Consider the following 57,671-nt stretch of genomic DNA (forward strand, 5'->3'; position numbering starts at 1 on the left):
TATATAATAACGCGTGCGCGCGCGATACCGAAGTTTTTTCTGCTTGCAACCTTTTGAAGCAGCGAGAGGGCAGGGTGGGGTGAAAAGCGGGAAAAGTTACCAGTTAACCGTTAACAAGTTAACCTTTTTGTTTTTTTTGTGACGTTTAGGCAGAGGACTGTCCCCTGTCTTAAACTTCCGAAACTCGAGTTAGGTATATTCGGGGTCTTACTCCATGTAAGACCGCAACCCGATGAGTGGCGGATGCTTGGCGGCAATCCGATGAGTGGCGGATGCTTGGCGGCAACCCGATGAGCGGCGGATGCTTGGCAGCAATCCGGTGAGTGGTGGATGCTTGACCGCAACTCTCACCCTCTGCGGATAAAATAATGTGTGTTTCCTTCAGAAACTAACTATAAATTAGCAAAAAAGCGTGATTTTTCAACTTTTTGATGCTATTTCCTTCGCTTATTCATTTTTTTGGTGTAACTTTGCACCCTGAAAATCGAAAATAAGCATTTTATAACAATGATAACAGTCACAAATCTTGCTATCCAATTCGGAAAGAAGGTCCTGTACAAGGACGTGAATCTCAAGTTTACAAACGGAAATATCTACGGAGTGATCGGTGCCAACGGTGCCGGTAAGTCAACGTTGCTCAGAGCCATCAGCGGCGAACTGGAACCCAACAAGGGTACAGTGGAGCTCGGACCCGGCGAACGCCTCTCGGTGCTCGAACAGGACCACTTCAAATATGACGAGTACAGCGTGAGAGACACCGTGCTCATGGGACACCAACCCCTTTGGCAGAACATGAAAGAGCGCGAGGCTCTCTATATGAAACCCGACTTCAACGAGGAAGACGGCATCAAAGTGGCAGAACTCGAAGACAAGTTTGCTCAGATGGACGGATGGAACGCCGAAAGCGACGCCGACCAGATGCTGACTAACCTCGGCATCAAGGACGACATGCACGACAAGATGATGAGCGAACTGTCGAACAACGAAAAGGTGCGCGTAATGTTGGCAAAAGCTCTCTTCGGACATCCCGACAACCTGCTCCTCGACGAGCCTACCAACGACCTCGACCTCGACACCGTGATGTGGCTGGAGGAATATCTCAGCAACGTGGAACAGACCGTGCTCGTGGTGAGCCACGACCGTCACTTCCTCGACGCCGTCTCTACACAGACCGTGGATATCGACTTCGGTAAGGTGACAGTGTTTGCCGGCAACTATTCTTTCTGGTACGAGAGCTCGCAGCTTGCTTTGCGCCAGGCTCAGAACCAACGGCAGAAAGCTGAGGAGAAACGAAAGGAACTCGAGGAATTTATTCGCCGATTCTCTGCCAATGTGGCAAAGAGCAAGCAGACCACCTCAAGAAAGAAAATGCTCGAGAAGCTCAACGTCGAGGAGATACGCCCGTCGTCAAGGAAATACCCTGGCATCATCTTCCAGATGGAACGCGAACCAGGAACACAGATACTCGAAGTACAGGACCTCAAGGCGGTGGAGCCAGACGGAACAGTGCTCTTCGACCACGTGAACTTCACAATAGAAAAAGGACAGAAGACCGTGTTCCTCAGCCATAACCCCAAGGCCATGACCGCTCTCTTCGAGATCATCAACGGCAATAGGCAGCCTGACGCAGGCGAATATAAGTGGGGTGTGACCATCACCACGGCTTATCTGCCACTCGACAACACGAAATTCTTCGACTCTGACCTCAACCTCGTGGATTGGCTCAGCCAATATGGCAAAGGCAACGAGGTGCTGATGAAGAGCTTCCTCGGACGCATGCTCTTCAAAGACGAAGACGTGATGAAGAAGGTGAATGTGCTCTCGGGAGGTGAGAAGATGCGCTGTATGATAGCTCGCATGCAGTTGAAAAACGCCAACTGCCTCATTCTCGACACCCCTACCAACCACCTCGACCTTGAGAGCATTCAGGCTTTCAACAACAATCTCGTGCAGTTTAAGGGAAACATCATCTTCGCCAGCCACGACCACGAGTTTATTCAGACCGTAGCCGACCGAATCATCGAGCTCACTCCTAATGGCACCATCGACAAGCTGATGGAATACGACCAGTATATCTACGACGAGCAGATAAAGGAGCAGAAAGCCAAGATGTACAGTTAAGCAAATGGACACTGTCTGATAATATTCCGTGGAGAAGTGAAAGTGTTTGGCACGATATTTGCAAGGAGGAAAACAGAGAACAACAAAAACAAAGAAAAAATGGAAGAAAACAAGAATATCAACGAAGAGGAGCTGAAGCAACAGGACGTCAACGCCACTGAGGCTGAAAGCGAAAACATCGACGGAGCTGACAAAACGTCAGACTCTGAGGCTGTTGCCGGCGATAAGGCTAACGCAGAAAACGAAAATGCCGACGAGAATGTGGCTGCCGAAGAAGAGGAGAAAGACCCTCTGGAGGAGGCTAACCGACAGATAGAGGAACTGAAAGACAAATATCTCCGCTCGGTGGCTGAGTTTGACAACTACCGCAAACGCACTCTGAAGGAGAAGGCTGAACTCATACTCAACGGCGGCGAGAAGGCTATCACAGCCATACTGCCAGTGATAGACGATATGGAACGCGCCATTGCCAACGGAGCAAAGACCGACGACCCGGCTGTGCTCAAAGAGGGCATGGAGCTGATCCACAGTAAGTTTATAAAGGTATTAGAGGGCCTCGGAGTGAAGGCAATAGAAACCGAAAACGCGGATTTCAATACCGACATTCACGAGGCAATAGCCATGGTGCCTGGCATGGGCGACGACAAGAAGGGCAAGGTGCTCGACTGTGTGCTCACCGGATATAAGCTCAACGACAAGGTGATCAGACACGCCAAAGTGGCTGTGGGGCAGTGAAAGACAGAAAGATAGAAAAATTGAAATATTGAACGATTGAAGGATTGAACAATTGAAAGATGGCAAAGAGAGATTATTATGAAGTGCTTGGAGTGGAGAAGGGCGCTTCAGAAGACGAAATAAAGAAGGCTTACAGAAAGATAGCCATCAAATACCATCCTGACCGAAACCCCGGCAACAAAGAGGCGGAAGAGAAGTTTAAGGAGGCGGCTGAGGCTTATGACGTGCTGCACGACCCGCAGAAAAGACAGCAGTACGACCAGTTTGGATTCTCCGGACCTGGCGGTGCGGGAGGCGGCTTCGGCGGCTTCGGCGGAGCGTCGATGAATATGGACGACATATTCTCGATGTTTGGCGACATCTTCGGCGGACATGCTTCGGGCTTCGGCGGATTCAGCGGCTTTGGAGGCTTTGGCGGCGGCGGACAGCGTCGTCCGCAACAGCATCGTGGCAACGACCTTCGCCTCAAGGTGAGACTGTCTCTCGAAGAGGTGGCTCAGGGAGTGACAAAGAAGTTTAAGGTACGCAAGGATGTGGTGTGCTCACACTGCCATGGAACGGGTTCGGAAGGAGGCGGCGAGACCGAGACTTGTCCTACATGTCATGGTTCGGGTGTCATCAGCCATACCACACAGAGCATCTTCGGCATGATGCAGACACAAGGCGTCTGTCCTACATGTAACGGAGAAGGCAAGATAATCAAGAACAAGTGTAAGGAATGTGGCGGCACTGGAGTCACCAAAGGCGAAGAGGTGGTGGAAATCAACATCCCTGCCGGAGTGGCAGAAGGCATGATAGTCAACGTGCCTGGCAAGGGTAATGCCGGCCGTCGAAACGGTATCGCCGGCGACATCCAGGTGCTGGTGGAAGAAGAGCCTAACGACACCTTCATTCGCGATGGAAAAGACTTGATATACAACCTCTTGCTCGATTTCCCTACAGCAGCACTTGGAGGCGACGTGGAGATACCTACCATCGACGGAAAGAAACTAAGGGTGAAGATAGACTCTGGCACACAGCCTGGCAAGACCCTAAGACTGAGATCGAAAGGTCTGCCCGAGGTGCAGGGATATGGCAATGGTAAGGGCGACATGGTAGTGAATATCAGCGTCTATGTGCCAAAGACATTGAGCCGCGACGAGAAGAAAGAGCTGGAGAAGATGAAAGACAGCGACAACTTTAAAGGCGACGCCGCCACAAGACGCTCCATCTTCCAGAGGTTCAGGAATTATTTCAATTAATGTGAAGACTCGAGACAAAAGGTGATAGAGTAAAAGACATAACATAATTGCTAATGGAATTGAGAATTGGCGTTTATGCCAGTTCTCAATTAGTTTTATTATGAATTACAAAGAAACTACAGAATTTTTGTTCTCCCAACTCCCCATGTTTGAGAGACAAGGAAAGGATGGATATAAAAGCGGACTGGAAAATACATTAGAACTCGACTCCATCTATGGACATCCACACAAGGCGTTCAAAACCATTCATGTGGCTGGCACAAACGGCAAGGGAACAGTGTCGCACTCGCTCGCTGCACTGCTTCAGAACAACGGATATAAGGTCGGCCTGTACACTTCGCCACACCTCGTCGATTTTCGCGAACGCATTCGCATCAACGGGGAATGCATACCCGAAAGCTATGTGGTGGATTTCGTGGAGAAGGGTAGGGAGAGGTTTGAAGAGATGAGACCGTCGTTCTTCGAACTGACCACTGCCATGGCTTTCTGCTATTTCCGCGACCAGGGTGTTGACTTCGCCGTGATAGAGGTGGGACTCGGCGGCAGACTCGACTGCACCAATATCATCACTCCCGAACTCTGCGTGATAACCAACATCAGCTTCGACCACACCCAGTTTCTCGGCAATACGCTCTCGAGCATAGCAAAGGAAAAGGCGGGTATAATAAAAAGAGGTGTACCAGTGGTGATTGGAGAGACATACACCGAGACACGACGTGTGTTTGAACAGGTGGCCGACGAAATGGATGCTCCCATAGTCTTCGCCGAAAACAAAAGGGAAGTGACCGATGCCGACGACAACATTAACGGCGAGATCGACTACTTCACCACACACTACGGGAAGATAAAGAGCCGCATGGCGGGAAGCTATCAGAAAAAGAACGCCAACACCATCCTCACCGCTTACTCCGTGTTGGTGAACCTCGGCATCGCCTCTGCAGACAGAGACATTGTAGCAGATGCAATGTACAACGTGGCACAGATGACCGGACTTAGAGGACGATGGCAGACCGTAGGCACGAAGCCATTGGTGGTGTGCGACACAGGACATAACGTGGCTGCATGGCTCTATCTCGACCCGCAGATCAGGGCAGTGAAATGCAAAAACAGGCATATCGTCTTCGGAATGGTAGGCGACAAAGACATAGAGACAGTGGCGGAAATGCTGCCTAAAGAGGCCAAATACTATTTTACACAAGCAGATAGCCATAGAGCGATAAAATCGGAAGACGTGAAGGCTATAGGAGAAAGAAACAACTTGAATGGCGATGCATATAGCACTGTGGCTGAGGCATATAAGGCGGCATTGCAAAATGCCGGAGAAGATGATTTTATCTTCGTCGGAGGCAGCAGTTATGTAGTGGCCGATTTCTTGTCAAATTGCTTTTAGGTGTTTTTAACACTAAAAAAAGTGTTTTTTTTGCAGTTATTCTTGCAAGTGTAGAATTTTTTTTGTTACTTTGCAGTCAAGTTAAAACATTAAAGTAATAACTAAAAACATTTGCAATATGACAAGCACTACAGAAAATGCGAATCTGTGTGGTCTGAATCGCAAGGATTTCCAGACCACAATCAACGGTAAGAAAACCGATTTATACATATTGAGAAACCGAAAGGGTTTCGAGGTTGCAATATCTAATTACGGTGGAGCAATCTGTGCCATTATGGTTCCCGATAAAGACGGTAAGGTGGCTAACGTCGTTCAGGGCTTCGACAGCATCCAGGCTCTCATGGAGACCGACGAGATCTATCGCTCAACACTGATTGGACGCTACGGCAACCGCATCTGCAAAGGACAGTTTGTATTGAACGGCAAAGAGTATCATCTTGCCACAAACGATGGCCCTAACCACCTGCACGGAGGTAAGAAAGGATTTAACGTGCGCGTATGGGACGCCAAACAGATGGGGCCTCGTGCTCTTGCACTCAACTATACATCGCCCTACGGTGAGGAGTGCTTCTCGGGTGAGATGAAGGTGACTGTAGAATTCACTTTCACCGACGACAACGAACTCGTGATAGAGTATCTCGCCACCACCAACAAGAAGACCATCTGCTGTCTGACACACCACGCATTCTTCTCTCTCTCAGGCATCGCCAACCCGACTGCCACCATCGAGAACCAGATATGCGAAATCAATTCCGACTTCTACCTGCCTATCGACGCTACCAGCATCCCTACAGGCGAAATACTTAAGGTGGAAGGCACTCCATTCGACTTCCGCAAGCCAAAGGCATTCGGACTGGAGATTGACGCCGACAACGAGCAGATAAAGAACGGTTCGGGCTACGACCACAACTACGTGCTCAACAAGAGAGAGGAAGGCGAACTGAGCTTCGCGGCAAGAGTGACCGAGCCAGAGAGCGGACGTACTCTCGAGGTCTATACCACCGAACCGGGTATGCAGCTTTATACAGCCAACTTCTGCACCGGAAAAGTTGGACAGCATGGCGCAACCTTCCCCAAGCGCTCGGCTGTATGTCTTGAATGTCAGCACTTCCCCGACACTCCAAACCGCCCATACTTCCCTTCTGTAGTACTCCGCCCCGAGCAGCAGTATAAGCAGAAGACCATTTACAAGTTTGGCATAGCAAAATAAACCAAATGAAACGACATAATCCATGCCTTATATATATAAATATGTGGGGCATGGATTTACTGCGTTAATAACAAAAGCAAAGAATTAACAACAATAATAACTTAAAAAACAATGTCAGAAACACAGAAAAGACAAGGAAGTTTCATTGCCATCATCACAATGTTCTTCCTTTATGCAATGATCTCGTTTGTCACTAACCTCGCGGCTCCTATTGGCGTCATCTGGAAGAACCAGCCTGAGATAGGTGGCAGCAACCTCTTGGGTATGATGGGAAACTTCATGAACTTCTTCGCTTATCTGTTCATGGGTATTCCTGCAGGAAAGTTCCTTACTAAGATTGGATATAAGAAAACAGCTCTCCTCGGTATCGGAGTGGGATTCATCGGCGTGCTCATCCAGTATCTGTCTGGAATGGGAACAGGACTGACGGGATTCTACATCTACCTCCTCGGCGCTTTCGTGTCAGGATTCTCGGTTTGTCTGCTCAACACCGTGGTAAACCCAATGCTCAACCTCATAGGTGGCGGCGGCAACCGTGGTAACCAGCTCAACCTCATCGGCGGTTCACTCAACTCGCTGTCAGGCACACTCACCCCGATGTTCGTAGGTGCTCTTATCGGAACAGTGACCGCAAGCACACAGATGGCAGATATCAACCTCGTGCTTTACATCGCAATGGCTGTGTTCGCCGGTGCTTTCATCGCACTCCTCTTCATTCCTATCGAAGACCCAGAGATTGGCAAGGTGACTTCTGCCACCAAGTTTGAACACTCTCCATGGTCATTCCGTCACTGTGTACTCGGCGTGGTTGCAATCTTCGTGTATGTGGGTGTGGAGATCGGTATCCCTGGAACTCTTAACTTCTATATCGCCGACACCAGCGAGAGAGGTGCTGGTATCATGGCCAACGCAGCAGCCATCGGTGGTTTCGTGGCAGGAACATACTGGTTGCTGATGCTCGTCGGACGATTCATCTCAGGCTTTATCGCCGACAAGGTGTCGTCGAAGGTACTGATGCTGTGCACATCGGGTGCAGGCATGGTTCTCGTGGTTCTCGCCATGATATCGCCAAAGACGATGACCGCTTCCATGCCGCTCTTCACTGGCAGCTCGTTTGAGATGACAGTAGTGCCACTGAGCGCCTTGTTCCTCGTGCTCTGCGGACTCTGCACCTCAGTGATGTGGGCATCGATATTCAATCTTGCCACTGAGGGTCTCGGCAAATATACCGCACAGGCTTCGGGTATATTCATGATGATGGTTGTCGGAGGAGGCGTATTGCCACTCATCCAGAACTTTATCGCCGACAATGCTGGATATATGATCAGCTATATCGTTCCTCTCGTCGCATTGGCATACATGTTCTGGTATGCATTGCTCGGATCGAAGAACGTGAATAAAGACATCCCGGTTGACTAACTTTATTATTAACAATATCAAAAAACATTTATGGAAATAGAATTTGTAAGAAGTCGCTTCATTAAGCACTTTGACGGTAAGACAGGTAATCTTTATGCATCGCCTGGACGTATCAACCTCATTGGTGAACATACCGACTATAACGGCGGGTTCGTCTTCCCCGGAGCTGTGGATAAGGGCATGCTCTGTGAGATACGTCCTAATGGCACAAACACTATAATGTGTTACTCTATCGACCTCAAGGATCGTGTTGAGTTTAAGGTTGACGACCCCCAGGGTCCACGAGCAAGCTGGGCACGCTATATCTATGGTGTGGTTCAGGAGATGCGCAAACTCGGTGTGGATGTCAAGGGATTCAACACCGCTTTTGCAGGCGACGTGCCACTCGGTGCAGGAATGTCGTCTTCTGCAGCACTCGAGAGCTGCTATGCCTTCGCGCTCAACGACCTCTTCGGCGACAACAAAGTGTCGAAATGGGATATGGTGTTGGCAGGACAGGCCACTGAGCATAACTACTGCGGTGTAAACTGCGGTATCATGGACCAGTTCGCAAGTGTCTTCGGCAAGGCTGGTTGCCTTATGCGTCTTGACTGCCGCAGCCGTGAGTTCGAGTATTTCCCATTCAATCCTGAGGGCTACAAACTCGTGTTGCTCGACTCTGTAGTGAAGCATGAGCTCGCCGGTTCGCCATATAACGACCGCCGCAACAGCTGCGAGAATGTGGTTAAGCACATCGCCGCTAAGCATCCGGAAGGCAAGTTTGAGACTCTGCGCGACTGCACATGGGAACAGCTCGACGAGGTAAGGGCTGAGGTAGGCGAGGAAGACTACAAGCGCGCTAAGTTTGTACTCGGAGAGAAAGACCGCGTACTTGCCGTTTGCGACGCACTCAACGCTGGCGACTATGAGACAGTGGGACAGAAGATGTACGAGACTCACTACGGACTATCGAAAGAGTATGAGGTGTCGTGCGAAGAACTCGACTTCCTCAACGACATTGCCAAGGAGAACGGCGTGACTGGTAGCCGCATCATGGGCGGTGGCTTCGGCGGTTGCACCATCAACCTTGTCAAGGAAGAGCTCTACGATAAGTTCATCGCTGACGCAAAGGAGAAGTTTGCCGCAAAATACGGACACGCTCCAAAGGTTTACGACGTGGTCATCGGCGACGGTTCAAGAAGAATCGAGTAACTCTCGGTTACACCTTATTATATAATATAAAGCGCAGGAATCAGACAATTCTTGCGCTTTTATTGTTTTATGTCAATTTTATGCCTCATTTTGGCCTATAAATGGACAAAATAGTCAATAAAAGTGTAAATATTACACTAATAATAAAAAAAAACAGCAAAAATGTTTGTCATATCAAAAAAAAGTCGTAACTTAGCGCACAAATTAAGAACAATCTTAAAATTAAACTAAAAACAAGCTCATGAAGAGACAGATTCAGTTATCTATCTTGGGTGTAGGTATGCTCGCGATAGCAGCAAGTTGCACCTCAGGTCAGCAGGCTACCGAGACCGTTTCTGGTCTGAATCCTGCACAGTTCGATTCGGTAATCAACGGAAAGAAGACCGCTCTTTACACGTTGAAGAACAGTAACGGCATGGAAGTGTGTATCACCAACTTCGGTGCACGTGTGGTATCGCTGGTCGTTCCTGACAAGGACGGAAAGCCCACCGATGTAGTGCTCGGTTATGACAATATCGCACAGTATGCCGACATCAAGAATTCTCCAAGCGACTTCGGTTCTTCGGTAGGACGTTATGCCAACCGCATCAACCAAGGCAAGATCACCGTTGAAGGCAAGGAGTATCAACTGCCACAAAACAATTTCGGACACTGTCTCCATGGCGGTTTCACCGGATGGATGTATCAGGTGTATGACGCAGAACAGCTCAACGACTCAACTCTGAAATGCACTATAGTATCGCCCGACGGCGACAACGGCTTCCCTGGCACAGTGACTGCCACCACTACTTACACCGTATTGAGCAACAATACGCTCGACATCCAGTGGGAGGCAACAACAGACAAGGAGACTATCATTAACCAGACCAACCACAGCTATTTCAACCTCAACGGCGACCCGTCGCAGGTGGGTACCGACATGGTGCTCTATGTTAATGCCGACAACTACACTCCAGCCGACAAGACATATATGACAACAGGCGAAATAGCACCCGTGGAAGGCACCCCAATGGACTTCCGCAATCCACATGCCATAGCAGAGACCATCTGCGACACCACGTTCCAGCAGATAAAGAACGCCAGCGGTTATGACCACAACTGGTGTCTTAACACCTATAAGGACGGAAAGGGAGACGACACACAGGTGTGCGCTTCGCTCTATTCTCCAAAGACTGGCATCTTCCTCGAGATGTACACCAACGAACCTGGTGTTCAGGTATATACAGGCAACTTCCAGGGCACAGGAATATCTTGCAAGCACGGCATTAAATATCCTAAGCAGGTGTCGGTATGTCTTGAAAGCCAGAAATATCCTGACTCTCCAAACAAGAAAGACTGGCCACAGCCATACCTGAAGCCAGGCGAGAAGTACTATAGCCACTGTGCATACAAATTCTCTGTAAAGTAAAGAATAAACAAACTTAATCAAATAAAAAACAATGAATTGGACATCAACAGAATTTATTTGGCTTGACTGGGCCGTGCTCGCCATAGGTGTTCTCGGCGTGGTATGGGCTGTGTGGAGGGCTATTGTCAAAGACAAGAAAGCACAACAAGGAGAAGACTCTTCCGCTTACCTCTTCGGTAAGGGTGAGCCGTGGTATGTGATTGGTATGGCCATCTTTGCCGCAAATATCGGTAGCGAGCACCTCGTAGGTCTCGCCGGTACAGGCGCAAAGAGCGGTGTGGGTATGGCTCACTGGGAGATGCAGGGATGGATGATCCTCATCCTCGGTTGGCTCTTCGTACCTTTCTATCAGCTCCTTATCAACAAGATGGGCAAGATCATCACCATGCCTGACTTCCTTAAGTTCCGCTATACACAGCGCACTGGATCATGGCTGTCTATCATCACCCTCGTGGCATATATCCTCACTAAGGTGAGCGTGACAGCACTTACAGGTGGTATCTTCTTCGAGTATCTTTGGGGTCTGAACTTCTGGGCGGGAGCCATCGGCCTTATCATCCTCACCACCATCTTCACCGTGTTCGGTGGTATGAAGGGTGTGATGACTCTCTCCACCATCCAGACTCCTATTCTCGTCATCGGTTCATTCCTCGTTCTCTTCCTCGGTTTGGCCACACTCGGTGGCGGTAGCATTGGTGAGGGATGGACAAGCATGATGAACTATTGCAACCAGCTGAACAACGGCTACGGAACAACACACATGTTCCACTGGGAGGCTGGCGATAGCATGTATCAGGAATATCCTGGTTTCGTAGTGTTCCTCGGAGCAACCATCATCGGTTTCTGGTACTGGTGTACCGACCAGCACATCGTACAGCGTGTACTCGGACAGGTGCCTGGCGAGAGCAATGAGGAGGTGATGAAGCGCGCCCGCCGCGGTACCATCGCTGCCGGTTTCTTCAAGGTCCTCCCTTGCTTCATGTTCCTTATCCCTGGTATGATTGCCGCAGCATTGGCTGAGCAGGGAACAATCGAGATGCAGGAGACCGACGCTGCATTCGCCATCATGGTGAAGAACGTGCTTCCCGCCGGTATCAAGGGTATCGTGACCATCGGATTCATCTGCGCCCTCGTCGCTTCGCTTGCTGCTTTCTTCAACAGCTGCGCCACACTCTTCACCGAGGACTTCTACAAGCCACTCAAGAAGGGTATGAGCGAGGAGCATTATGTATTCGTAGGCCGTATGGCTACCGTGGTAGTCGTTATCCTCGGTTTCGCATGGTTGCCTATCATGATGAAGATGGACACCCTCTACAACTATCTCCAGGGAATCCAGTCGCTCTTGGCTCCGGCAATGGTAGCTGTGTTTGCAATGGGTATCTTCTCCAAGAAGATTACTCCTAAGGCAGGTGAATACACCATGATCGTCGGTTTCCTTATCGGTATGCTCCGCCTTGTTACCAATGTTATCACCGACACAGGCAAGGCTGCTATGGACGGTGCGTTCTGGGATGCCACAGCATGGTTCTGGCAGACCAACTGGCTCGTGTTTGAGTGCTGGCTGCTTGTGTTCCTCATCCTCTTCATGATTGTTGTGAGCTGCTTTACTCCTGCTCCAAGCAAGGCACAGGTGGAGGCCATCACATTCACAGCCGACTTCAAGAAGTCTATCCGCGAGAGCTGGGGCTTGTTCGATATCGTAGGTACACTCGTCGTTATCGGACTCTGTGCAGCCTTCTACGCATACTTCTGGTAATAATCGTAAATAATAAACTATAAAGAACAATAAGGTCGCCAGACTTGCGAGAGCAGGCATAGGCAGACATGCTCTGGCGACCTTTTACCTGTAAAGAAACCCAATTGAATATTTAGATGACACAATTTTATCAGGAATATCCGAAAGTACTCGTTTCCGTTGACTGTATCATATTCGGATTCGACGAGGGAAAGCTCCGCATACTCGTAGGTAAACGACAGATGGATCCAGGACGCGGCGAATGGTCGCTGTACGGTGGATTTGTCAACGCTCAAGAGAGCATCGACGAGGCTGCAAACAGGGTGATATTGGAACTCACCGGACTGCGCAATCTCTATATCCGACAGGTGGGGGCGTTTGGTAGGGTAGATCGAGATCCTGGTGAGAGGGTCATCTCCATCGCATATTACGCACTCATCAACGTCAATGACTACGACAAGACGTTGCAGGAACAGCATGGGGTGGAGTGGGTCAATATCGACGATATGCCCAATCTCTATTCCGACCATAATAACATGGTGATGAGAGCAAGAAAACTGATGAGGCAGAAGATTTCGAGCGAACCAATAGGTTTCAACCTCCTGCCAAACCTGTTCACACTCACACAATTACAGAAACTCTATGAAGCTGTGGTTGGTGAAGAAGTTGATAAACGAAATTTCCGAAAGCGCATCAAGGAAATGGGATTCATAGAGAAGACTGAGCTCATCGACAAGCAGAACTCAAAGCGAGGCGCATCGCTCTACCGCTTCAACCAAAAAGCGTATCGCGACGACTCGAACTTCAAACTTTGAAATTATTATCACACACAATATATATATAGGTTATATCCCACCAGTAAGGCTGGGAAATACTAATGGAAGAATAAACATAAAATTCACTTATAAAATATTGCATTATGTTAGAAGAACTGAAAGAAAAAGTCTTTAAGGCTAACCTCGACTTGGTTAAGCACAATCTCGTGATATTCACGTGGGGCAACGTCTCAGGCATAGACCGTGAGAAAGGTCTCGTAGTAATAAAACCTTCTGGCGTGAGCTATGACGACATGAAGGCCTCGGACATGGTCGTCGTTGACCTCGAGACAGGAAAGGTGGTGGAGGGAGACCTCAACCCCTCGTCAGACACTCCAACCCATCTCGTGCTCTACCGCACTTTCCCTGAGATAGGTGGCGTGGTTCACACTCACTCCACTTATGCCACAGCATGGGCACAGGCTGGCAAGGATATTCCAAACATCGGTACCACACATGCCGACTATTTCCACGACGATATCCCATGCACCGACTCGATGACAGAGGCAGAGGTGAAGGGCGACTATGAGCTCGAGACAGGCAATGTGATCGTGAAGCGCATCAAGGATGGCAACATCAACCCTGTTCACACTCCAGGCGTGCTGGTGAAGAACCATGGTCCATTCTCTTGGGGCAAGGACGCCGACAACGCCGTATATAACGCAGTGGTGATGGAGCAGGTGGCAAAGATGGCATTCGTGTCGTTCTCTGTCAATCCCGACACAACGATGAACCCGCTGCTCGTCGAGAAGCATTTCAGCCGTAAGCATGGCCCTAACGCATACTACGGACAGAAGAAGAAATAACATCGCTTACAATCTAACAATTAATTAAATAATCAAATTAAAAAACTTACATCCTATGGTAAAAGCATTTGAGAACTATGAAGTATGGTTCGTAACAGGCGCACAGCTCCTCTATGGAGGCGACGCAGTAGTAGCAGTGGACAGTCACTCAAAGGAAATGGTTGAAGGACTCAACGAGTCTGGCCGCCTTCCTATCAAAGTAGTATATAAAGGTACAGCAAACTCTTCTGCTGAAGTAGAGGCTATCATGAAGGCCTCGAACAATGACGAGAAGTGTGTCGGCATCATCACTTGGATGCACACATTCTCGCCCGCAAAGATGTGGATCAAGGGTCTTCAGGCACTGAAGAAGCCTTTGCTTCACTTCCACACTCAGTATAACGCCGACCTGCCTTGGGATACTATCGACATGGACTTCATGAACCTCAACCAGTCGGCTCATGGCGACATCGAGTTCGGTCATATCTGCACACGTATGCGCGTTCCACGCAAGGTGGTGGTAGGACACTGGAAGAGCCCAGAGGCACAGGAGAGAATAGCCGTTTGGTCGCGCGTGGCTGCTGCCGTTGCCGACGCTCACAACTGCCGCTGTCTGATGTTCGGTATGAACATGAACAACGTTGCCGTTACCGATGGCGACCGCGTAGAGTTCGAACAGCGTCTCGGCTATCATGTTGACTACTATCCAGTATCAAACCTCATGGAATACTGGAAGCAGGTTTCTGACGAGGAGGCACAGGCTCTCGTTGAGGAATACAAGAAGGAATACACCATCAAGATCGACGAGTCTGGCGAAGAGGTTTACTGGGAGAAGGTGCTTCATGCAGCTAAGGCAGAGATCGCTCTGCGCCGAGTGCTGAAGGAAGAGGGCGCTACTGCCTTCACCACCAACTTCGACGACCTTGGCGAGGCAGACATCAACGACCCGAACTTCATCGGCTTCGACCAGATACCAGGTCTCGCTTCTCAGCGACTGATGGCAGAGGGTATCGGCTTCGGTGCCGAGGGCGACTGGAAGACAGCTTGCCTCTATCGCTCTCTCTGGATGATGAACCAGGGCTTGGAGAAGGGATGCTCGTTCCTCGAGGACTACACCCTCAACTTCGCTCCCGACTGCACATCAAGCCTCCAGAGCCACATGCTCGAGGTTTGTCCGCTCATCGCTGTCAACAAGCCAACACTCGAGGTTCACTTCCTCGGTATCGGTATCCGCAAGGAGCAGACTGCACGTCTTGTCTTCACCTCAAAGACCGGTCGTGGTATCAAGGCCACCGTCGTTGACCTCGGCAACCGCTTCCGTCTCATCACCTCTGAGGTAGAGTGTATCGAGCCAAAGCCAATGCCAAAGCTCCCCGTGGCTTCTGCACTTTGGGTACCACAGCCTTCATTCGAGATCGGTGCAGGCGCATGGATCCTCGCCGGAGGTACACACCACAGCGCATTCTCTTATGATATCACAGCTGAATACTGGGAAGACTTCGCCGAGATGCTCGACATCGAGTGCATCAATATCGATAAGGACACCACTACAAGCGGCTTCAAGACACAGCTCCGCAACAACGAGGTGTACTACATGTTGAACAAGTCGTTTAAGTAATTCAGCTTTGGGAGGAAAGGGAAGGTAAAGAAGTTAAGGAAGTTAAAGAAGTTAAAGACGTATGTCTAAACTTCGGAACTCCTTGGCGGAAGCGCAATGACTATTGTCCTTAACTTCTTTAACTTCCTTAACTTCTTTAACTTCCAAAATTAATAAAGAAAATATGACCGCAAAAGAAACCATACAACAGGGTAAGGCCATTCTCGGTATCGAGTTTGGATCTACACGTATAAAGGCCGTTCTCATCGACCAGGAGAACAAGCCTATAGCACAAGGTAGCCACGAGTGGGAAAACCAGCTCGTTGACGGACTGTGGACCTATAGCGTAGAGGCTATATGGTACGGATTGCAGGATTGCTACGCCGAACTTCGCAAGGACGTTCTTGCAAAGTATGACTGCGAGATTGAGATCCTCGCCGCCATCGGCTTCTCGGCCATGATGCATGGCTATATGGCATTCGACAAGCAGCAGAACATTCTCGTGCCTTTCCGCACATGGCGTAATACCAACACTGCAAAGGCTGCTGCAGAACTGTCTGAGCTGTTCGTATATAACATCCCTCTCCGTTGGAGCATATCACATCTTTATCAGTGCATACTCGACAACGAGGAGCACGTTGCCAACATCGACTTCTTCACCACACTCGCCGGTTATATACACTGGCAGGTGACTGGCGAAAAGGTGCTCGGCATCGGCGATGCATCAGGTATGCTGCCTATCGACCCACAGACACGCGACTACTCTGCTGAGATGGTCGCAAAGTTTGACAAGCTCGTTGAGCCAAAGGGATTCGGATGGAAACTTATCGACATTCTGCCAAAGGTGAAACTGGCTGGAGAGAATGCAGGATTCCTCACCGAAGAAGGTGCAAAGCGTCTCGACATCTCCGGACACCTTAAACCAGGCATCCCCGTATGTCCTCCAGAGGGCGACGCCGGCACTGGCATGGTGGCTACCAACGCCGTAAAGCAGCGCACGGGTAATGTCTCTGCAGGTACATCGTCATTTTCGATGATCGTGCTTGAGAAAGACCTCACCAAGCCTTACGAGATGATCGACATGGTGACAACACCTGACGGCTCTCTCGTGGCAATGGTACACTGCAACAACTGTACCAGCGACCTCAACGCATGGGTAAACCTCTTTAAGGAATATCAGCAACTGCTTGGCGTTCCGGTAGATATGAACGAAGTGTTCGGTAAGCTCTACAACAATGCACTCACTGGTGACGCTGATTGTGGCGGACTCATCGCCTATAACTATATCTCCGGCGAACCGGTGACAGGTCTGGCAGAAGGACGCCCAATGTTCGTACGCTCAGCCAACGATAAGTTCAACCTCGCCAACTTCATGCGCGCCAACCTCTATGCTTCGGTAGGTGTATTGAAGATAGGTAACGACATCCTCTTCAACGAGGAGCATGTCAAGGTTGACCGTATCACAGGTCACGGCGGATTGTTCAAGACCAAGGGAGTAGGTCAGCGTGTGTTAGCAGCAGCCATCAACTCGCCAATATCTGTCATGGAGACAGCAGGCGAGGGTGGTGCATGGGGTATCGCACTGCTCGGCTCGTATCTCGTGAATAATCCGGAGGCAAAGACTCTCGCCGGATGGCTTGAGGACTGCGTCTTCGCTGGCAACACAGGCGAGGAGATATCTCCTACTGCCGAGGATGTGGCTGGATTCAACAAGTGGATCGAGAACTACAAGCGTGGTCTTGCCATCGAACAGGCCGCGGTGGAGAATAAGAATTGAACAATTGAACGATTGAAATATTGACCTAATCGCAGATTAGTTCTTTTGAACATTATGAAAAGAATATTCACAGCTATCACCATAGCCGCCTTCTCAATGGCGGCTATGGCTGACAACGCCAAGGTTACAGTGCATGTAAACCAGGGCACACAGAAAATCCATAAGGAGATTTATGGACAGTTTGCTGAACACCTTGGTTCTTGCATCTACGGCGGACTTTGGGTAGGCGAAAACTCTCAGATACCAAACATCAACGGCTATCGCAAGGATGTGTTCGAGGCTCTGAAAGCCCTCCAGATTCCTGTACTGAGATGGCCAGGAGGATGCTTTGCCGACGAGTATCACTGGATGGACGGCATCGGCCCGAAAGATAAACGCCCCAAGATGCAAAACAACAACTGGGGAGGCACCATCGAAGACAACTCTTTCGGTACTCATGAGTTCCTCAACCTCTGTGAGATGCTCGGCTGCGAACCGTATATCAGCGGTAACGTGGGCAGCGGAACGGTAGAAGAGTTGGCCAAGTGGGTTGAGTATATGACCAGCGACGGCGACACGCCAATGGCGAAGCTGCGCCGTCAGAACGGACGCGACAAGGCATGGAAGGTGAAGTTCCTAGGAGTAGGTAACGAGAGCTGGGGATGCGGTGGCAATATGCGTCCGGAATATTATTCCGACCTCTACCGTCGCTACTCTGTCTATTGCCGTAACTACGACGGAAACAAGCTCTACAAGATTGCCAGCGGCGCCAGCGACTACGACTGGAACTGGACTGAAGTGCTCATGGACCGCATCGGCAACCGTATGGATGGTGTTTCGCTTCACTACTATACTTGCGCCGGATGGACTGGAAGCAAAGGCTCTGCAACAAAATTTTCTGAAGACGACTATTACTGGACCATCGGCAAGTGTCTTGAGATTGAGGATATCGTGAGAAAGCATGCCGACATCATGGACCGCAAGGACCCAAAGAAGCAGATAGGACTGCTCGTCGATGAGTGGGGCACATGGTGGGATGAGGAGCCCGGCACCATCAGTGGACACCTCTATCAGCAGAATGCCATGCGCGACGCTTTAGTTGCTGCCCTCTCGCTCAACGTGTTCCATCGTCACTGCGACCGCGTGCGCATGGCAAACATCGCACAGGTGGTCAACGTGCTCCAGTCGATGATTCTCACCGACCAGAAGGGTACAGGCCATATGGTGCTCACTCCTACCTATCACGTCTTCGAGATGTACAAGGGATTCCAGGAGGCTACATACCTGCCACTCGACGTGGAGAGCACTTCCAAGAGAGTGCGTGGCGACAGCCATGCCAAGGAAGGCAGAAAGGTGGAGATGCTCCATTCGTCGGCTGCAAAGAAGGCTGACGGCAGCATCATCCTCTCGCTGTCAAATGTAAGCCTCACCGAACCGCAGGAGGTGGAGATAAGCCTTGAGGGAGCTCAGGCAAAGACCGTCAGCGGCCGCATCCTCACATGCAAGGATGTAGCTGAATACAACGACTTTGACCATCCAGACCGTGTGAAGCCTGTTGACTTCAAGGATGCCAAACTGAAGAAGGGCATACTTTCAGTCAAGGTGCCAGCACGCTCTATCGTTGTGCTCGACGTTAAATAATTATGTTTATTTGAACCAAATAATAATTCACAACATTAAACTATTTGTAAAAATATGAATGACAAGAATTTAATGAACAAGGCAGCGGATAATATCCGTATCCTTGCTGCCTCAGCTGTAGAAAAAGCTAAGAGTGGTCACCCTGGTGGCGCCATGGGTGGTGCAGACTTTATCAACGTGCTCTATAGCGAGTACTTGAAGTACGACCCACAGAATCCAGGTTGGGTAGGTCGTGACCGTTTCTTCCTTGACCCAGGCCACATGGCTCCAATGCTCTATTCGCAGCTCACACTTATAGGCAAGTTCACTCTCGACGAGCTTGCACAACTCCGTCAGTGGGGTTCGCCTACTACAGGTCACCCTGAGTTTGAGATTGCACGTGGTATAGAGAACACTTCTGGCCCTCTCGGTCAGGGCCATGTCTTTGCCGTTGGTGCCGCCATTGCAGCAAAGTTCCTTGCTGCTCATACAGGCAACCCTACTTTCGATAAGGAAACCATCTACGCATATATCTCTGACGGTGGTATCCAGGAGGAGATCTCTCAGGGTGCAGCTCGCGTGGCTTCTGTGCTCGGACTCGACAACCTCATCATGTTCTACGACTGCAACGACATCCAGCTCTCTACCGAGACTAAGGAAGTGATGAACGAGGACACTGCAGCCAAGTATCGTGCTCTGGGCTGGGAAGTGTTCGAAATCAACGGAAATGATGTTGACCAGATTCGCGAGGCTCTCGACAAGGCAAAGAAGGTAGAAGGCAAGCCAACCCTCATCATAGGTAAGTGTATCATGGGTAAGGGTGCCTTGAAGGCTGACGGCTCTTCTTACGAGGCTAACTGCAAGACCCACGGTGCTCCTCTTGGCGGCGACGCTTATGTCAACACTGTTAAGAATCTCGGTGGCGACCCAGAGAACCCATTCCAGATCTTCCCAGAGGTTCAGGAACTCTACGCAAAGCGTGCTGAAGAGCTCAAGGGCATCTGCGCTGAGCGTTATGCAGAGGAGAAGGCTTGGGCCGACGCTAATCCTGAGAAGGCTGCACAGCAGGCTGAGTGGTTCAGCGGCAAGGCTCCGAAGATCGACTGGAGCAAGTGTGTTCAGAAGGACAACGACGCTACTCGTAGCGCATCAGCTGCTTGTCTGAGCGTTTTGGCACAGCAGGTACCAAACATGATCTGCGCTTCTGCCGACCTCTCTAACTCTGACAAGACCGACGGCTTCCTCAAGCAGACCAAGGCTCTCGTGAAGGGCGACTTCAGCGGTGCATTCTTCCAGGCTGGTGTAGCTGAGCTCACCATGGCTTGCTGCTGCATCGGTATGGCTCTCCACGGTGGTGTCATCCCAGCTTGCGGTACATTCTTCGTGTTCTCCGACTATATGAAACCAGCAGTGCGTATGGCAGCCCTCATGCAGTTGCCAGTGAAGTTCATCTGGACTCACGACGCATTCCGCGTAGGCGAGGACGGTCCTACACACGAGCCTGTAGAGCAGGAGGCACAGATCCGTCTCATGGAGAAGCTGAAGAACCACGCTGGCAAGAACTCTTGCCTCGTGCTCCGTCCAGCCGACGCCAAGGAGACAACAGTGGCTTGGGCTATGGCAATGGAGAATACCGACACTCCTACAGCTCTTATCTTCAGCCGTCAGAACATCAACAACCTGCCTGATGGCAACGACTACGAGCAGGCTCGCAAGGGTGGCTATGTAGTGGCTGGTTCTGACGAGAATCCTGACGTAGTGCTCGTGGCAACAGGTTCTGAGGTATCTACCCTCGTCAGTGGCGCAGAGCTGCTCCGCAAGGATGGCGTGAAGGTACGCATCGTCAGCGTTCCTTCTGAAGGTCTGTTCCGCACTCAGAGTGCCGAGTACCAGCAGAGCGTAGTGCCTGCAGGCGCAAAGGTGTTTGGTATGACCGCCGGTCTGCCAGTCAACCTCCAGGGCTTCCTCATCGGTGCCGCTCCAGAGTCAAAGGTTTGGGGTCTTGAGAGCTTCGGCTTCTCTGCTCCTTACAAGGTGCTCGACGAGAAACTCGGCTACACAGCAGAGAACGTTTACAATCAGGTAAAGGCAATGTTGTAATATGGAAGTAAAGACAGTAGGAGTAGCTTGCGACCACGCAGGTTTTGCTTTAAAGAAATATGTGCTCCAGTACCTTGAAGAGCATGGTTATGCCTACAAGGACTTTGGAACATACAGCGACCTAAGCTGCGATTATCCCGACTTCGGCCATGCCTTGGGCGAAGCTATCGAGAGCGGCGAGGTTTATCCTGGCATTGCCGTTTGCGGTAGTGGCGAGGGTATCAGCATCACGCTCAACAAACATCAGGGTGTACGCGCCGGACTCGCTTGGATTCCAGAGATAGCTCATCTCTGCCGTCAGCACAACGATGCCAACGTACTGGTAATGCCAGGCCGTTTCATCGACAATAAGACAGCTGGAGCAATCATGGACGAGTTCTTCAAGACCACGTTTGAGGGCGGTCGTCATCAGCGTCGTGTTGAGAAGATACCAGTAAGCAACTAACCACTTGCTTTCCCTTACACAACTCCCCCGTTCCTAATAAGGTTCGGGGGATTTTTTTATTTCACAACAATCTCTTTGTTTCGTTATGTTGTGGTGGTCAACCCTCAGAGGTGACAAGGAACGCATCTTCGACGTAAGGACGGCAAGGCTCTATCAACTGAACATCTACACGCACAACAAATCATATCAGAACCCTTTCGCGCTCACTGACGGCTGAAAATCCGAATGTGAGGGTTAACGACAGCATAAAGCCCCTGTTTTGATTAATTTCGCAGAAAAGTACAATATTCACTGCTATTTTTTGTCATTGCTTACCAAGTTCCAGATTATGCCGCCTTGCTGTCCGCAGACATAGTCAGTCACAGGCATTCCCAGATGGTAAAGGTTGTTAAGGTAGAGCTCTTGTTTGTCCACAAACTGACTACATTGAAATGTATCGTTTTTTGAAAGCTTGCTGTTCACAGACTCCACTACCCTGAAAGTTGATTGTCCCTGATACTCCACGGTGACCACTCTGTCAGGTTTCCATACCAGCTTCACCAGGTCGCCAAATACGAGTGCTTCGCTCATCAACTTACGTTTAATTATACGAAAGCTCACGTTAGAATCATTCATACCCCCTTTCACGAAATTGTCCCAACTGGCATATCCCACCATTTGTGCCAATGTGTCTAAAGTAAACTTGCTCTGTTTGCATTCCGTGTCCACATATCCCCATACTCTCTTAAGGGTGCTTGCCGATAGCGATTCACCGGTAAAACCCTCCACTTGTTTCGACAAAAAGTTGAAGTCTCGTGGTGTTTTAATACTTTTTCCCACCACAATTTCCACTTTTTCTTTTAGTCGTTGTATGTCTTCGTCTCGATATTCCATTTATTTTATTTGTTACTTCAGAGAAATCCGCTGCAAAGTTATTAATTTTTTTCCTCTTATTCACGTTCTTCCCAAATTATTTTCACAAAGATATGCTATTTTGGCGTTTTAAGTAGTCTTACACCGACTTTGGTATAGAGTCACAGCGGAGGCAGAGTGGAGGCAGAGCCTACTTATGGTTGGGTTTTGAGGGCGTTTTTTCACAGTTTTTGTGTTGAAACATGGGTGTTTTTCCTTCCTTGTCTGATATGAATCCAGTAATAAAGCCCGTCTTCCTCCACTATTTCCCTCTATCTTGTCCAGTAGTGGTAAATAAATGGTTTTGTCTATAAATTTTACTTTTTTCATTTCCCGCTCTGTGAATCACAGGGAGTGAATCACAGGGACAAGTTCATCGACCCGAAAGAGTGAACCGATGTACCTGACCCAATGCCCGATTTCTATATATTTGAAAAAACAATGCTTTTAAAGCTAAAAAATTGCGTATTTCAGAAAAATAATGTATTTTTGCAGCAAAATTCAATTAAAAACGCAATTTATTATTTCGTATATGGTGATAGATAGTGTTGAAATTGGTGGCTTTGCCAATATCCATGACGTGAAGGTGGTGCTGAATGATGTCACAGCCTTAATTGCTCCTAACGGGAGAACATGATGCACGAGCAAAGCCGCAAGGCGTCGAATGTCCAAAATGTGGCGCGCATGCAAATCCAGAAGACGGATTCTGCATGGAGTGTGGAGCTAAATTATAATATGGTGGTATGAGTGTTAATTATATTGCAAAAATGGTCTTGGAGAGACCGTAATAGATTGTTTTGAATCGATGAAATCAAATGAAATCAGTTTATACAAAGTATCCAGTAAAGGTAAGTATGGCTATATAGACAAGACTGGCCGTTTAGTTATCCTTTGCAAGTATGATCTTGCCTTTAATTTCCACGATGGTTTGGCTTTAGTTATAAAGTCTCGTAAATGCGGCTATATAGACAAGACTGGTCGTGAAGTGGCACCATTTATATATGACGACAAAATTGGTTCTTCTGCAATTTAGTTTAAGAACACATGTTCAAGTATGAGTTTATTCTTCGACAGATTGATACGTCGATTATTATTACTATTGCGCAAAAATTAACATATTCGCACAATGGAAGGAATAAGAAAGCATCATCGTTCAGTTGTCAACTGAATACCCTATTCAGTTGACAACTGATTGCCCTATTCAGTTGACGACTGATTACCCTATTCAGTTGACGACTGATTACCCTATTCAGTTGACGACTGATTACCCTATTCAGTTGACGACTGATTACCCTATTCAGTTAGCAACTGATTACCCTATTCAGTTAGCAACTGATTACCTGACTTATACTGGAACATGTGTTCTTAAACTAAATTGCAGAAGAACCACAAAATTTGGTAATAGTATCATCACCTTCATCAAAAAGCCATCCTGACCTCAATGGGGTTGGGATGGCTTTTGTTCGTCTTTTCTGGACAGCTCGCTTTGCAACAATAGAAAGATGTTAAAAAATATTATTTTTAATACCTTTTCATTGAAATTTTTGTTATGAATGTCTATGTTAATATAGTGCCCTAAGCAGTGATTGGGCAATGGCATTATGGCGAAGAATGTTAGCGAGAAATCTGTTGAATAGACATTTTTAACATGAAATAACGCTAAATATTCCCTATAATTAACATTTATGTGATACTTGAATCAATTTGAACCAAATCGATTTAGAAAATAATTCATAAATTTGCCCGCGAATCTGCGAATTGCTGTTTCAGCATCGCATGTATAAAAGGCAATAACAATAATAAAAACAATAATTATGAAGGTAAAATTTACTATTTTGATTCTCTTGTCCCTTTTGTGCAATTCCATATACGCACAACTTTCAGAGAGGGATATTACAAACCTTGTAAACCGGACTAAGGATGATTATTCTCGAACAGGCATGCTTGGACCGAAGACTTACAAGACCAATTCCGGATACCGTGTTTTGGTATTGGTGGTTAATACGGGAAAAACAAACCACAATGGCAAAATGCTGGCAGAACGAGAGGCTATAGAATATTTAAGAGGTGCAGAGCAGGAAGCGAAATCTGTATTAGATATTAATAGTGACATGTCGTCTTCAAAGGAAAAATTGTCGGAAGAGATTATTCAGACTTCAAAAGGTCAAGTGAAGAACATCGAAACACTTTGCAAGATAAATGAAGAGGTCATAGCGTATTACCTTGTGATATCTAAGACAAATGCAAATAAAGGATTGGCTGGATTAATGTCGATGGTTGTACCTGGTGCAGGTCAATTCTATAAAGGTTCAACAGCTAAAGGAGCAGTCTTTCTTGGATTGACAACTGCTGCTGCGGCTGGAGTCATCATTTGTGAGTCAACCCGTAGCCAATATAATGACAAATATAATAATGTCAACAACAACTTGCCGATGTATTCTTCTGAAGATGCAAATGCCTTGCTAAAGGAGTATAGCGACAAGAAGAAATCGTGGCGAACAGGTACATACATATGTATTGGAGCCGCAGGAGTGGTATATTTATGGAATGTGTTTGACGCATTCATATCCGAGGGCGCCCAGCGTCCAGTTTACAAGAAAGGTGGCAGAAGTCTTACTATTGCCCCAAAAGCGGGTATAGATAATTTCGGTGTTTCATTAGCATACAAATTCTAAAAACTAACATTATTAATATGAATATGAAGTACATAAACATTAAAAGCATTTTGGCGTTTCTGATAACTCTTGTTACATTGACATTCGTGTCATGTGCCAAGGATTCTGATATTGAGGGAAATGTAAGTGTAACTGGAAGCATAAGCGGTGTTGTAAAAGACAATACCGATGGACACTTGTTGGCAAACGTTAATGTAAGCATAACTCCCGATAATCAGTCGAAGATAACAGGTGACGATGGAGCTTTCAGTTTTAAGAGTCTAAAGTCGGGCTCTTATACTCTTACTTTCTCAAAAACGGGATATGAGGATATCTCAAGGACTGTTGAAGTGAAAACCGGACAGACTGTTGATGCTTCCACTATGATGAAATCGAAGGGTGCATTTTCTCTATCTTCCAATACCTTGAATTTTGGTGACCTCAACAGCACGATGACGTTTATCATTTCAAACAATAGCGATACACAGACCACATTCTCTATAGGCAATGTTCCTGCATGGGCTTCATTCAGTACAACAAGCGGGACGATAAAAGCAGAAGGAACTACTACTGTATCGGTTGTCGTAAATAGGGATGCTGTGGAATATGGTGATTATACTCATAATGTTGTTATCTCATACAAAGGTAAGTCAGAAGGCGATGTGGTGCTGACATTAAGCATGTCGAAGGTGAAGCAGACCACTCCGAAGGTGTCAATTGCTGCCACTGCTACAGACGTAACGCAGAATAGCTTCAATATCGGTGGAAGCCTGATTGGGACTGGTGGGTCTGCCATTACGGCATACGGCCACTGTTGGAGCTTATCTCACAATCCTACAGTGAATGACACAAAGTCAGACAATGGAGGAACTCAGGCTATTTGCGAATTCTCGTCTGCTGTAACCAACCTTGCAGTGGGCACTACATATTATGTAAGAGCTTATGCCACCAATGCCCTTGGTACATCATATAGTGACGAGGTGGCAGTAACTACCCAGGATGTAGCCAGCAATAAGTGGGACGGAAACATTGCTTCGGCATTCGAAGGTGGTAGCGGAACGGCTGCCGACCCCTATCAGATAACGACTGGAGGTCAGCTTCTGCTGATAAAGGATTATTATGACAAGAACTTTGTGCTTGCCGCCAATATCGATCTGGATAATAAGAATTGGTTGCCAATTCCAGATTTCACAGGAACGTTGGATGGCGCAGGATATACAATAAGAAACCTGCAGGTTAGTCGTACAGACGATGGACAGGGATTGTTTGCTAATATTAGTGGTAATGCTGTAGTAAAGAATCTCAATATAAAAGGTGTTTATATTAAGGCAGGAAGCAATGATTACATTGGTGCCTTGGCCGGAGTAATAAATGGCAAATCTATTTTGATTGAAAATATAAATGTCATATTGACCGAAAATTCTCTTATCTTGGGAAATGATGCCGTAGGCGGTATTGTAGGTGAAACTTGGAGTGGATATGGTAAATTAGTAAGTTTAACCAATTGTCATGTTGAGTCAGTATCAACGGATTATACCATAAAAGGCAACAGCGCAGTTGGAGGAATCCTTGGTCATGCCAGAAATTCAGACTTAGCTACTCAAAAAATTGAAAAATCAACGGCTAAGGTGTCCGTGTATGGTGGTGACTATACGGGTGGAATTTTGGGCAATATGTCCGGATATGGTGCTATTTCATTCCAAATTTCGTCTTGTGGCTTTGACGGCAAAGTCTCTGGTGGCAATTGTGTTGGAGGAATTGCTGGACATTGTTTACAAATTGTAGCATGTAAGGTTGATGCAGAGATTAGCGGAAAAGATCTCGTTGGTGGTATTTGCGGAGATATTTATAAAGATTTGGTAGCATGTTATTCTACAGGTTCATTGACTTGTTCGTCCTCTAAAGTTTCTGGTATGGCAGGAAATCATGGCAAATCCGTATTGTCATACACCACAATGAGCCAAGGATTGTCTTCAGACTGTAAGGATTGTGCTACAACCGCATCTAATGGTTCTGGAAGTAACACGGCTACAAACTGTACAAACATCACCGAGCATCTGAAGAGTTGTTATTCTGAATATGCTACTTATTGGGATTTCAACAATACTTGGACTTGGTCGGGCAAGGTAAATGGCAAAACAACAAATGTCTCTTGTCCAAGGTTGGCATGGGAAAAGTAAAAAAGCAAATTAATTATTAACATAAAAAGATATTAATTATGAAGAATTTAAAAAGAATATTGGTAGTCCTTGCAGTTATTGTTTCTGCAGGCAACGTTATGGCTCAGTCAAAAAAGGAGTTAGAACTTGAGAATGAAAATCTTAGATTGCAGCTTGAACTGATGAAGATGAAAGCTAATCAATCTAATAATGCTCAGCAACAGCAGTCTATTCAACAACCCGAAAATGCGTCGATAGATGGCCGTATAGTTCAAAAACTATCAAGACTTCAAGAACTTCAATTTAAAGATCCGAGGAAACTGAGAGCAGTTGGTGAAAGTTCTGACGAGGATGCTCAGGATGCAAGAAATTTCGCCGAACTTGAAGCAAGAGCCCAGCTTCAACGTACCATTGAGAATATGATTAAGGATGCATTAGATAGATATTCAAGAAAAACTCAAATGAATGGCGCAAAGAACAAACAATCAAAGAAAGAGCAAATTACTACATTGGTTTCAAAAAGAATTAATAATGGATGTAAGATTATTGATTATGAAAAATATTATAATCCATCAACAGAAGAATATACTTATGAAGTTCTTGTAGAATATGACAAACAGGGGGTCATCGGATTAATAGAAGAGCAGGATCAGACAATAATGCGCAATCGTGCCGAATTTGCGAAAACTATGCAAGAAGTTTTTGATGAGTATGAAATGGAGAAAACAGGCTCTACATACTCTATGCGTAAGGCAGCTGCGGAAAATGCTATGCAGCAAGATAATCTTGATCGACAGGCAAACCGGGATGCTCGGGTTCGTCAACAGGAGGCTGACAATGCTTACAGGAAGATGGAGTCGCAACAAAATTACAAGCTCAAGAGTCAGCAGCAACTAAATAATGTAGTTAAGGATCTTCAAGAGAAGAATATTGACTATGAGATAATAAATGGCACAAACAATAATAGATAATGATGAGAGGGTTATATAAACTGCTGGTGGCATTCGCAATGTTTGCCATCAGCACTGCAACTTACGCGCAACTATCCGACGGGGAAATGTTGGAGTTAATGAGTAAAGCTAAGTCTCATTATGAACTATCAACAATCGCAGAACCTAGAATATTCAAGTTGAATAAATACTACGTCTTGGTGGATTATGAGACTATGCGTTCTTCCATGAATAAAACAGCACAGGAACGTGCTGCAAAAATAAAAGCAACACGTTCTATTGGTGAGTTTCTTAATGGTGCAAAAAACAAGTCACTGACTGTTTATGATGATGAGAATGACAGAACTACAGAAAAGGAAAGCAGAAAGACAGCTAACCATGGTATGGATGATGATTTAGTTGAATCAGAACTTTCTTCTTCTTCGAGTTCATATAATTCATCCTTTACAACAGAGAAGTTTAGTGACAAGATAATACAGGAGGCCAAGTCAAAAGTAGAAAGAATTCAGTCGCTAATGAAGTTCAAAGGTCCAGAAGGAGAAACGGTATATTGCTATTTCCTGATGTTGTCTAAATCAAAGGCAAAGAAGAAATACTGACAATGCATCTTCTTTGCATATATTACAATACACAATATTTCAAGAGTAGTTAATAAGGACGGTTCATTGACTGATTTCGAAATTACGAAGAGTATAGATCCATCTCTTGACAAGGGGGCTATAAGGGTTGTGAAATCTATGCCAAAATGGAATCTGGGAAGAAGGATGGGCAATTTGTAAATGTAAAAATTTGCAGTGCCTGTAACTTTCAGACTAAAATAGTTTCTATATAAAATACCACCGAATAAAAATTGTTTGATTATGAATATCGAAGAAGAAATAGCCAGACAGAACAGAGAAATCGAAAAAAAATTGGCAGAGATGACGGAATCCATCAACGCCCAGATGAAACGTATGATGGAAGCAACAGATCCTTTAAACTTTCTGAGGACGAAGAAAGAGAAACCGAAAGACAACGAGCCCGAAGAAATAGTTAACGGACAAATAAAATGGGATGATATCGAAGATTGGAACTGTACCTTCGTGTATGAATACGAGAGGAAGGGCAAGACTGTGAGTCGGAGGGTTGACCTAATAAACACTGATGAACTTTTCCTTGCATTGAACGACGTGCCTCTGTCGGAAGAACAAGAGCCGAAGGATTATAAAAAGATTGACATTGAATTGAAGGATACTCTGCTCAAGGGATGTGTTGACATCGACGATGTGGGAGTAGTGATAGCCAAAATGATAATCAAGGACAACGACGAGGTTGTGCTGATGAGCATATACAACAGAAATTGTTATGACGAAGAGTATGGAGTGTATAGTGCACAAGTGGAACTGGATAAGGACTTGGACTATCTTATACCCAAAGACGAAGATTGTGATTGTACTCTCACACTCACTGCCGACATGGGCAGACCGGTGATGTGGGCAATATTTGTTGAGATATATAATCCTGACAAAGTGAAACAGTTTATAGAGGACGAGGATACATACGAGTTGTTTGAAATCGTTAGGCATTACGACTACGAGGACTGTTATTTGTTCAATATCTGGGGTGACGAGGATGAAGAACGCATAAATTATAAGTTGGAGGACAGTAAAGGTCTGGAAATCGTCAGTGGTGATATTTGTATAAGAGAAAACAACGTGTTTGACTATGGCAAGGAAAAAAACTATATTGTCGATAAAAATAATCATCCTAAATATGTGATGGTGTTTACCGACCTGCTTATTGATTTTTCGGCAACCTTTAAGGTGCCTTCATGGTTTATCATGCAAAGTTGCCACTTTGCAGATGCCAACCCTTCTAATGTGATGTATCCAATGGCTTTTGGCGACACCATCTCTTCCATCTCAAGCACGATATGCTGCAATGGAAAGAGATACCATGCGGTGGAAACTAATGAACATGGCAGGAAGAAATTTATGAACTGCTATCTATATGAGTATAACAAGAAGAGAGAATATTATAAAATGATAGCTTCATTATGTTGAGGTGGAATTGAATTTATATTTTATCATTGAATATATATATGGTCCTATTTATTTGACAAACAAAGATTAAAAAATTATCAATATGGAATTGTTTAGAGTAAAAGATAATAACAAGTATGGTTTTGTCGATAAAGATGGTAATGAGGTCGTGCCTTGTAAGTATAATAAAGCAAACGACTTTTGTGAAGGAATGGCAAGAGTGCGTCACCATGGATATTACGGATTTATTGATAAAACAGGTTCAGAAGTTATCCCATGCCAGTATGGGATTGCAAGAAACTTTAGTGATGGTTTGGCATATACAAGGAATAACGGACAGAAGTTCTACATTGACAAGGCAGGATGCAATGTAGTTGAAGCCAATTATTCTTTCTGTTTTAGTTTTAACGAGGGGCTTGCGAAAGTATGTTCCTTTCGTACTAAAGAAAAGGGCTTTATTGACAAAACAGGTCAAATGGTTATAAAATGCAACTATGATAGAGTAGAAAAATTCAGTAATGGTATGGCTCGCGTTGAGTTAAACCGTAAATGGGGATTTATTGACAATACAGGAGCAGAGGTCATTCCTTGCAAATATGATTGGGCAGAGGATTTCAGCGAAGGTTTGTCTCTTGTGCAATTAGGCGGAAGTTATGGATATATTGACAATAAAGGTAATTTGGTAGTGCCTTTTAAGTATGAAACAGCAGACGATTTCAGCGAAGGCTTGGCTCCTGTTAAGTCGAATGGCAAATGGGGGTATATTGACACTACTGGTCGTGAGGTTATCCCATGCATATATGATCATGCAGAAAAATTCAAGAATGGCTTGGCTGCAGTTGGAAATGGTAAAGGATCTGCTCAACAATGGGGCTACATTGATAAATCGGGTAGTGTGAAAATTCCAATGAAATATCAAATGATACTTGATTCGGAGTCGGATTTTGAATAAATGTATAAAGAGACAGCCGAATCGCTTGAAAGGACGTAGGCATTTTCTTTATAAAGAACTGGTTATGCATATTCTGTTGTGTTATTCTAAAACCACGGCACTGGATGTGAAGATATGGATTCACATGATGGCTGGGGAACATCAGCTTGAAGTAAAGGAGGTGGCATGTGAGAGTGAGGAGTTTGAAAAGGTGCTGAGTGATGAGGCGGCTGATGAGTCGCTGGCGGCTATCGTCGGGATGGACAATGCGGGAAAGGCTGTGTTGCAGGTGCATGATGTGCCGAAATTACTGATTAATCCTGTGTTGTCGTTCAGCAGTGAAGAGGAAGAGAAACGGATGTTGGGCTCCGCCACACGCTTCGATCGAGACAACACGTGGGGCATATTCAACTGCGAAGGCGACAATGAGATGTATTACGAGAAGATGCATTCGTATAGCACTAACCTCGCTCTGCAATTCGGCAACCATTTTAATACGGCAAATGCCGAACTGATTGCTGCAGGATTTTTCTCCGACATCGAATTCTCTAAATAGATAAGATTGAAAAGAATGAGCATATTTAAAAAGGTAATTTTTAATAAATCCCTTGGATTGGCAAAAAAGGCTCATAATGCCACCAAGAGGGAAATGTGGCTTTCGTTGAAGATTTTGTTCTGCATCACGTTTGTGTTGTGGTGGGTATTTTACCACTACGAGCATAAGGCGCAACCGGAGGTGTTTGGCAATTGCTGGCAGGCGTTGGCATGGACTGTAACAAGATATCTCGACAATTTGGATGGTGTGGTAGATAAATATCCCGTCACCATCATCGGAAAGATTGTGGCAGTGATGCTCAGTATTGTGGCTATTGGCATTGTGGCCATACCTGCTGGTCTCATCGGTTCGGGACTTACGGAAGCCATAAACGAGGAGAAAAAGGAAAACCATCTGAAGGAATTACTCAATCGACTTAAAAAATCGTTTAGGCGCAAGCAATGCAGATACACGAAATATCGTACGGTGCCGCAATTGGTGTCGATTGTTGACATTCAGGCAAAACAATGTATTGACACAAACGACATCATTGAAGCGGTAAAGGAATCCAAGGACTTTCGCCTGCGTAATCTCGCCACTGCACAACCTTTAGGTAGCGTGGTAAACGACCGCCTTGTGGTGGAACACTTCCCTATAAACACTCCTTACGGATGTAAGGTTGACCGTGGGTCAAACGTCACTATCGTCTCTACTTCAAGTGTTAGTGAGGCTGGCATAGGCAATTTCTCATGGTATCTCGCGCTTTATGGAGGGTTTAACTATGTGAGCAAGGAGGTGGAGGTGAATCCCGACGAGCCGTTCAGCTACTATAACATTGCTGATGAGAATGGCGACCCGAACATAGCCTCATTCCTTGGTGACATAAAAGCTATGCAGAGAAGTGGGAAAAACTGGGTGGTGATGCTGCTGTCAGCAAGTGGAGCCGAAGAGCCTACCTATCCTTCACAACTGCATTGGATACATGGTGCAAAGCGTGGTGACAGTGGCTTTGCAGATCCGAACATCACTGTGCGTGATACTGTTGCATACGACAATCTATATAAGGCGTGCGAAACGATGGCGCAAGAGAAATTCGGATATAAGAGCGACCGTCAGGAGTATCATTCCGGTTCGGGCAAGATGAACATCGGACGTCATGTTGACGGAGGAAAGGGTGAGGTGAACGCCTTCACTCTACGTATGGCGTTTGAAGTGACGGTATGGGACGACCGCCGTATTGCCATTGCCAAAGAGATGGCCTTGCTTATGAGCCGCCATCTTGCAGGCAAGGAACTGGAGGAAAGTAATGACTGGAAGGTTAAGGGAATAGGGTATGAGATGTAATAACAAACAAGAATTTTGTGATATAAAAATATGTTGCCATTAGAACTTAAAGAATTGATTGATAAATACTGCACTGGTGTACAACCAACCGTTGGTCAGTTGGACGATATAGTAAGCGTGATATATTTTCTTCAGGCAGATGCCAAAGAGGCTATGGAATATATGCAAATAAGAATGGCGAGTACGACAAAGGAAGAGGAAAAATGAGACTGAATCACAATGAACAAAGAGATAGCCGAATCGCTTGAAAGGACGTAGGCATTCACTTAAACAACAATATATTATGCCAGCATTTATCATCACAGCCAAGTCTGACCGCTGTGGACGTAAAATCAAAAAAGGACAGACATTCCAGATAGTGACCAACTACGAGAACATCTGCACGGCTGCCATAGCCGACGGACTGGAGGCGCAACTCGGCAAATGGGCGAGGGAAGCTTCGCATATAGATTATTGGATAGTAAGGAAAATGTGATAAAAATATAATGTGATTGGCGGCGTAACCAAATAACTGTTATTTGAGAAGATCGTCTATTGTCAGGCGGCCTTGAATGGAAGACAGATGTTTGCCAGGTTTTATTCCCTCGAATCACTGGGATATTTGAAAAATCAACGGAAATAGGACTCTTTTCTTCATTTTCGCTGATTTTTCAAATAATTGTTTGGAGGTTTGAAGAATATAGCCTATCTTTGCAGAAATTCTTGAAAAAATGACTGAATTATGGGTAGATACATAAATAAAGGCAATATTGCATTCCGCGACATCGTGTCACATGAATATGTTGACAAGTCGTCGCTCATACCACTAATAAACGGCACGCTCAACTCCGAGAACCGTTATAGCTGTGTTACCCGCTGCCGAAGGTTTGGCAAGTCGATGGCGGCAAAGATGTTGTGCGCATATTATGACAAGTCGTGCGATTCGAGAGAGTTGTTCAGTGGATTGGCGGCAGAGAAGGACAAGTCGTTTGAGGCATATCTTAACAAGTACTATGTTATTAGCATTGACATGACCGACTTTACCACAAAATACAGGAATGACAAGGCTATCGTTAAGAAAATTCAAGACCGAGTCATTAAAGACATACAGGATGTTTTCTCCCAAATCAGTGTAGAGGATGACGACGACTTGATGGATGTGTTATACAGTATCAGTGCCAGCACTGGCGAGCGTTTCTTTATGATTATCGACGAGTGGGATGCTATCTTGCGCGAGATGGGCAAAGACGAGAGTGTGACAACGTCATATGTTGATTTTCTTCGCCGTCTGTTCAAGGGGTCCGGGTCAGACACGGTCTTTGCGGGAGCATACCTCACTGGCATATTGCCCATCAAGAGATACAATACAGAATCTGCGTTGAACAATTTCAATGAATATTCAATGATTGATCCCGCCTATCTCGCCTCTTGTTATGGATTTACCGAAGAGGAGGTGGGCATTTTGGCAATGCGTCATAATGCCTCAATCGAAGATCTAAAACAGTGGTATGACGGGTACAAAATCGGCAATGAAAAATCCATCTATAACCCATACTCCGTGATGAAAGCCTTGCAACGTGGAGCATGCAAAAGCTATTGGTCAACCACGGGTGCCTATGATTCTGTCAGGACCTATATCCAAATGAATTTCGACGGACTGAAGGATGACATCATCAGAATGTTGTCGGGAGAGCATGTTTATGTCAACACCCTAAAGTTTCAGAACGACATGCGGATAGTCAACAGCAAAAATGACGTTCTGACTGTATTAATACATCTCGGCTATTTGGCATACGACGGAGATACCGGCAAATGCTTTATCCCGAACAAGGAGGTAGGCGAGCAATTTCTTAACGCAGTTGAAGATACTTCGTGGACTCGTCTGGTGGAAGCGCTTACCGCCTCACAGAATCTTCTTGACGCAACCCTTTCATGCAATGAACAAGCCGTGGCTAAGGGCATAGACAAGGCTCATGACGAGAATACGAGTATTCTTGCCTACAATGACGAAAACTCGCTTGCCTGTGTTCTTTCCATTGCTTATATATGGGCTAAGAACGATTATGTCATTCATCGTGAATATGCAACTGGCAAGGGTTATGCCGACCTTGTAATGATTCCCCGGCGCAATGTCTCAAAGCCAGCCCTTGTCATAGAGCTTAAATACAACCACTCCTCAGATACCGCAATCAATCAAATTAAGCAAAAGAACTATCCCTCGAAGTTGGCCGATTACACAGGCGACATCCTCCTTGTGGGAATCAATTATGACAAGGAAACGAAGGAGCATACATGTAGGATAGAGGAATACAAGAAATAGACTCCTCGGTGTTAACATTTACGTCAGCCTAATCAAAATATAATACTCCCATTTTTTCGAACCAGTGCATAAGTCAAATAAATTTAGTAACTTTGCACTCGCAATGAATACTCAAACAACTCGTGGAAAACTCACCCCTGAGTTCAAAGCAAAGGTGGTGATTGAAGCTCTCAGAGAGCAGTCAACCTTGGTAGATATCGGCAAGAAGTATGAAATCACCCAGGCTCAGCTTAGCCGCTGGAAGAAGGAATTCCTGGCAAATGCTGCTGCCGCTTTCGGCGACCCCGAACAGCAGCAGGAGATGAAGAAACTGGAGGCTGAGCGTGACAGTTGCCATCGCAAGATAGGCGAACTGGAGATGGAACTGGATTTTGCAAAGCGGGTATCCAAAGCATTGGGGATACCGATACCCGCAAAGGATTAGTATCCCCTTCCAACGAGCTCAGTATCAATCGCCAGCTTGAGGTACTAGGCATCAGCTACATACCTATGGCTCATGGCTTTATGTACCTCACAGCAATAATAGACGTGTACAGCCGCGCAATCATGGCGTGGGGACTACACAATAGCCTTGACGCTGAAAACAGCATAGAGGTGCTACAACTGGCCATAGAGTCTCACGGAAAGCCAGAGATTATCAATTCCGACCAAGGCAGTCAGTACACATGCCCAACAAGGGAAAAGGCTTGCGAAGGAATACGCATGAGCATGGACGGAAGGCGCAGGTGTCTGGATAATGTTTGGATAGAACGGTTCTGGCGAACAATCATGCGCGAGTATGTATATATCAATCCCACGGATAATGTCAAGGAACTGCGTGAAGGCATCAAGAACTACATTGAATACTACAACACCAAGCGCCCTCATCAGGGTATTGAGCACCAGATCCCGATGACGAAATATGCCAAAATCGCTGCATGATGAAAAAAAAACGCAAATTACTTGCCAGTTCCGCAAAGAATGATTACCTTTGCAGCAGCCAAGGAAAGGGACACTAGCTCCCCATTGCCTGTTGTTCTACCTGCGGAATGCATGTAAGTTTTGCCTAAAAAACTAACATCGCTGGTTTGAAAAGCGGTAGTAGTATATATTTCCGGAAAAGACTTCTTGAAAAAAAAATAATCTTAAAAGAATTTATTTATGAAAGTATTTGATTTGACGCGCGGCAAGTATCCTCAGTTGTATTATGGGAACGATATAATTTCCCAATATGAGGATCAGTTTAAAATGACTATACATTCAAGCTATTCGTTCCAGCGAAAGTTCCCAAAGCGAGGATGCCTGCATGATGTTGAGGCTTTAATAGATACTATTCCAATTTTCCTCGTAGAAACGTCTATGACAAATGAATATGTTGCTGTACCAGGAATGCAATGTTCAATTCTGGTGCCAGAAGACCGGTACTATGTACCTACGGAATATTCGGAATTCGACATTGATGAATGGGTCAATACAAAGGAAAGCGAAAAGGAAGATGACCCGCGTGAGAGACAACCTCAAAGCCTCAGCATTCTCGATTTGCTTGGAGTATATATCTTTACAAATGATGATGATCTCATTCCAAGAAGAATATTTGTCTGGATGGACAAAATTATGGATTATGCCAAAGATCATACAAAAAAAGGAATTAAACAAATTGGTAGTAATGCTGCAACCCTGTTTGATTTTGTCGTTTTCCATGAGATAGGACATGCATTGATGGACGTAGAACTCTATGGAATTCATCCATCTCCCCATTTTTCGTATAGTAGCGACTATGTATACAGATTCATTGAAGAGGCTTATGCCAATGGCATAGCGTTATCCATAGTATACGACAATCTCAAATCTCAAGAACAGGACTTTATCAAGGACTTTGTGTTGAGTCAAGGTGCGGGATATGCTCGTGGATGGGATTTACGAGATTATCACTTGGAAATAGACCAATGGTTAAGCATCAAAGTCCTTTTCAAATATGATATTGCATGCTTAATAAGAGATTGTTGGAAGAATAATCATCAAGAGCTCGTTCCTGAATGTGTACAATCTGTAGGTCATAATGATTGGTTAGCGCTTAAAGACCGACATGACAAATGGGGAATAATAGAGTTGCCTAGTCAGAAAGATATTATTGGTTTCAAGAAATATGATTCATTCTGGTCTTTCGATGAAAATGGATTATGTATGGTTCGGCTTGACCAACAAAAGGGTTACCTGTATGGCTTTGTCAACGAGCAAGGAGTGGAACAGATTCCTGTAGAATATGATCATCTTTATTCGTTTGAAAATGGCATTACGATTGCAAAGAAGGATGGTAGATATGGTGCTATAGATTTGAACAATAACACCGTCATACCATTCAATCTTCCCTATGAAGACATCCGGGGGTTCCGTAATGGACGTGCCAGTGTAAAGGATAGGAATGAAAAATGGGGCGTGATTGACACTAACGGGAAACTCATAGTCCCATGTGAGAATAACAACATCGTTTTGTAAAACCACCCCCAAAAACGAAACAATAATAGGGATGCGACTGTGAAAGTAAAAACGCCGCATGTGACTACAGAAAATAATAATATAGCGCTCGTCAAAATAATCACGGAACAGGGGACAGGTCAGTGTACCGCTTTTGAGGTTATATTTTTGTCTTTTCCTGCGGGAAAGTGACCTGTCCCCTGTCCCGACAATATGTCTTATATCACCTGCTTTTTACAAAATATCACTGCTGTCCCGTTTAGAAATCATCGTTGCCAAAAAGGCTCGGATATAGCTCTTCGTCACTCTTATCTTTTGGGACAGTTTTGTTAAACAATTCATTTAATGGGGTCTTATCCGTAAGGAATAAACCGACGTTTTTTGAGATAGTATGTAATGATTGATCTATATGCATTACCTTTTTTGCATAAGCCAAAAGCAGATATGTGCATATGGCAATCCAAATTTGCATGTATATGGCATTCTCGGAAGTACCATAGAATGATTTTATATGAAGATGCTGCTTGATACATTTGAAGAAAAGCTCAACATTCCATCTTTCTCTATATAATTCAGATATGGTTAGAGCTTCATATTCCATGTTGTTTGTGAGAAACCTATACATGTTGTTAGTTGCATAATCTTCATACGTAACCATTCTGATTTCTTCTGGATACCATTTGGATGTTCGTTGTCCTGTGAGTTTGATATGCTCATCAGAAATTACGCCTGTGCTTTTGTCGACTTGGGCATTCGACATAACCTCAAAAATCATGTTGTCTTTTGCCCTGGTAACAAAGAATGCGTTCTTCTTATTTATTAATTTAAAAAGTCTGTTGAAATCCACATATCCCTTGTCCATCAGGTAGATAGCTCCGGGTTCTATATATAAATTATCAAGAGCCTTCATGTCATTTACTGATGCAGGAGTCAAATATACGGAGATTGGCAGATTGCCTCTCAAATCTACAAGAGTATGCATTTTTATACCACCCTTGTTCTTGCGGAATTTAGCCCATGGACATAATTTGAGACATAGACTAATGGTACTGCTATCAAAAGCATACACCATATTATCGAGGTCTAATCGGAAGTTGTCCTGAGCATAAAGTGGACGTACTTTTTTTAATAGAATATCAGCAAAATCTTTATAGATACGCCAGTCTCGTTTCTAGTTTGCCTTAGCCAATGTGTTACGAGGTACAGCATAACTAATACCGCAATGATATAGCTTACTGGATAGTGCAGACAGGCAATTTTCTATATCCCGAAGACTGTCACGGCCTGTTAATTGGGCATAGCTCATGACTAAGAACTGATCTTTACAAGAGAAGTTCCTTGATCGATAGTTTCCCTTATAGCGGTCAACACATGCCTTGAAATCACGTTCTGGAATCAGTGACATTATCTGAGAGAATATGGTTTTACCTTTGTTCATTGCACACGTCATTTATTAACGAGTGCAAAAATACAAAATCAAATCGAATACACAAAATATTGCTCGTAAAACGTTGACTATTAGTTAATTATTTCAAAATCTTCTGACCTTAACGGGACAGCAGTGACAAAATATTGTTAAACATGTTTGATTATAAGACATTTATTGTATATTTGCAGAAAATAAATAACAGAGGGTATAATCATGAGATATTTAAATAGAATCATTGGTCAAAATTCATAGAGACTAATTCATATATGAAGGCCCGAACCATTCTGTCAGATTTGCGTGTCGCATTCATTGATGATTTTTCAAAATATGCAGGCAGAATGGATCCTGACTTGCTGAGACATACCCTGATAAGTGTGGCAAGGCAAAGCGGGACAAAGTTCGTGTTCAGTATGGTTGACGGTAGTTATCGTACGGAGCAAGTGAAGAAGGCACTTACTTATCTCAGGGATGCCGGATTGAGTATCCCTGTCATTCATACCGCATCAAACGGCATTCCATTAGGTGCTGAAACAAACAGCAAGTTTGTCAAATATATAATGATAGACAATGCACTGATGTTGGATTTCCTTGGCATTAGTGACAATACCCAAGAAATAGACAAGGCTATTCTGACAGATACTGTGCCTAACCTTGTTGACAAGGGCAGCATTGCCGAGATGATGGCAGGATTGGAAATACTGAAATATATGTCACCGTATGAGCGGCATGACTTATATTATTGGCAGGATACAAACAAGGGTAATGCGGCCGAGGTGGATTATGTGGTGGCAAAGAGCGGTCATGTGGTTCCTGTGGAGGTAAAGTCGGGAGTAAAAGGTTCAATGAAAAGCCTTTATGAATTGCTGTCCAAACCACAGAAGGACATTCCTTATGCCATACGTTGCTCATTAGAGAATTTTGGCTCGTTCGTTAGTCCTATAGGCAAGCCAATCTCTATATGTCCCCTATATGCCATCTCCAATATCATCTCCAAAACTCTCACTTCTAACCCAATTGCGTAGGTTCACAACAGAATAGACCCCTGTCCCGGTCCTATAATTTTTCTTCTCATAACTCTGTATTTTAGATGGATAGATAGGAATTCCTGTCGATTCGCGGCTGCAAAGTAACACTTTTTTCCACGAACTTCCAAGTAAAATCCACAATTTTTTCCACGAACTTTCAAGCATTATCTACAATTTTTTCCACGAACTTCCAAGCAATATCTACAATTTTTTCCACGAACTTTCTTTGTTTCTTCTCTCCATATGCAAGTTTTTTGTACTAAATCTCACTTTTTTTCATGCGATTTAGTACAAAAAGGTGGCATAAATGAGATTGGCGGCGTAACCAAATAACTGTTACTTGAACAGGTCTTCCATTGTCACTTCATTGCCCACGATGCCATTGTGAATGCCGTTTGCCACTCCAAACGTGGTGACAAAGGTGGAGACCAATGACTTGCGGGTCTTGGTCTTCTCTCTGAATATCTGAATGCGATGGCGCACCTTTTTCTCATATTCGCTGGTGATTATGTATTCTTCGGTACTGAATTTCATTTCACACAAATTGATTACTTGGTCGCCCCTGTCTATTACAAGGTCTATCTGGGCTCCTTCTTCGCCATCGGAGGATTGTGGACGAGGGACGTATCTCCATGATGAGGCACTTGTGGATATGCCGTCGATGCCTAACTTGCGACGAATTTGGGGAAGATGGGTAAGGCACACTAACTCAAAGGTTGTTCCCTGCCATGATGCCACAGAACGGGAATTGTAGTTGTGAAGCCACCATTCCTCGTCTTTGGTATCTGAGGACTCGATGAATTTCAAGTAAAACAAGGTGTAGAAGTCAACGAGACGATAGATGGTGCCCTTCGACTTATTGCCAAATTGGGAGTAGGACAGAACGAAATCACATCTTTCGAGATTATTCAATATTGTGGTGAGGCGGGAGCCAGTGATGCCTGTGGATTTCTGTACTTCTGAATATGTCATCCCTTCCTTGTGATTGTTCAACAGTTTTACTATATCAAGGTATTTTCCTGAGTTGGTGAAAATTGCTGTGTAAAGTTCGTCAAACTCTATTTTCAGCTCGCTGTTCTTGCGGAAGAACAGATGGTTGATGTTGTTGATTAGAGTCTTGCTGGGGTCTAACAGACTAAGATAAAAAGGAATGCCGCCCATTGACATATACAGCTGCAAAATCTGGTATTTGCTCCAGCTGAATCCTCGGCTTTCCAAATATTCTTCGGTTTCCCGTAGAGTGAATGGTCGAACATATATGTTATTTGTTATACGGGCATGAAGTCCACCTGGATTTTTCACCAGTTTGTCCATCATCCATGATGAAGCCGAACCGCTTGCCACAAGCACAATATCGTTGCGACGGGCTCCCCATGCATTCCAAAATCCCTCTAATGCCTCTACAAATTCCGACTGTGGGGTGTCAATCCATGGCATCTCATCTATGAAGACAACTTTTTTCCTGTCTTCGTCAAGCGACTCAAGATATGTCTCCAAGGCATCGAAGGCGTCAAACCAGTCGCCAAAGACAGGTTGCTTGGGCATTGCGGCATGCTTTTTCAGAGATTTGGCAAAGGCACGCAATTGTTTTGCCATTGCCTGATTGTTTCTTCCGACAAAGGAAAAATCGTATTCTCCATCAAAAAATCTATCTACCAAGAATGTCTTTCCCACTCGGCGTCTGCCATACACTATGACAAACTCCGACCTGTCGGACTCCATGCATCGCCTAAGCTCTGCCATTTCCATTTCTCGGCCTATAATCTTTTGTTGCTTCTTGTTTGTTGCCATAATCGCTCATTCTTAAATTCTGTGCAAATATAGGAAGAAAAGCCGAAATATGCAAGCTTTTTGTACTAAATCTCACTTTTTTCATGCGATTTAGTACAAAAAGGTGGCATAAATGGGATTGGCGATGGAACCAAAAAACTGTTATTTGAAAAGATCGTCTATTGTCAGGCGGCCTTGAATGGAAGACAGATATGAATCACAATACTTCATATACTCAGGTTGACTTAGACTAGAAAAAGTTGTCACTTTAGGAGGCAAAAGAAGTGACAACTTTTTCTAGTCTAAGTCACACAAGTCGGTATGTAAAATCGTTTCCACATGAAGGTATCATCTAAAAAGTGGGAATGAGCAGAATTAAAACAAAAATATCATGGTTACTGCTCAATACTTGTAGAAAACGTTTGGAATTGAAAAAGAATGTTAATTGTCATACATTCGTGCAGCTATTTGTTGAAATTATGAAAGATAATTACTATATTTGCAGAATAGCAATATTCTAAGCCAAGAAAGAGAAGATTATTATGCAACAAGATAGCTCGGAATTCATTTCATCCGGAAATCCCGAAGACCGTTCTTGGACCATCAACACCACCTATTACCAACTTTACAAAAAAGTTGAACACGGCAAGGTGATGATGGTCAAAACCCTTCGTCGCGAATATCTATCTGACAAGCAGATGCGCAACGCACTGGAAAAAGAATACTACATAGGGCGCGAGGTGTCTGCCACGACTCCCTTCGTGGTGCGATACCTCGACTGCTACACTGATGCAGAGGAAGTCAGCCTGACGATGGACTTTGTGGATGGCGACACTCTAGACCGGTTTCTCGTCACACATCCAAGCTATTTCGCCGACAAGGCAAACCTCCGCCGCTTCCTCAGGCAGCTGCTCGAAGGCTTGCTGGCCATTCATCAGCATAAGGCCATTCATCTCGATCTCAAGCCTTCAAACATCATGATGACTCACGTCAACAAAGACGTCTGTATCATCGACCTCGGCTTTTGTTATGCCGACACTTGGCCAAACCAGATAGGGACGACCAAGGACTTTGCCGCACCAGAGATGCTCGACGGCACATACGACATAGACGCTCGTACCGACATCTATTCCGTAGGAAAGATCCTGCTGTATATTGAGTTGCAACTGCAACAACACGACAGCACCTATCGTCTGCCAAAGGATATCCTCCATGTGTGTGAGCTATGCGTAAGACTAAGGAAGTCAGAACGTTGGGGCTCGGTGGAAAAAGTGCTGGATTATCTCAACAACATCACTCGCCGTCTCTCCTTTTGGCGCCGTGCAGCCATCGCAGCCTCGTCGATACTCGTCGTCCTCGTTGGCTTGTTGTCTTTAAGCAAACTAAACGACAAACCCGCAGAATTTGTTGACGAGAATAGCATAGTCTATCAGGTGGTGTCTGAAGACTCCGCCACATGCCGCATCATCGGCAGCGACTCAACGCAGTTTTTCCGCCACATTTACATCCGTTCAAACGTGTTCCACAACAACAAGACATATACCGTGGTGGCCATTGCCGACAGCGCTTTTCAGAACAATAAACTCGAAACGCTGAGTCTGCCGCAAAGTCTTGAGCTGATAGGCAAGAACGCCTTTATCAGATGTCATCAGTTGGAGTTTGTAGATATCCCCGACCGTGTGAAGACTATTGGTCCTCAGGCATTCTGGCATTGCCAAAAGTTGTCGAGCCTGCGTCTGCCAGCCGGCATCAAGGAGATACCTCAAGGGGCATTCTGTTTTGCAAAGATGAAGGAAGTGGTAGTGCCCGAAGGAGTGACGTCGATAGGGTGCGACGCCTTTGCTGGCAACGAGCATCTTGAGACAGTGAGACTGCCCGAGACGTTGAGTTCCATAGAACGTGGCGTCTTCTGGAAATGTAGCGCGCTGAAGAGCATCACCCTGCCGGCAAAAGTGCATGAGATAGGAGTGCTCGCCTTCTACGACTGCACTTCGCTCACCGACATCTACAACCACTCGCCTCAGCCGCAAAACGTAAGCAAGATATTCAGTCCTGAAATGAAAGTCACCGTCCACGTGCCCAAGGGCAGTGCCGAGCTCTATCGTGAGGCTTACGTATGGAAGGAAATGAACATCGTCGAGATGTAGCATCACAATAAAGCTCTCTATGAACTCTAAATGCCTTGGCATTAAACTCAAAACAACATCCGTAAATCTCTTAAACTCTTAATCTCTATGGTTTAAACAAATGGCGGATGTGTGCTTTGATTTTTGGGGGATTTCTGAATAATTTGGTGTTTTGATAATGAAATCAAATAAGTAAATAATATGCAAAATGTTTGGAAGATTAAGAGAAAGTTCGTATATTTGCAGCCGAGTATTTCGTAACAGATGAAAGCAACAGTTGAATACATAGAAAAGAAATTTGAGGAGTTTAACCGACAGATGTTTGCCGGGAAACTCCCCAAACTTCCCATTGAGCTAAGCAATGCCAAGACCTTCCTCGGACAGTGTGCGTTCAAAAAGCGTTTGACAGTTTTCGGGAAGGTGAAGCTCTATGACTTCCGCATGCGAATAAGCACCCGCTTCGACTTGACTGAACGGGAGATAGAAGATACGATAATCCACGAGATGATACATTATTACATAGGTGTCAACAACCTGAAGGACACCTCTGCCCACGGCCAGCTGTTTCGGCAGATGATGAACTCCATCAACGAGAGATACGGCAGGAGTCTGACCATTTCCCACAAGATAACAAAGCAACAAAAAGAGGAGGCGCACGACACACGGCAACGCTGGCATGTGGTGGCGGTGATCGACTTCAAAAATGGGAAGACTGGAATAAAGGTTCTGCCACGGATAGTGCAACGAATACTCAATTACTATAATAAGGTGGGCGCAGTAAGTGAAGTTGCCGCGATAAGGCTGTATATGAGCAACGACATTTTCTTCAACCGCTATCCTAACTCTGGAGCACTCACCGCCACCTTCGTTGAACGGGAAACGGCAATGAGCCATCTGGCGGATGCCGAAAAGCTGCAGTGCGACGGAAAGAGAATAATAAGAACAAAATGAAGCTAACAAAATAAAAAATCAATTAGTCTATGAAAATTCCTGTAGTATTTTGGCTCGTGCCAATAGCCTCGGTAGTGGCATTGGCAATGGCATGGTACTTCTTCCGCCAGATGAGGAAGGAGGACGAGGGCACTCCGCGAATGATAGAGATTGCGGAGTATGTAAGAAAAGGTGCCATGGCTTATCTGCGACAGCAGTATAAGGTGGTGACCATAGTCTTTATTGTACTGGCAGTAGTGTTTGCATTCATGGCCTATGTGCTGAAGGTACAGAACCCATGGGTGCCGTTTGCCTTCCTCACCGGAGGTCTTTTCTCTGGCCTCGCAGGATTCTTTGGCATGAAGACCGCCACCTATGCCTCTGCACGCACAGCCAACGCAGCACGCAAGTGCCTTAATAGCGGACTAAAGGTGGCTTTCCGTTCGGGTGCAGTGATGGGTCTGGTGGTAGTGGGTCTCGGACTTCTCGACATAGCCATCTGGTTTCTGGTACTCAGCTACTTCTACCAGGGTTCGAGCATGGCTCTCGTCACCATCACCACTACGATGCTCACGTTCGGCATGGGAGCATCCACTCAGGCTCTCTTTGCCCGCGTAGGCGGCGGTATATACACAAAGGCTGCCGATGTGGGAGCTGACCTTGTGGGAAAGGTTGAGGCAAACATACCTGAGGACGACCCACGCAATCCGGCCACGATAGCCGACAACGTGGGCGACAATGTGGGCGACGTGGCAGGCATGGGTGCCGACCTGTATGAGAGCTATTGTGGAAGCATACTCTCCACTGCAGCCCTCGGCGCAACGGCGTTTGCCATGAATATCGACATGCAGCTCAAGGCTGTGGTGGCTCCAATGATCATAGCATCGGTGGGCATATTCCTCTCGCTCATTGGCATCTTCACCGTTCGTACCAAGGAGGACGCCACCATGCGCGACCTGCTGCGTTCGCTCGGACTGGGCACCAACGTCTCGGCATGTCTTATTGCCATCGCCACATTCGTCATCCTGTATTTGCTGCAGATAGAGAACTGGCTCGGCGTGTCGTTCTCGGTGGTGAGCGGACTTGTGGCTGGAGTGGTGATAGGACAGGCAACAGAGTATTACACCAGTCACAGCTATAGGCCTACACAGAAAATATCTGAGGCCTCGAAGACTGGTCCTGCCACGGTTATCATACAGGGAATAGGTACGGGAATGATCTCCACAATGATTCCCGTGGTGACCATCTCGGCAGCCATCATGCTGAGCTATCTCTTTGCCAATGGCTTCGACCTCTCGATGAATGCCGCAAGCATATCCATGGGACTCTATGGCATAGGAATAGCAGCCGTAGGCATGCTTTCTACTCTCGGCATCACTCTTGCCACCGACGCCTATGGACCTATCGCCGACAATGCCGGAGGCAATGCCGAGATGAGTGAGTTGGGCGAGGAGGTACGCCATCGCACCGACGCCCTTGACGCTCTTGGCAATACTACAGCCGCCACTGGCAAGGGCTTTGCCATTGGTAGCGCCGCACTCACTGCCCTAGCCCTTCTCGCCTCTTATGTGGAGGAGATAAAGATTGCCATGGTGCGTGCCGTGGAGGAAGGACAGTCGTTTGTTGATGCTGCCGGCAATGTGTTTAATCCCGCCACAGCCAACATGCTCGACTATATGAATTACTTCCAAGTGAACCTGATGAATCCGAAGGTGCTCGTGGGTGCATTCATTGGAGGTATGGCTGCATTCCTCTTCTGCGGACTCACGATGGGTGCCGTAGGACGTGCGGCCCAGTCGATGGTGGAAGAGGTGCGCCGACAGTTCCGCGAGATAAAGGGCATACTCGAGGGCAAGGGAACACCCGACTACGGCAGGTGCGTGGAGATTAGCACCCGTTCTGCCCAGAAGGAGATGATATTCCCAAGTCTTTTGGCCATTGCCATTCCTATAGTTGTAGGCATGCTGCTTGGTGTGGCTGGCGTGATGGGCTTGCTTGTCGGCGGACTGACTGCCGGCTTCACTCTCGCCGTATTCATGGCTAATGCCGGCGGAGCGTGGGACAATGCAAAGAAGATGGTAGAGGAGGGCAACTTCGGCGGTAAGGGCTCGGAGTGTCACAAGGCAACGATAGTTGGCGACACCGTGGGCGACCCATTTAAGGATACGAGTGGTCCGTCGCTCAATATCCTCATCAAACTCATGTCGATGGTGAGCATTGTGATGGCAGGACTCGTCGTCGCCTTCTCATAATCTTGTGATATAACAGATCTTATAACGTCGGGTCTGACTCCCAATAAAGGAGTAAGACCCGACGTTGAAGTATTCGCCTTTTGGGTAAGTGCCCTCAATAGACACACAATTTTATTCAGGATTGGAACAGAACCTATACAAATAAATTCATGATTTCTCTCTATATAATTAAGTATGAAAAGTTACAAAATTTCTTCCATATATGCAAGTTTTTTCTAATGTTCACAAGTGGAAAAGCTGTCAGGCGGCATCCCGCCTACAAAAAGATTCATGACATGATGCTGGACGAAGAAGTCGTGGGTGGTGACGAGACTACAGAGAACATCAATGGAGTACTCAAGTGGCTGTGGACATGGCGGAGTGAAAGACTGACCTACATGGCTGTACGAAAACTCTGCGTCCTCCGTCGCTTGCGACCTACTCTTTAAAACCATGCTACTTAGTGGTCTAACTTGACGCTGCCACCATCAACAGAAACCGCCAACAGCAGCCATCGACGACCCTTAGTCCATAAGATCTCGTTGTTCTTATGACCTAACGATCGGGTATCCTTGTATTACAACGATCGGGTATCCTTATGACCTAAGGATCGAGTATCCTTATGACCTAAGGATCGAGTATCCTTATGACCTAAGGATCGAGTATCCTTATGACCTAAGGATCGAGTATCCTTATGACCTAAGGATCGAGTATCCTTGTACCATAAGAACAGAGTGTTCTTATGACCTAACGATTAGGGTGTTCTTATATCTCAACAACAGCCATTGTTTTTGCATTATGAAAGCGAAGGCCCCTTTACTGGTCAGAAGGAGCCACCTTCCGTTCATGCACAACGTTTCAACGTTTCAGTGTCTTAGTTGTTTTTACAACAATGAAAGGGAATACATTGAATCTATATGTCTGTAAACAATTGCTTTAGTGGCTTTTCACCATATAACCGATTAATCCACAAGTCGAAAAAATGTACGCATACAGAGTATTTGCCGTTCAGTTTCGTCCGTTATCGACAGATGTAATAAGTTGTTCGCTCTCCTAGATACGGTCATAGAAATATTCAGGTGAAATCTTGCCTGAAACGATAAACGGATTTTTATTAACCGTGCAAATTTATTGCACCAGTACTAATCACATATTTTAGAATAATTAACTCAACTTTCTCTTCCTTTCGGGAGTTATTTCAGCTCGAACAAACGTCTTTTTTTTCGCTTTGCTCAAGGAAACTTCTTCCTTAACTTCTTTAACTTCCTTAATATGACATTACGGAACAACAACCGAAAACATATAACACCACTCGGGCAAATGTCCGGCTTTTCTCAGCGACAAGTTGCCACGAGCTCCGTAGAACCTTCCCGACTTGCCTTTGTCGCCATTTACTGCATAACGCACCTTACAACCCTTAACACTCTCCGAGGCAGAAATCTCGACAATGCTATCTCGAAGGCTGACCGATGTAGCTATATCTCTGCCATCGGGGGTGATGACGGAGAACCCGTAGTTTGGGGCCATTTTTACTTGTATGGTATCGAATGCGAGATGTCCGCTGCCAGTACGGAATGTGACATACGCCTTGTCGTCGTGAGCTGACACGCTTGACGGATATAGTCCACTGCGTGATGTCGTATGGCGAATGATGTCTAATGCAGACATGGCATTATACCTGCCAACTGTCTGTTGGCCCTTGCCGGCAAGATGCAGCTTATGGTTAACAAAGTCAAGGAAGTAAATAGGTGTTCCTGCCTCGAACAGCGAGTCGCCAATAATGAGTTCCAACTGTGCTTGGGGTATTGTCGCTTCATAGCAATCATAATCAGTAGCTCTGAACTTCAGGCATTTTGCCAGGCAGCACGACTGGTAGCAGATAATTTTCACATCATCATGTTGGTGTGTCAACAACTTGATGTCACGATTGACGTCATCAGCAAACTGCTTGAGAAGAGCCTTGTAATTCACCCATGTATAGTCATACATGTCGCTCTCGCCTTGCATCCAGCAGATGGCCGGCACATAAAACTCAAGTCCCTTCTCACATGCCTTTTCATACGACTTGCCGATGTTGTCAAGCAACGACTTGTATGGTTCGCCACCCTTGACAAGTTGCTCAATGGGAGTGGCACCTCTTCCCCCGGCAAACACGCAGACCATAGTATCGCTGCCGAGTTTTGATGCAAGAGCCTCTCCCATGGCAAAACAAGAGTTTTCATATCTTCGACTATCGAGACGAAGACAGCGTTTCACATACTGTTTCCATCCCGTATTCTCGTAATAGCCAAAACCATCATCCAGTGATTCTCCAACTAATCTGCCGTTGTATTTCTCAGTAAGATTGTCGATGTCTGTGATGATTGCTGCTTCTTCGCCCAAGGCTAAGCTTTGCCCATATACAGGCACACACACCACTACCTTTGCCTTGGGCTCTTCCCTACAAGACATCATGCTCAAGAGAGTTGAGCAAAGCAACATGACGGATATGGTTCTAAACAAAGGATTCATTCCGGCATCTTGTCATACATAGAGTTCCACCACGACGCATCGTCCTGAAGCCACTTGGCAAACCAAGCGAAGATGGTGTTCTGCCACTTCACGCGCTTGTCGTATGTGAGAATATGGTGGTCTTCACCTTCAACGACGACAAAAGCGGTGGGACGGCCAAGCAGACGAAGAGCATTGTACATCTGGATGCTCTCGCCGACGGGCACATTATTGTCTTCAACTCCATGCAAGAACAATAGTGGTGTGTGTATCTTCTCAACATTGAACAGTGGACTGCGGTCGATATAAAGGTCATGACGTGTCCATGGATAACTGTTAGCCATCGATACCTCGCTATATGAATAGCCCCAGAATCCTTCACCCCAATAACTGGTATGGTCGCTGATGCCTGCATGAGAAATGGCTGCTGCAAAGATATCGGTCTTTGTCTGCAGATACTGTGACATAAAACCGCCATAGCTTGCACCTATACATCCAATCTTCTTGGAATTGACAAAGTCGTGCTGCTCACAAAAACGGCGTGTTCCCTCGATAATGTCCTGGGCTGGCCCTTCGCCTGCCGTGTTTACATGACGCGAAGAAAATTCCTGGCCAAAGCCTGTCGCACCACTTGGTTGAAGCACATAGACCACATAACCCATTGCCGCATACAGATGATGCGGATAGCGACTTTCAAAATTTCTACTCGTGGGAGAACAGCCACCATAGTAATTGACTATCATCGGGTATTTCCTTGTCTTGTCAAAATGGGGCGGGAGATAATAGCGGCCGCATATCGTGTCGCCACGCGAGTTAATAAAATCCCAATTACGACATTCTCCAAATGCCACGTTATGGAAACGCTCCCGATGACAGTCTTCAAGAAGTGACGACTTGCGACTCTTCAAGTCCATGCTATACAGACGATCGGTGTTTGACGCTCCTTGTCCGAAATATGCCATCTTAGGAGCCTTGTCGGCTAATGAGAATCCGTTGACCATATCCTCACCAGTAGTCAAGATCTCAGTCTTCCCCGTAAAGGCGTCCATACGGTAAAGACGCTTATAGTCACGGTCAAGGGCGGTAAAATAGATCTTATTATCGTATTCATTCCATATTACATTCTCTATACTTGGATTAAAGCGTTTTGTGAGTGGTGTCACTGTACGACTTTGACAATCAACTCTATACAACTGATTGTCAACCATGCTTGGAATGACTCCTTCGGGTAGGTCTTTGCCAATGCCGTCGAATGCCTCAGGAGATCCCATGACTACAATGGACTTTGCATCTGGCGAGAACAAAGCGCTACTGATAAAACCGTCTCTTGATATGATTTCCTCTGTTGTCATGGTCTGAAGGTCCATACGATAGACAGAGAATAGGGTGGTGGGGCGCTTTGTCAGGCGGGGCGAAGCCACCATATATAATATGTAACGTCCGTCGCGAGAGATGTCGAGAAGATGAGTGGAGTGACACCCAAAAGTCAAGGGTTGTAGTAATCCGCTCTTTATGTCATACTTCTGCAGGACGGTACGGTTTCGCCAACCAGGTTGACGGTCGTCTGGATGGATAAACTGATGAACGTCACTATCATCCTTTGGACCTTCGACAGTCTTTGAAAAGATGAGGAAATCTGCAGTTGGTGACATTCTGAAACCGTCAGAAGGAATGTCTGAAGCTATTATGGTCTCCTTTCCTGTCTGCACATCGACAGAAACGAGTTGCCTGCCTTGAGATGACTGACGAGTGAACCAATAGCTGTCTGAATTTGTCATCCAATTGATGTTATTGGGGGTAGAAAACAGCGTATTGCCTGTCTTAAGGTCCTTTAATGTCCAACTCCACACATTGGTTTTGGCATCAATCACGTCATTGGAAGATACAATGAGATAACGTCCACTCGCCGACAAAGAAGTGCCACGGAAGTGTTTCCCGTTGAGCACATCTGTCATCGTATAACTACGTTTACCGCCTGTAGTCAACTGTATGAGGTTTTCCTTTTCTGTGTCTATGCTTACGTCTAAGGTGTCTTTTGCAGCGCTATCGGTGAGATATTTAATCACTATGCTATGGGTTGCAGGCAGGAGTGTGACATTGGGGTCGCTCCTCTTGCCATCTACATATAACTGGTAGAATTTCATCTTGCCGATATTGATTTTTGCCTTTACATAGCCAGTGTTTGTCAGCTGAAACTGAAGAAGATGGAGTGCGCAGCCAGAATCAGCTGACGGGGCATAGTCGCCTGTAAGTTCCATGCCGTTTTCGGCTTCCATGAGATTGATGGTAGCATCGAGCAGGATGTTGTTGTCAAATGCCTTCTTGTTGACATCGATACTGTCTATCATCACAGGACGAAGGATAGGGAACGGACCTGCATAACGGAAATGCTTGACGGGAAGATTTCCGGAAGAAGCCAACTGCGAAGCCAACAACATGGCAAAAAATACGTTTTTTTTCATAGTAGAGACGTTTTTTGTCATTCGTGTGTAGTATGAAGAAAATCCTTATTCTTATGATCTATATGGCGTACTCCTTTCAGCATCTTCCATGTGAGCCTACCAAGAACGCTTACCTTTCCGAAAAGCGCACGAGTGCGCATCGTTTGTGGAATAGCCATAAACAGGGAGAGACATATCATGGCAAATAAAAGCCACCACTTAAGACTCCACCAGGGTGCATAAAGTGTGGTGAGCACGGAAAAGAACAGTGTGCCCACAAGGAGCATCGAACGAGGTATGAGCATCTGTTGGATGGTCTTGTCAACATAGTTTACATTTAGTGAAAACATGGCTTTGGGCAGGTGTGGAAGCATGTCGATTAGGCTGCGTATCTGAGCCGACATCCAACGTTGACGCTGACGCTGGAAATTATCTTCGCTACTTACCTTCTCGTCATAAACCAAGATATCGTCAGCATAGCTGATAAAGACTCGTTCGCGTAGCAACATAGCCTCTAACTCACGGTCTTCGCCTGCTGTTGACAACTTATTGACATGAGAGGCAAACCACTGATAGTCGAAACACATGCCTGAGCCTATGAGTGCAGAGGATAGGCCTATTGCGTTATGTGCACGACGGAATATCGTGTTGTTTATCTCTTCGCTGACACCATCGAGCACGGATATGGAACTATCTGAATTCTTGGCACAACGATGACATTGCAATACCTTATGCCCACGGAACATTTCGTTGTTTACAGCCCTCAGAAAGTCGGCGTTCACAATGTTATCAGCATCGAGAATCACTACATAGTCGTAATCACGAGCCATGTTTGCAATGGCATACTGCAGTGCCTTTGCCTTGGAGCTATGGTCGAAACTCGGTTGTAAAAGGCTTATTGGCAGTTGGGACAGGAGCTGATTGGTGACTGGTTTTTGATGATCAGATATCACAGCTACATGATACCTTTCTGACGAGTATGACTGCAGGAGGAAATTCTCTACAGAACGTACTATCACCTTGTCTTCACTATATGCAGGAAACAATACAAGGAACGACGACTCGCGCACCTGGGATTGAGATACCTTATGCCGTGTTCTCACGATTAGACTGACGATGACAAAAAATGCCACGTATGCCACGGAGAAGGCTGTCAGAAGCCAAAGCGTGATGTCGATGGAGTGAAGACATGTCCAGAACATAGGCAGAGTATTATGATTTATTCCTGTTGATGAGTCTCTTCTTGCCGCGAATTATGGAAAACACCTGTATTATTGACATAAACATAATGATAGGTGCAATGAAGAACGAGCGCCCCCAGCGGTTATCAACAAGATAGTCGGGAGTGGCTACGGCAAATATAAACAAGATAAATGCAGCGAGAACCCACCATTTTATGGCAAGTGTTAAATAAATAGGAGACAACACAATACTCATAAGTATTATCACGCTCATCATTATGGTACGCGGAACAAGCAACCACTGAAGGATCTTGTCTATAAGGTCGTACTGTTTGTTGACGATGGCATGAGGGAGATGACGGATGTTTCTGATGACACTATGGAACTGGGTGAAAACCCAACGATTGCGCTGACGATTGAAATCGCTCGAGCTACGGGTCTTCTCATCAAAAACGAGAATATGGTCAAAATAGTCGATATATATTCTTTGACGAAGCAGCAATGCCTCAAGTTCCTTGTCATCCAATGCTTCGGATGTCTTGGTAATATTGTCCTTAAACCAATTGAAGTCGAACGCCATACCAGAGCCGGCAATAGCTGAAGGCATACCTATTGCAACGTGTCCAAGACGGAAAATGGAATTGTTGATTTCCTCAAAGGTCGCGTCGAGAATGGCTGAAGAGGTATCACGGTTTTTTGACAGGCGATGAACCTGTATGGCCTTTGTGCCGGCATATTCGTATGCGGCATTCAGTTCCTCAAGAAACTCTGGCAGAACGATGTTGTCGGCATCGAGAACAACAACGATATCATATATCTTGAACTGAGGCAGATTGTTTATGGCAAACTGAAGGGATTTTGACTTGCTGCTGTTTTTGAAATTGGGGGTGAGAAGAGTGATGGGATGCTGGGCAAGACGGAAATTAGTCATCTCTGACTGATGGTCCGAAATGACTACTACGTCGAACAGACGCTGGGGATAGGTCTGGCCGAGTATGCTCCTTACTGTCCTTTCGACAACGGCATCACTCTTATATGCAGGAATGAGCACTATGAAACGATTGAGACGCTTTGTCTTGGGAATGTCGGGACGCCGAGCAAACAGAGATGCAATGGCATAAACTGCCAGATACAACGATGTAAATGCCATAAGGGCAAACAACACTCCGTCAACAATGAATAATACTTTCCAAAATATCATAATAGTATGAAATCAAAAAATCCTTTAACACATGATCTTGCCAAATCCCAACGGCGATGAACTACATGGGAGAAGATGTCTCTTGGCAACACTAAACAAGAGAGATATGCGTAAGTGCCCCACCTGACGAGCTTGCCCACATTCCTACGTGCGAAAAGAAACCTGTTGCGCGTGATGTAATAGGTGCGTAAGGGACTATCGCTGCCAGTGGTGGCACTCTCCTTATGGAATACAGTGAGCACGGGATCGTAGATTATGTCATATCCTTTTCGACGCATCATCAGCGACCAGTCGAGTTCCTCGTAATAAAGAAAATAACATTCAGGTAACATTCCCACACATCCGATGGCTTCACGACGCACGAGCATGGCTGCTCCATGGGCGTATGGGGTAGAATGGGGCGTGTCATACTGACCATTGTCAGATTCTCCAAAACCAATAGCCCGATTACGCAGTGTGAGTCGTGACAAAGGTGTATATCCAGAAAACTGAATGTGGCGTTCGCCGTAATAGAAGCGCAGCTTGGGACTGATAATGGCTGTCTGGGGCGACTTGTCCATACGGTCGGCAAGAGCGGAAAGCCCTGTAGGGTCAAAGACGGTGTCGTTGTTGACAAGGAAAAGATATCTGCCATGCGCCTCGCGTATGCCCACATTGTTTCCTCCTGCAAAACCGCTGTTTACAGAATTACGGATCACCCTGACCCAGGGATAACGTTTCTCAATCTCTGTGGCTTCGTCAGCAAAAGAGGCATTATCCACCACAATCACCTCCATTGTATTGCCAACGGATGCGATTGAGTCAAGCATTGAGCATGTTTCGTTTAGCCCATTATAGTTGACAGTGATGATGGAAATCCTACACTCTTGACGCACGTTTCTTTTCAAGCTTTAGACGACGACGTTCTTCTTGCCGAGCAAGCTGTTTTGCTTCCCATTCAGCCCAGGCTCCTTCCATCTTTGGCAGACAATAAACTATGGCAAGTCCGCCGTAATATATCAGGATGTTTGGGAACTGCATGAGTATTTGATTGGCATATCCTCCAAGGTGCATACCTATGAATGCTCCAGTATAAGCTGCGCCAATACCTATCAACGTCTTGTTTTTCAGACGGAACATGACTATCCAACTTGCGCCAAATGCCAAAATAAGAGTGGTGATGATAAAGACCGTAAGACCTATCTTTCCAGTACGAACCCATATATATACATACTCAGAGTCAGGTGGTACTTGGGTGATAAGCCTAAACTTGTTGAAAGGCGGAATGTCTGAATTCTCCAAACCTATGCCAACACCCCAAGGTACTTCTGCCATATATTTACGGAGCGTAGCCTTATTCATGTCTCGGACATTCATTGAAGCATCTTCAGTATCAAAGGCTGTTCTCATTCGGCGAATGCTATAATTACTGTCTCCTATTGTTGTAAAAATGAGGATGTAAAGAGCAACTAGCATTAATCCACCAAAATATAGCATTAGTTTTACTGACTTTGACAATACTATATACACTAAAAAAACAGCTATGAGACAGAATATGGATGTTCGTGTTCCAGACTGAAAAAATGCCCAAATGCCAATTAGACCAACTGCGAGGAAGAAATAGCGGTATCTCTTAATCTTTAATGTTATTGCCAAGATAATGAATACGGCAGAAGCTACGGCTGTATGGATACCGAAATTGGCAGCATCGGTAAAGCAAGAGAAATAACGGATCTTTCCTGCCACGATATGACTTGGGGAACTATATAGGAAACTCTTTTCCGCATCAGTCATGCCGATATTAATCTGTTTCCACACCCAAAACGATGCAAAAAGAATGAAACAAGCCCAAAGCACAAAGACTCGCATAAGTTTTTCGGGAGTGTTGACAAAGAGCGTATAAACTATGAATGCATATACCAACTGCATTGACATCAATCGGGCGCCTGTGTACCAACGATAAACATCGATACCTATATCGCACGAGTCGTTAAGCAGTTCCAATGTACAGAACGCCAACCACACTAATAGGGTTGCACCCATAACATTAAGGAGATTGGTTATTTTATAATTTGCCACTTCAATCAAAGCCATGGCTATCAGCATTATCTCCATCATCTCATTTATCATTGAAATGGGGACTGGTATGCTGTAATGACGTTGGGCAAACATCAATAAGGTGTTGACTATAAACAGAGTATAGAACAACGACATCTTTATCCTAAAGAAAAAATAGCCAAACAGAATGACAAGAGGCGCACAGCAGACAGCAGCAAACGAGGTGAAGCCAGAAGACTTGAAAGACAATAAAGCGACAAAGAACAGAAGAAGAAGCACAAGACTTCTTCCTCCGTTCTCTACAGAATATTTACTTGATATGGTATTCTTGGTTTGCATTAATTAGCACGGGTGTTTTCTGTCGCTGTAAGACCCAACTGAGAAATACGGTAAACGAAATTGCTGAAGCGGGTATATGGCGGCAACTGTCCTACAAATTCTTCTACTGCATAGCGATTAGACTCGGTGAGATACATATACAACGAATCCTTATTCTCAAGCTGTGAGTTGACTTCCTTCAACGCCTTCTGGTCGATATCCTTCCATGTGCGGTTGGCTCGTGTCACCATAAGGTTGACGGTGCCAAGATTGAGGAGTGCCGACGGGATAGAGTGGTCGTTGAGATTAGGATACTCCACGATGAGAATCTCGTTGGGAAGTACGTCGGGACAGAGGTCCTTTATACTTGTGGACATGATATACTTGCTGTCATCGGCAAGGAAGTCTTCGTCGTAAGTAAGACGACGCACTTGCAAGCCAATAGATATCCAATAGTTCTCCAACTCTTGGGCAATATAGCTCTTTCCATTAGAAGAGTCGGTAGAAAGGAGATTGAGCACATTCTGCTGTCCTGTCTTGAAGTGTGGAAGAAGAGCCTTGCTGAGCTGACGCAACGCCATATCGCCAATGGTCTTGTTATAGCGACGATAGCGCAAGCTGCTTTCTTTGGGATAACAACCAAGGACAGGTATCTCTGTGATACGCTCCGAACGCATGCGATCGCG

The 57,671-nt window shown here is 45.7% G+C and carries 50 protein-coding genes (1 of these 50 running past the window's edge); 39 read left to right on the forward strand and 11 right to left on the reverse strand.

What is annotated here, in order from left to right; genetic code table 11:
* Nucleotides 1-507: 507 nt before the first annotated feature.
* From CIK99_RS09760 to CIK99_RS15910, 17 genes are all read left to right on the forward strand, one after another.
* Nucleotides 508-2,121 carry an ABC-F family ATP-binding cassette domain-containing protein gene (locus tag CIK99_RS09760; protein ID WP_094381331.1) on the forward strand — a complete coding sequence of 538 codons (1,614 nt, stop codon included), beginning with the start codon at nt 508-510 and terminating at the stop codon, nt 2,119-2,121.
* Between the two features lie 99 nt (nt 2,122-2,220).
* Complete coding sequence (locus CIK99_RS09765; RefSeq protein WP_094381435.1) at nt 2,221-2,856, forward strand: nucleotide exchange factor GrpE; 636 nt, start codon at nt 2,221-2,223, stop codon at nt 2,854-2,856.
* 59 nt (nt 2,857-2,915) lie between these two features.
* The gene (gene dnaJ / locus CIK99_RS09770) at nt 2,916-4,097 is read left to right on the forward strand and encodes a molecular chaperone DnaJ (protein WP_094381332.1); all 1,182 of its coding nucleotides are present in this window, start codon (nt 2,916-2,918) and stop codon (nt 4,095-4,097) included.
* Between the two features lie 100 nt (nt 4,098-4,197).
* Nucleotides 4,198-5,487 (forward strand): folylpolyglutamate synthase/dihydrofolate synthase family protein, encoded by a 1,290-nt coding sequence (locus CIK99_RS09775; RefSeq protein ID WP_094381333.1) that lies wholly within the window; start codon nt 4,198-4,200, stop codon nt 5,485-5,487.
* 118 nt (nt 5,488-5,605) lie between these two features.
* On the forward strand, nt 5,606-6,697 hold the full coding sequence (locus tag CIK99_RS09780) for an aldose epimerase family protein (protein ID WP_094381334.1): 1,092 nt from the start codon (nt 5,606-5,608) through the stop codon (nt 6,695-6,697).
* Between the two features lie 111 nt (nt 6,698-6,808).
* A complete protein-coding gene (locus CIK99_RS09785) occupies nt 6,809-8,116 on the forward strand; it encodes an MFS transporter (protein ID WP_094381335.1) in 1,308 nt (435 codons plus the stop codon).
* Between the two features lie 30 nt (nt 8,117-8,146).
* Entirely contained in the window at nt 8,147-9,307 is a 1,161-nt protein-coding gene (gene galK / locus CIK99_RS09790; protein ID WP_094381336.1) for a galactokinase, read from the forward strand.
* Between the two features lie 241 nt (nt 9,308-9,548).
* The gene (locus CIK99_RS09795; protein WP_094381337.1) at nt 9,549-10,715 is read left to right on the forward strand and encodes an aldose epimerase family protein; all 1,167 of its coding nucleotides are present in this window, start codon (nt 9,549-9,551) and stop codon (nt 10,713-10,715) included.
* 31 nt (nt 10,716-10,746) lie between these two features.
* Nucleotides 10,747-12,471 (forward strand): sodium:solute symporter, encoded by a 1,725-nt coding sequence (locus tag CIK99_RS09800; RefSeq protein ID WP_094381338.1) that lies wholly within the window; start codon nt 10,747-10,749, stop codon nt 12,469-12,471.
* A gap of 116 nt (nt 12,472-12,587) precedes the next feature.
* Nucleotides 12,588-13,265, forward strand: a complete 678-nt coding sequence (locus tag CIK99_RS09805; RefSeq protein ID WP_094381339.1) for an NUDIX domain-containing protein — start codon at nt 12,588-12,590, stop codon at nt 13,263-13,265.
* Nucleotides 13,266-13,369: 104 nt separating this feature from the next.
* Nucleotides 13,370-14,071 (forward strand): L-ribulose-5-phosphate 4-epimerase, encoded by a 702-nt coding sequence (locus CIK99_RS09810; protein ID WP_094381340.1) that lies wholly within the window; start codon nt 13,370-13,372, stop codon nt 14,069-14,071.
* Between the two features lie 55 nt (nt 14,072-14,126).
* Nucleotides 14,127-15,668 (forward strand): L-arabinose isomerase, encoded by a 1,542-nt coding sequence (gene araA / locus CIK99_RS09815; protein WP_094381341.1) that lies wholly within the window; start codon nt 14,127-14,129, stop codon nt 15,666-15,668.
* A gap of 163 nt (nt 15,669-15,831) precedes the next feature.
* Nucleotides 15,832-17,424 carry a xylulokinase gene (locus CIK99_RS09820; RefSeq protein ID WP_094381342.1) on the forward strand — a complete coding sequence of 531 codons (1,593 nt, stop codon included), beginning with the start codon at nt 15,832-15,834 and terminating at the stop codon, nt 17,422-17,424.
* A 54-nt stretch (nt 17,425-17,478) separates the two neighbouring features.
* Complete coding sequence (locus CIK99_RS09825) at nt 17,479-19,044, forward strand: alpha-N-arabinofuranosidase (RefSeq protein ID WP_094381343.1); 1,566 nt, start codon at nt 17,479-17,481, stop codon at nt 19,042-19,044.
* 54 nt (nt 19,045-19,098) lie between these two features.
* Nucleotides 19,099-21,123, forward strand: a complete 2,025-nt coding sequence (locus tag CIK99_RS09830) for a transketolase (protein ID WP_094381344.1) — start codon at nt 19,099-19,101, stop codon at nt 21,121-21,123.
* 1 nt (nt 21,124) lies between these two features.
* Complete coding sequence (locus CIK99_RS09835; protein WP_094381345.1) at nt 21,125-21,568, forward strand: RpiB/LacA/LacB family sugar-phosphate isomerase; 444 nt, start codon at nt 21,125-21,127, stop codon at nt 21,566-21,568.
* Nucleotides 21,569-21,653: 85 nt separating this feature from the next.
* Nucleotides 21,654-21,785, forward strand: coding sequence for a hypothetical protein (locus CIK99_RS15910; RefSeq protein WP_256387397.1), 132 nt, complete (start codon nt 21,654-21,656; stop codon nt 21,783-21,785).
* Between the two features lie 77 nt (nt 21,786-21,862).
* Here CIK99_RS15910 and CIK99_RS09840 read toward each other — a convergent pair whose 3' ends face one another.
* Nucleotides 21,863-22,441: a hypothetical protein gene (locus CIK99_RS09840; protein ID WP_094381346.1), complete on the reverse strand. Its 579-nt coding sequence runs from the start codon at nt 22,439-22,441 to the stop codon at nt 21,863-21,865.
* Between the two features lie 632 nt (nt 22,442-23,073).
* On the opposite strand from CIK99_RS09840, the gene CIK99_RS16070 reads away from it, so the two are divergent.
* The 17 genes from CIK99_RS16070 to CIK99_RS09910 all read left to right on the forward strand — a co-directional run bounded on the left by CIK99_RS16070 (nt 23,074) and on the right by CIK99_RS09910 (nt 37,827).
* Complete coding sequence (locus tag CIK99_RS16070) at nt 23,074-23,193, forward strand: zinc ribbon domain-containing protein (RefSeq protein WP_144007957.1); 120 nt, start codon at nt 23,074-23,076, stop codon at nt 23,191-23,193.
* Between the two features lie 71 nt (nt 23,194-23,264).
* Entirely contained in the window at nt 23,265-23,492 is a 228-nt protein-coding gene (locus CIK99_RS09845) for a WG repeat-containing protein (protein WP_094381347.1), read from the forward strand.
* A 781-nt stretch (nt 23,493-24,273) separates the two neighbouring features.
* Nucleotides 24,274-25,134, forward strand: coding sequence for a DUF5683 domain-containing protein (locus tag CIK99_RS09850; protein ID WP_144007958.1), 861 nt, complete (start codon nt 24,274-24,276; stop codon nt 25,132-25,134).
* 23 nt (nt 25,135-25,157) lie between these two features.
* On the forward strand, nt 25,158-27,293 hold the full coding sequence (locus CIK99_RS09855; protein ID WP_158215958.1) for a carboxypeptidase-like regulatory domain-containing protein: 2,136 nt from the start codon (nt 25,158-25,160) through the stop codon (nt 27,291-27,293).
* Nucleotides 27,294-27,331: 38 nt separating this feature from the next.
* A complete protein-coding gene (locus CIK99_RS09860; protein ID WP_094381350.1) occupies nt 27,332-28,243 on the forward strand; it encodes a hypothetical protein in 912 nt (303 codons plus the stop codon).
* Nucleotides 28,243-28,821: a hypothetical protein gene (locus CIK99_RS09865; RefSeq protein WP_094381351.1), complete on the forward strand. Its 579-nt coding sequence runs from the start codon at nt 28,243-28,245 to the stop codon at nt 28,819-28,821. Before CIK99_RS09860 ends, CIK99_RS09865 begins: the two co-directional genes overlap by 1 nt.
* A gap of 36 nt (nt 28,822-28,857) precedes the next feature.
* A complete protein-coding gene (locus CIK99_RS16075) occupies nt 28,858-29,001 on the forward strand; it encodes an energy transducer TonB (RefSeq protein WP_371591022.1) in 144 nt (47 codons plus the stop codon).
* An 81-nt stretch (nt 29,002-29,082) separates the two neighbouring features.
* Entirely contained in the window at nt 29,083-30,264 is a 1,182-nt protein-coding gene (locus CIK99_RS09870) for a hypothetical protein (protein WP_094381352.1), read from the forward strand.
* An 82-nt stretch (nt 30,265-30,346) separates the two neighbouring features.
* Nucleotides 30,347-31,195 (forward strand): WG repeat-containing protein, encoded by an 849-nt coding sequence (locus CIK99_RS09875; protein WP_094381353.1) that lies wholly within the window; start codon nt 30,347-30,349, stop codon nt 31,193-31,195.
* Nucleotides 31,196-31,301: 106 nt separating this feature from the next.
* Nucleotides 31,302-31,730, forward strand: a complete 429-nt coding sequence (locus CIK99_RS09880; RefSeq protein WP_144007959.1) for a hypothetical protein — start codon at nt 31,302-31,304, stop codon at nt 31,728-31,730.
* 15 nt (nt 31,731-31,745) lie between these two features.
* Complete coding sequence (locus CIK99_RS09885; RefSeq protein WP_144007960.1) at nt 31,746-33,053, forward strand: hypothetical protein; 1,308 nt, start codon at nt 31,746-31,748, stop codon at nt 33,051-33,053.
* A 30-nt stretch (nt 33,054-33,083) separates the two neighbouring features.
* Complete coding sequence (locus tag CIK99_RS15415; RefSeq protein ID WP_158215959.1) at nt 33,084-33,260, forward strand: hypothetical protein; 177 nt, start codon at nt 33,084-33,086, stop codon at nt 33,258-33,260.
* 76 nt (nt 33,261-33,336) lie between these two features.
* The gene (locus tag CIK99_RS09890; RefSeq protein WP_094381356.1) at nt 33,337-33,528 is read left to right on the forward strand and encodes a hypothetical protein; all 192 of its coding nucleotides are present in this window, start codon (nt 33,337-33,339) and stop codon (nt 33,526-33,528) included.
* A 246-nt stretch (nt 33,529-33,774) separates the two neighbouring features.
* Nucleotides 33,775-35,352 carry an AAA family ATPase gene (locus CIK99_RS09895; RefSeq protein WP_094381357.1) on the forward strand — a complete coding sequence of 526 codons (1,578 nt, stop codon included), beginning with the start codon at nt 33,775-33,777 and terminating at the stop codon, nt 35,350-35,352.
* Between the two features lie 103 nt (nt 35,353-35,455).
* Complete coding sequence (locus CIK99_RS09900; RefSeq protein WP_094381358.1) at nt 35,456-35,776, forward strand: transposase; 321 nt, start codon at nt 35,456-35,458, stop codon at nt 35,774-35,776.
* 65 nt (nt 35,777-35,841) lie between these two features.
* Nucleotides 35,842-36,273 carry an integrase core domain-containing protein gene (locus CIK99_RS09905; RefSeq protein WP_094381359.1) on the forward strand — a complete coding sequence of 144 codons (432 nt, stop codon included), beginning with the start codon at nt 35,842-35,844 and terminating at the stop codon, nt 36,271-36,273.
* Nucleotides 36,274-36,492: 219 nt separating this feature from the next.
* A complete protein-coding gene (locus CIK99_RS09910; RefSeq protein ID WP_094381360.1) occupies nt 36,493-37,827 on the forward strand; it encodes a WG repeat-containing protein in 1,335 nt (444 codons plus the stop codon).
* 238 nt (nt 37,828-38,065) lie between these two features.
* On the opposite strand, the gene CIK99_RS09915 is transcribed toward CIK99_RS09910, so the two are convergent.
* Both CIK99_RS09915 and CIK99_RS15780 read right to left on the reverse strand, forming a co-directional pair.
* On the reverse strand, nt 38,066-38,962 hold the full coding sequence (locus CIK99_RS09915) for an IS4 family transposase (RefSeq protein ID WP_371591023.1): 897 nt from the start codon (nt 38,960-38,962) through the stop codon (nt 38,066-38,068).
* A 15-nt stretch (nt 38,963-38,977) separates the two neighbouring features.
* Complete coding sequence (locus CIK99_RS15780; RefSeq protein WP_371591014.1) at nt 38,978-39,256, reverse strand: DUF4372 domain-containing protein; 279 nt, start codon at nt 39,254-39,256, stop codon at nt 38,978-38,980.
* 245 nt (nt 39,257-39,501) lie between these two features.
* On the opposite strand from CIK99_RS15780, the gene CIK99_RS09920 reads away from it, so the two are divergent.
* Nucleotides 39,502-40,257 carry a DUF4143 domain-containing protein gene (locus CIK99_RS09920; protein WP_094381361.1) on the forward strand — a complete coding sequence of 252 codons (756 nt, stop codon included), beginning with the start codon at nt 39,502-39,504 and terminating at the stop codon, nt 40,255-40,257.
* A 339-nt stretch (nt 40,258-40,596) separates the two neighbouring features.
* On the opposite strand, the gene CIK99_RS09925 is transcribed toward CIK99_RS09920, so the two are convergent.
* Nucleotides 40,597-42,051: an ATP-binding protein gene (locus tag CIK99_RS09925; protein ID WP_094381362.1), complete on the reverse strand. Its 1,455-nt coding sequence runs from the start codon at nt 42,049-42,051 to the stop codon at nt 40,597-40,599.
* Between the two features lie 521 nt (nt 42,052-42,572).
* Here CIK99_RS09925 and CIK99_RS09930 point away from each other — a divergent pair.
* The 4 genes from CIK99_RS09930 to CIK99_RS09945 all read left to right on the forward strand — a co-directional run bounded on the left by CIK99_RS09930 (nt 42,573) and on the right by CIK99_RS09945 (nt 47,766).
* Nucleotides 42,573-44,177, forward strand: a complete 1,605-nt coding sequence (locus tag CIK99_RS09930; protein ID WP_094381363.1) for a leucine-rich repeat protein — start codon at nt 42,573-42,575, stop codon at nt 44,175-44,177.
* 243 nt (nt 44,178-44,420) lie between these two features.
* Nucleotides 44,421-45,107: a SprT-like domain-containing protein gene (locus tag CIK99_RS09935; protein ID WP_094381364.1), complete on the forward strand. Its 687-nt coding sequence runs from the start codon at nt 44,421-44,423 to the stop codon at nt 45,105-45,107.
* A gap of 29 nt (nt 45,108-45,136) precedes the next feature.
* Nucleotides 45,137-47,338, forward strand: a complete 2,202-nt coding sequence (locus CIK99_RS09940) for a sodium-translocating pyrophosphatase (protein ID WP_094381365.1) — start codon at nt 45,137-45,139, stop codon at nt 47,336-47,338.
* A gap of 218 nt (nt 47,339-47,556) precedes the next feature.
* On the forward strand, nt 47,557-47,766 hold the full coding sequence (locus CIK99_RS09945; RefSeq protein ID WP_144007961.1) for a hypothetical protein: 210 nt from the start codon (nt 47,557-47,559) through the stop codon (nt 47,764-47,766).
* Nucleotides 47,767-48,595: 829 nt separating this feature from the next.
* Here CIK99_RS09945 and CIK99_RS09950 read toward each other — a convergent pair.
* The 7 genes in view from CIK99_RS09950 to CIK99_RS09980 are tightly spaced (at most 53 nt apart) and all read right to left on the reverse strand, a layout consistent with a single transcriptional unit that may run on beyond the window.
* Nucleotides 48,596-49,771, reverse strand: coding sequence for a sialate O-acetylesterase (locus tag CIK99_RS09950; protein WP_158215962.1), 1,176 nt, complete (start codon nt 49,769-49,771; stop codon nt 48,596-48,598).
* Between the two features lie 53 nt (nt 49,772-49,824).
* A complete protein-coding gene (locus CIK99_RS09955; protein WP_094381436.1) occupies nt 49,825-52,269 on the reverse strand; it encodes a prolyl oligopeptidase family serine peptidase in 2,445 nt (814 codons plus the stop codon).
* 17 nt (nt 52,270-52,286) lie between these two features.
* Nucleotides 52,287-53,450: a glycosyltransferase family 2 protein gene (locus CIK99_RS09960; RefSeq protein ID WP_094381368.1), complete on the reverse strand. Its 1,164-nt coding sequence runs from the start codon at nt 53,448-53,450 to the stop codon at nt 52,287-52,289.
* A 10-nt stretch (nt 53,451-53,460) separates the two neighbouring features.
* A complete protein-coding gene (locus CIK99_RS09965) occupies nt 53,461-54,630 on the reverse strand; it encodes a glycosyltransferase family 2 protein (protein WP_094381369.1) in 1,170 nt (389 codons plus the stop codon).
* A complete protein-coding gene (locus CIK99_RS09970) occupies nt 54,627-55,505 on the reverse strand; it encodes a glycosyltransferase family 2 protein (protein ID WP_094381437.1) in 879 nt (292 codons plus the stop codon). Before CIK99_RS09970 ends, CIK99_RS09965 begins: the two co-directional genes overlap by 4 nt.
* Nucleotides 55,489-57,006, reverse strand: a complete 1,518-nt coding sequence (locus tag CIK99_RS09975; RefSeq protein WP_094381370.1) for an O-antigen ligase — start codon at nt 57,004-57,006, stop codon at nt 55,489-55,491. Before CIK99_RS09975 ends, CIK99_RS09970 begins: the two co-directional genes overlap by 17 nt.
* A protein-coding gene (locus CIK99_RS09980; RefSeq protein ID WP_094381371.1) for a hypothetical protein crosses the window boundary here: on the reverse strand, nt 57,006-57,671 show its 3' end. It continues 1,509 nt past the right edge of the window; the window shows 666 of its 2,175 coding nt (coding positions 1,510-2,175); its start codon lies off the right edge, out of view — the gene reads right to left on this strand; its stop codon occupies nt 57,006-57,008. Before CIK99_RS09980 ends, CIK99_RS09975 begins: the two co-directional genes overlap by 1 nt.

Origin of the sequence: Prevotella sp. P5-92, assembly GCF_002251245.1 — a bacterium.
Lineage (GTDB): Bacteria > Bacteroidota > Bacteroidia > Bacteroidales > Bacteroidaceae > Prevotella.

What these genes read in the sequence shown, in the direction of transcription:
- CIK99_RS09775 (WP_094381333.1), top strand. Translation starts at nt 4,198, where the DNA reads ATGAATTACAAAGAAACTACAGAATTTTTGTTCTCCCAACTCCCCATG.
- CIK99_RS09900 (WP_094381358.1), top strand. Translation starts at nt 35,456, where the DNA reads ATGAATACTCAAACAACTCGTGGAAAACTCACCCCTGAGTTCAAAGCA.
- CIK99_RS09840 (WP_094381346.1), bottom strand. Translation starts at nt 22,441, where the DNA reads ATGGAATATCGAGACGAAGACATACAACGACTAAAAGAAAAAGTGGAA.
- CIK99_RS09965 (WP_094381369.1), bottom strand. Translation starts at nt 54,630, where the DNA reads ATGATATTTTGGAAAGTATTATTCATTGTTGACGGAGTGTTGTTTGCC.
- CIK99_RS09845 (WP_094381347.1), top strand. Translation starts at nt 23,265, where the DNA reads ATGAAATCAAATGAAATCAGTTTATACAAAGTATCCAGTAAAGGTAAG.
- CIK99_RS15780 (WP_371591014.1), bottom strand. Translation starts at nt 39,256, where the DNA reads ATGACGTGTGCAATGAACAAAGGTAAAACCATATTCTCTCAGATAATG.
- CIK99_RS09975 (WP_094381370.1), bottom strand. Translation starts at nt 57,006, where the DNA reads ATGCAAACCAAGAATACCATATCAAGTAAATATTCTGTAGAGAACGGA.
- CIK99_RS09905 (WP_094381359.1), top strand. Translation starts at nt 35,842, where the DNA reads ATGGCTCATGGCTTTATGTACCTCACAGCAATAATAGACGTGTACAGC.
- CIK99_RS09800 (WP_094381338.1), top strand. Translation starts at nt 10,747, where the DNA reads ATGAATTGGACATCAACAGAATTTATTTGGCTTGACTGGGCCGTGCTC.
- CIK99_RS09940 (WP_094381365.1), top strand. Translation starts at nt 45,137, where the DNA reads ATGAAAATTCCTGTAGTATTTTGGCTCGTGCCAATAGCCTCGGTAGTG.
- araA (WP_094381341.1), top strand. Translation starts at nt 14,127, where the DNA reads ATGGTAAAAGCATTTGAGAACTATGAAGTATGGTTCGTAACAGGCGCA.
- CIK99_RS15415 (WP_158215959.1), top strand. Translation starts at nt 33,084, where the DNA reads ATGTTGCCATTAGAACTTAAAGAATTGATTGATAAATACTGCACTGGT.
- CIK99_RS09780 (WP_094381334.1), top strand. Translation starts at nt 5,606, where the DNA reads ATGACAAGCACTACAGAAAATGCGAATCTGTGTGGTCTGAATCGCAAG.
- CIK99_RS09875 (WP_094381353.1), top strand. Translation starts at nt 30,347, where the DNA reads ATGGAATTGTTTAGAGTAAAAGATAATAACAAGTATGGTTTTGTCGAT.
- CIK99_RS09855 (WP_158215958.1), top strand. Translation starts at nt 25,158, where the DNA reads ATGAAGTACATAAACATTAAAAGCATTTTGGCGTTTCTGATAACTCTT.
- CIK99_RS09945 (WP_144007961.1), top strand. Translation starts at nt 47,557, where the DNA reads ATGTTCACAAGTGGAAAAGCTGTCAGGCGGCATCCCGCCTACAAAAAG.
- CIK99_RS09935 (WP_094381364.1), top strand. Translation starts at nt 44,421, where the DNA reads ATGAAAGCAACAGTTGAATACATAGAAAAGAAATTTGAGGAGTTTAAC.
- CIK99_RS09885 (WP_144007960.1), top strand. Translation starts at nt 31,746, where the DNA reads ATGAGCATATTTAAAAAGGTAATTTTTAATAAATCCCTTGGATTGGCA.
- CIK99_RS09795 (WP_094381337.1), top strand. Translation starts at nt 9,549, where the DNA reads ATGAAGAGACAGATTCAGTTATCTATCTTGGGTGTAGGTATGCTCGCG.
- CIK99_RS09910 (WP_094381360.1), top strand. Translation starts at nt 36,493, where the DNA reads ATGAAAGTATTTGATTTGACGCGCGGCAAGTATCCTCAGTTGTATTAT.
- CIK99_RS09820 (WP_094381342.1), top strand. Translation starts at nt 15,832, where the DNA reads ATGACCGCAAAAGAAACCATACAACAGGGTAAGGCCATTCTCGGTATC.
- CIK99_RS09835 (WP_094381345.1), top strand. Translation starts at nt 21,125, where the DNA reads ATGGAAGTAAAGACAGTAGGAGTAGCTTGCGACCACGCAGGTTTTGCT.
- CIK99_RS09950 (WP_158215962.1), bottom strand. Translation starts at nt 49,771, where the DNA reads ATGATGTCTTGTAGGGAAGAGCCCAAGGCAAAGGTAGTGGTGTGTGTG.
- CIK99_RS09850 (WP_144007958.1), top strand. Translation starts at nt 24,274, where the DNA reads ATGAAGGTAAAATTTACTATTTTGATTCTCTTGTCCCTTTTGTGCAAT.
- galK (WP_094381336.1), top strand. Translation starts at nt 8,147, where the DNA reads ATGGAAATAGAATTTGTAAGAAGTCGCTTCATTAAGCACTTTGACGGT.
- CIK99_RS09765 (WP_094381435.1), top strand. Translation starts at nt 2,221, where the DNA reads ATGGAAGAAAACAAGAATATCAACGAAGAGGAGCTGAAGCAACAGGAC.
- CIK99_RS09825 (WP_094381343.1), top strand. Translation starts at nt 17,479, where the DNA reads ATGAAAAGAATATTCACAGCTATCACCATAGCCGCCTTCTCAATGGCG.
- CIK99_RS09925 (WP_094381362.1), bottom strand. Translation starts at nt 42,051, where the DNA reads ATGGCAACAAACAAGAAGCAACAAAAGATTATAGGCCGAGAAATGGAA.
- CIK99_RS09810 (WP_094381340.1), top strand. Translation starts at nt 13,370, where the DNA reads ATGTTAGAAGAACTGAAAGAAAAAGTCTTTAAGGCTAACCTCGACTTG.
- CIK99_RS09785 (WP_094381335.1), top strand. Translation starts at nt 6,809, where the DNA reads ATGTCAGAAACACAGAAAAGACAAGGAAGTTTCATTGCCATCATCACA.
- CIK99_RS09960 (WP_094381368.1), bottom strand. Translation starts at nt 53,450, where the DNA reads ATGTTCTGGACATGTCTTCACTCCATCGACATCACGCTTTGGCTTCTG.
- CIK99_RS09830 (WP_094381344.1), top strand. Translation starts at nt 19,099, where the DNA reads ATGAATGACAAGAATTTAATGAACAAGGCAGCGGATAATATCCGTATC.
- CIK99_RS15910 (WP_256387397.1), top strand. Translation starts at nt 21,654, where the DNA reads ATGTTGTGGTGGTCAACCCTCAGAGGTGACAAGGAACGCATCTTCGAC.
- CIK99_RS09870 (WP_094381352.1), top strand. Translation starts at nt 29,083, where the DNA reads ATGAATATCGAAGAAGAAATAGCCAGACAGAACAGAGAAATCGAAAAA.
- CIK99_RS09860 (WP_094381350.1), top strand. Translation starts at nt 27,332, where the DNA reads ATGAAGAATTTAAAAAGAATATTGGTAGTCCTTGCAGTTATTGTTTCT.
- dnaJ (WP_094381332.1), top strand. Translation starts at nt 2,916, where the DNA reads ATGGCAAAGAGAGATTATTATGAAGTGCTTGGAGTGGAGAAGGGCGCT.
- CIK99_RS09890 (WP_094381356.1), top strand. Translation starts at nt 33,337, where the DNA reads ATGCCAGCATTTATCATCACAGCCAAGTCTGACCGCTGTGGACGTAAA.
- CIK99_RS09865 (WP_094381351.1), top strand. Translation starts at nt 28,243, where the DNA reads ATGATGAGAGGGTTATATAAACTGCTGGTGGCATTCGCAATGTTTGCC.
- CIK99_RS09895 (WP_094381357.1), top strand. Translation starts at nt 33,775, where the DNA reads ATGGGTAGATACATAAATAAAGGCAATATTGCATTCCGCGACATCGTG.
- CIK99_RS09805 (WP_094381339.1), top strand. Translation starts at nt 12,588, where the DNA reads ATGACACAATTTTATCAGGAATATCCGAAAGTACTCGTTTCCGTTGAC.
- CIK99_RS09955 (WP_094381436.1), bottom strand. Translation starts at nt 52,269, where the DNA reads ATGAAAAAAAACGTATTTTTTGCCATGTTGTTGGCTTCGCAGTTGGCT.
- CIK99_RS09930 (WP_094381363.1), top strand. Translation starts at nt 42,573, where the DNA reads ATGCAACAAGATAGCTCGGAATTCATTTCATCCGGAAATCCCGAAGAC.
- CIK99_RS09920 (WP_094381361.1), top strand. Translation starts at nt 39,502, where the DNA reads ATGAAGGCCCGAACCATTCTGTCAGATTTGCGTGTCGCATTCATTGAT.
- CIK99_RS09760 (WP_094381331.1), top strand. Translation starts at nt 508, where the DNA reads ATGATAACAGTCACAAATCTTGCTATCCAATTCGGAAAGAAGGTCCTG.